50 protein-coding genes are annotated in these 51808 nt (G+C 72.6%); 31 read left to right on the plus strand and 19 right to left on the minus strand.

Going from position 1 to position 51808, the window contains the following annotated elements; all coding sequences use genetic code 11:
• Positions 1-143: 143 nt before the first annotated feature.
• A complete protein-coding gene (locus tag JT723_RS32130) occupies positions 144-980 on the minus strand; it encodes a hypothetical protein (protein WP_205048399.1) in 837 nt (278 codons plus the stop codon).
• Positions 977-1801, minus strand: coding sequence for a hypothetical protein (locus JT723_RS32135; protein WP_205048400.1), 825 nt, complete (start codon positions 1799-1801; stop codon positions 977-979). Before JT723_RS32135 ends, JT723_RS32130 begins: the two co-directional genes overlap by 4 nt.
• 105 nt (positions 1802-1906) lie before the next feature.
• Here JT723_RS32135 and JT723_RS32140 point away from each other — a divergent pair, with 105 nt between their 5' ends.
• The gene (locus JT723_RS32140) at positions 1907-2269 is read left to right on the plus strand and encodes a DsrE family protein (RefSeq protein WP_205048401.1); all 363 of its coding nucleotides are present in this window, start codon (positions 1907-1909) and stop codon (positions 2267-2269) included.
• A 22-nt stretch (positions 2270-2291) separates the two neighbouring features.
• On the opposite strand, the gene JT723_RS32145 is transcribed toward JT723_RS32140, so the two are convergent.
• From JT723_RS32145 to JT723_RS32175, 8 genes are all read right to left on the minus strand, one after another.
• Positions 2292-2591, minus strand: a complete 300-nt coding sequence (locus tag JT723_RS32145) for a DUF3099 domain-containing protein (RefSeq protein WP_205048402.1) — start codon at positions 2589-2591, stop codon at positions 2292-2294.
• Positions 2592-2705: 114 nt separating this feature from the next.
• A complete protein-coding gene (locus JT723_RS32150) occupies positions 2706-2996 on the minus strand; it encodes a DUF1416 domain-containing protein (protein ID WP_069466740.1) in 291 nt (96 codons plus the stop codon).
• Positions 2997-3022: 26 nt separating this feature from the next.
• A complete protein-coding gene (locus tag JT723_RS32155) occupies positions 3023-3859 on the minus strand; it encodes a sulfurtransferase (protein WP_205048403.1) in 837 nt (278 codons plus the stop codon).
• A 166-nt stretch (positions 3860-4025) separates the two neighbouring features.
• Positions 4026-4106, minus strand: a complete 81-nt coding sequence (locus JT723_RS36530; protein ID WP_355342331.1) for a putative leader peptide — start codon at positions 4104-4106, stop codon at positions 4026-4028.
• A gap of 106 nt (positions 4107-4212) precedes the next feature.
• Positions 4213-4914, minus strand: coding sequence for an LmeA family phospholipid-binding protein (locus tag JT723_RS32160; RefSeq protein WP_205048404.1), 702 nt, complete (start codon positions 4912-4914; stop codon positions 4213-4215).
• 148 nt (positions 4915-5062) lie between these two features.
• Positions 5063-6403 carry a hypothetical protein gene (locus JT723_RS32165; RefSeq protein ID WP_205048405.1) on the minus strand — a complete coding sequence of 447 codons (1341 nt, stop codon included), beginning with the start codon at positions 6401-6403 and terminating at the stop codon, positions 5063-5065.
• Positions 6400-6693, minus strand: a complete 294-nt coding sequence (locus tag JT723_RS32170) for a MoaD/ThiS family protein (RefSeq protein WP_205048406.1) — start codon at positions 6691-6693, stop codon at positions 6400-6402. The genes JT723_RS32165 and JT723_RS32170 overlap by 4 nt, the downstream gene beginning before the upstream one ends.
• Before the next feature lie 140 nt (positions 6694-6833).
• Complete coding sequence (locus JT723_RS32175) at positions 6834-7634, minus strand: alpha/beta hydrolase (protein ID WP_240166532.1); 801 nt, start codon at positions 7632-7634, stop codon at positions 6834-6836.
• A gap of 133 nt (positions 7635-7767) precedes the next feature.
• Here JT723_RS32175 and JT723_RS32180 point away from each other — a divergent pair, with 133 nt between their 5' ends.
• From JT723_RS32180 to pstB, 14 genes are all read left to right on the plus strand, one after another.
• On the plus strand, positions 7768-8538 hold the full coding sequence (locus tag JT723_RS32180; RefSeq protein WP_205048408.1) for a winged helix-turn-helix transcriptional regulator: 771 nt from the start codon (positions 7768-7770) through the stop codon (positions 8536-8538).
• A 43-nt stretch (positions 8539-8581) separates the two neighbouring features.
• A complete protein-coding gene (locus JT723_RS32185) occupies positions 8582-9607 on the plus strand; it encodes a LacI family DNA-binding transcriptional regulator (protein WP_205048409.1) in 1026 nt (341 codons plus the stop codon).
• A gap of 435 nt (positions 9608-10042) precedes the next feature.
• Complete coding sequence (locus JT723_RS32190) at positions 10043-11086, plus strand: S1C family serine protease (RefSeq protein WP_205048410.1); 1044 nt, start codon at positions 10043-10045, stop codon at positions 11084-11086.
• Positions 11087-11158: 72 nt separating this feature from the next.
• Positions 11159-11923, plus strand: coding sequence for a response regulator transcription factor (locus JT723_RS32195; protein WP_205048411.1), 765 nt, complete (start codon positions 11159-11161; stop codon positions 11921-11923).
• The gene (locus tag JT723_RS32200) at positions 11920-13317 is read left to right on the plus strand and encodes a sensor histidine kinase (RefSeq protein WP_205048412.1); all 1398 of its coding nucleotides are present in this window, start codon (positions 11920-11922) and stop codon (positions 13315-13317) included. Before JT723_RS32195 ends, JT723_RS32200 begins: the two co-directional genes overlap by 4 nt.
• 90 nt (positions 13318-13407) lie before the next feature.
• Positions 13408-14604 carry an MFS transporter gene (locus tag JT723_RS32205; RefSeq protein WP_251512610.1) on the plus strand — a complete coding sequence of 399 codons (1197 nt, stop codon included), beginning with the start codon at positions 13408-13410 and terminating at the stop codon, positions 14602-14604.
• Complete coding sequence (mshD, locus tag JT723_RS32210; protein ID WP_205048413.1) at positions 14601-15509, plus strand: mycothiol synthase; 909 nt, start codon at positions 14601-14603, stop codon at positions 15507-15509. Before JT723_RS32205 ends, mshD begins: the two co-directional genes overlap by 4 nt.
• Positions 15510-16153: 644 nt before the next feature.
• Positions 16154-18382: an RNA degradosome polyphosphate kinase gene (locus JT723_RS32215; RefSeq protein ID WP_205048414.1), complete on the plus strand. Its 2229-nt coding sequence runs from the start codon at positions 16154-16156 to the stop codon at positions 18380-18382.
• Positions 18383-18548: 166 nt separating this feature from the next.
• A complete protein-coding gene (locus JT723_RS32220; protein ID WP_205048415.1) occupies positions 18549-19574 on the plus strand; it encodes a CHAD domain-containing protein in 1026 nt (341 codons plus the stop codon).
• Positions 19571-19978, plus strand: coding sequence for an NUDIX hydrolase (locus tag JT723_RS32225; RefSeq protein ID WP_205048416.1), 408 nt, complete (start codon positions 19571-19573; stop codon positions 19976-19978). Before JT723_RS32220 ends, JT723_RS32225 begins: the two co-directional genes overlap by 4 nt.
• Before the next feature lie 599 nt (positions 19979-20577).
• On the plus strand, positions 20578-21738 hold the full coding sequence (gene pstS / locus JT723_RS32230) for a phosphate ABC transporter substrate-binding protein PstS (RefSeq protein ID WP_205048417.1): 1161 nt from the start codon (positions 20578-20580) through the stop codon (positions 21736-21738).
• Positions 21739-21844: 106 nt separating this feature from the next.
• Positions 21845-22831: a phosphate ABC transporter permease subunit PstC gene (gene pstC, locus JT723_RS32235; protein WP_205048418.1), complete on the plus strand. Its 987-nt coding sequence runs from the start codon at positions 21845-21847 to the stop codon at positions 22829-22831.
• On the plus strand, positions 22828-23907 hold the full coding sequence (gene pstA / locus JT723_RS32240; protein ID WP_205048419.1) for a phosphate ABC transporter permease PstA: 1080 nt from the start codon (positions 22828-22830) through the stop codon (positions 23905-23907). Before pstC ends, pstA begins: the two co-directional genes overlap by 4 nt.
• A 51-nt stretch (positions 23908-23958) precedes the next feature.
• Positions 23959-24735, plus strand: coding sequence for a phosphate ABC transporter ATP-binding protein PstB (gene pstB / locus JT723_RS32245; RefSeq protein ID WP_205048420.1), 777 nt, complete (start codon positions 23959-23961; stop codon positions 24733-24735).
• 121 nt (positions 24736-24856) lie between these two features.
• Here the strand turns inward: pstB and JT723_RS32250 are convergent, their stop codons facing one another.
• Positions 24857-25852 (minus strand): inorganic phosphate transporter, encoded by a 996-nt coding sequence (locus tag JT723_RS32250; protein ID WP_205048421.1) that lies wholly within the window; start codon positions 25850-25852, stop codon positions 24857-24859.
• Positions 25853-25857: 5 nt separating this feature from the next.
• Positions 25858-26478: a DUF47 domain-containing protein gene (locus tag JT723_RS32255; protein WP_205048422.1), complete on the minus strand. Its 621-nt coding sequence runs from the start codon at positions 26476-26478 to the stop codon at positions 25858-25860.
• Positions 26479-26668: 190 nt separating this feature from the next.
• Between JT723_RS32255 and JT723_RS32260 the strand changes: the two genes are divergently transcribed.
• A complete protein-coding gene (locus JT723_RS32260) occupies positions 26669-27055 on the plus strand; it encodes a metal-sensitive transcriptional regulator (protein WP_205048423.1) in 387 nt (128 codons plus the stop codon).
• Here JT723_RS32260 and JT723_RS32265 read toward each other — a convergent pair.
• Positions 27052-27267: a hypothetical protein gene (locus tag JT723_RS32265; RefSeq protein WP_205048424.1), complete on the minus strand. Its 216-nt coding sequence runs from the start codon at positions 27265-27267 to the stop codon at positions 27052-27054. The two genes, JT723_RS32260 and JT723_RS32265, sit on opposite strands and share 4 nt — an antisense overlap.
• 190 nt (positions 27268-27457) lie before the next feature.
• The gene (locus JT723_RS32270; RefSeq protein WP_372441400.1) at positions 27458-28372 is read right to left on the minus strand and encodes an SCO4651 family lipoprotein; all 915 of its coding nucleotides are present in this window, start codon (positions 28370-28372) and stop codon (positions 27458-27460) included.
• A 97-nt stretch (positions 28373-28469) separates the two neighbouring features.
• Between JT723_RS32270 and JT723_RS32275 the strand changes: the two genes are divergently transcribed.
• A complete protein-coding gene (locus JT723_RS32275; RefSeq protein ID WP_205048425.1) occupies positions 28470-28637 on the plus strand; it encodes a hypothetical protein in 168 nt (55 codons plus the stop codon).
• Between the two features lie 129 nt (positions 28638-28766).
• Positions 28767-30362 (plus strand): FAD-binding oxidoreductase, encoded by a 1596-nt coding sequence (locus tag JT723_RS32280; RefSeq protein ID WP_251512613.1) that lies wholly within the window; start codon positions 28767-28769, stop codon positions 30360-30362.
• 149 nt (positions 30363-30511) lie between these two features.
• On the opposite strand, the gene JT723_RS32285 is transcribed toward JT723_RS32280, so the two are convergent.
• Entirely contained in the window at positions 30512-31207 is a 696-nt protein-coding gene (locus JT723_RS32285) for an IPTL-CTERM sorting domain-containing protein (RefSeq protein WP_205048426.1), read from the minus strand.
• A 217-nt stretch (positions 31208-31424) separates the two neighbouring features.
• Positions 31425-32432, minus strand: a complete 1008-nt coding sequence (locus JT723_RS32290) for a C40 family peptidase (RefSeq protein ID WP_205048427.1) — start codon at positions 32430-32432, stop codon at positions 31425-31427.
• Positions 32433-32722: 290 nt separating this feature from the next.
• Here JT723_RS32290 and JT723_RS32295 point away from each other — a divergent pair, with 290 nt between their 5' ends.
• From JT723_RS32295 to JT723_RS32330, 8 genes are all read left to right on the plus strand, one after another.
• Complete coding sequence (locus JT723_RS32295) at positions 32723-33031, plus strand: DUF8827 family protein (protein WP_031524459.1); 309 nt, start codon at positions 32723-32725, stop codon at positions 33029-33031.
• Positions 33032-33209: 178 nt separating this feature from the next.
• A complete protein-coding gene (locus JT723_RS32300) occupies positions 33210-34067 on the plus strand; it encodes an amidohydrolase family protein (RefSeq protein ID WP_205048428.1) in 858 nt (285 codons plus the stop codon).
• Positions 34068-34140: 73 nt separating this feature from the next.
• Entirely contained in the window at positions 34141-35490 is a 1350-nt protein-coding gene (locus JT723_RS32305; RefSeq protein WP_372441401.1) for a hypothetical protein, read from the plus strand.
• Positions 35487-37031, plus strand: coding sequence for an SCO6880 family protein (locus JT723_RS32310; RefSeq protein WP_205048429.1), 1545 nt, complete (start codon positions 35487-35489; stop codon positions 37029-37031). Before JT723_RS32305 ends, JT723_RS32310 begins: the two co-directional genes overlap by 4 nt.
• 31 nt (positions 37032-37062) lie before the next feature.
• Positions 37063-38490: an ATP-binding protein gene (locus tag JT723_RS32315; protein WP_205048442.1), complete on the plus strand. Its 1428-nt coding sequence runs from the start codon at positions 37063-37065 to the stop codon at positions 38488-38490.
• The gene (locus JT723_RS32320) at positions 38435-40147 is read left to right on the plus strand and encodes a type VI secretion protein (RefSeq protein WP_372441399.1); all 1713 of its coding nucleotides are present in this window, start codon (positions 38435-38437) and stop codon (positions 40145-40147) included. The genes JT723_RS32315 and JT723_RS32320 overlap by 56 nt, the downstream gene beginning before the upstream one ends.
• Positions 40148-40326: 179 nt before the next feature.
• Entirely contained in the window at positions 40327-41757 is a 1431-nt protein-coding gene (locus JT723_RS32325) for a hypothetical protein (protein ID WP_205048431.1), read from the plus strand.
• Entirely contained in the window at positions 41754-42893 is a 1140-nt protein-coding gene (locus JT723_RS32330; RefSeq protein WP_205048432.1) for an ARPP-2 domain-containing protein, read from the plus strand. The genes JT723_RS32325 and JT723_RS32330 overlap by 4 nt, the downstream gene beginning before the upstream one ends.
• 57 nt (positions 42894-42950) lie before the next feature.
• Here JT723_RS32330 and JT723_RS32335 read toward each other — a convergent pair whose 3' ends face one another.
• Entirely contained in the window at positions 42951-43952 is a 1002-nt protein-coding gene (locus JT723_RS32335; protein WP_240166529.1) for a hydroxyacid dehydrogenase, read from the minus strand.
• 162 nt (positions 43953-44114) lie between these two features.
• Here JT723_RS32335 and JT723_RS32340 point away from each other — a divergent pair, with 162 nt between their 5' ends.
• From JT723_RS32340 to JT723_RS32355, 4 genes are all read left to right on the plus strand, one after another.
• Entirely contained in the window at positions 44115-45104 is a 990-nt protein-coding gene (locus tag JT723_RS32340; RefSeq protein WP_205048433.1) for an ABC transporter permease, read from the plus strand.
• The gene (locus tag JT723_RS32345) at positions 45101-46048 is read left to right on the plus strand and encodes a carbohydrate ABC transporter permease (protein WP_205048434.1); all 948 of its coding nucleotides are present in this window, start codon (positions 45101-45103) and stop codon (positions 46046-46048) included. The genes JT723_RS32340 and JT723_RS32345 overlap by 4 nt, the downstream gene beginning before the upstream one ends.
• Before the next feature lie 22 nt (positions 46049-46070).
• The gene (locus JT723_RS32350; protein ID WP_307794105.1) at positions 46071-47720 is read left to right on the plus strand and encodes an extracellular solute-binding protein; all 1650 of its coding nucleotides are present in this window, start codon (positions 46071-46073) and stop codon (positions 47718-47720) included.
• A gap of 139 nt (positions 47721-47859) precedes the next feature.
• Complete coding sequence (locus JT723_RS32355; RefSeq protein WP_205048435.1) at positions 47860-48951, plus strand: LacI family DNA-binding transcriptional regulator; 1092 nt, start codon at positions 47860-47862, stop codon at positions 48949-48951.
• A 12-nt stretch (positions 48952-48963) separates the two neighbouring features.
• Here the strand turns inward: JT723_RS32355 and JT723_RS32360 are convergent, their stop codons facing one another.
• Positions 48964-49914 (minus strand): quinone oxidoreductase family protein, encoded by a 951-nt coding sequence (locus JT723_RS32360; RefSeq protein ID WP_205048436.1) that lies wholly within the window; start codon positions 49912-49914, stop codon positions 48964-48966.
• Positions 49915-50023: 109 nt separating this feature from the next.
• Between JT723_RS32360 and JT723_RS32365 the strand changes: the two genes are divergently transcribed.
• Positions 50024-50536 carry a MarR family winged helix-turn-helix transcriptional regulator gene (locus tag JT723_RS32365; protein ID WP_205048437.1) on the plus strand — a complete coding sequence of 171 codons (513 nt, stop codon included), beginning with the start codon at positions 50024-50026 and terminating at the stop codon, positions 50534-50536.
• Between the two features lie 158 nt (positions 50537-50694).
• Here the strand turns inward: JT723_RS32365 and JT723_RS32370 are convergent, their stop codons facing one another.
• The gene (locus JT723_RS32370; RefSeq protein WP_240166530.1) at positions 50695-51723 is read right to left on the minus strand and encodes a sigma-70 family RNA polymerase sigma factor; all 1029 of its coding nucleotides are present in this window, start codon (positions 51721-51723) and stop codon (positions 50695-50697) included.
• Between the last annotated feature and the right edge of the window lie 85 nt (positions 51724-51808).

Here is a 51808-nt window from a genome sequence, read left to right on the forward strand (position 1 = left end):
GGGGGGGGGGGGGGGGGGGGGGGGGGGGGGGGGGGGGGGGGGGGGGGGGGGGGGGGGGGCGGGGGGGGGGGGGGGGGGGGCGGGCGGGGGGGGCGGAGCCGCGGGCACCGGCCCGGGCTCGTGTTCGGGCTCGTGTTCGGACATCAGACCCCCTCCCCCGGCGCCTGGACGCGGTCGAGCTGCTGGTCCACCAGGTCGACCGCCTCGCTCCTGGGCAGCGGGGCGGGGCCCGCGGCCTGGAACTGGATCATCAGGTCGCCCTCGGTGGCCTGGCAGTACATGCCGTCCAGCCAGTCGGACCCGTCGTCCTTGCGCGCGCTGTCCGACGGCAGCACGCACACCGCGTGCGGGTGGCCGGGCACCGCGGGCCCCTTGGCGAAGACGTCGGACTGGGAGCTGAGCTTGCGGAAGGTCTCGGGACCCTGGGCCGCGGCCGTCTTGTTGCCGACCTGCACGACGGTGACCACGTACTCCCAGCCGCCGCCCTTGCTGTGGTACGTCCGCAGGGCCGCGCCCTTGATGTGCATGGCGTCGAGCAGCGCGTCGGCCTGCTTGCGCTCCTTCGCGGTGAGGTGGGAGCTGCCGTCGCCGCCCTCCAGCATCGCCTTGGCCTGGGCGGCGCCGAGGACGGTGTCGTTGCCGTAGCTCTGGACGTCGGGGCCGGGCTCCATGGTGCGCGGCACGGGCAGCAGCAGCTCGCCGAGGTCGCCGTAGTGGCTGCCGCCGGCGGTCACGCCGTAGGCCCTGGTCGCGGCGGGGGTGGGCGCCGCGGTACGCGCCGCCTCGGCCGCGTGTCCTGAGCCGCCGCCGAGCAGCAGGTAACCGCCGCCGCCGAGCGCGGCGGCCAGCACCAGGGCGCCGGCGATCAGCAGGTCCCTGCGCTGCCGCGCCTTCTCGGCCGCCGCTTCCGGCGTCGGCACCGGCTCGGGAACCGGCACCGGCTCGGGCGCCGGGACCGCCTCGGGGGGTGTCTGGCTCACAGACGCTCCAGCTGCTTCGTGATCACGGACATGACCGCGTTCCGCGACACCGGGTGGAGCCCGCTCACGAAGACCTCCACGAAGATGTTGCCCATGCGGGCGAAGCCCTCGCCGACGTAGACCTTCAGGCCGCCCGCCTCGTCGTACGGCTCCGCGGAGGGCCGCACCTCGCCGTCCGTCGTGCCGGGGACGGGGGTGCCGTAGCTCTGGTGGGTGCCGTCGCTGTACTCGCTGCCGCTCAGCACCTCCGAGGTGTACGGGGTCGTGTCGTCGCGGTACTGCGTCAGGCTGACCTCGGTCTCGACGCGCGAGGTCTTGCCCACCGACCAGCGGGCGGTGACCGCCCGCTGGAAGCCGTGCTCGCCGAGGTCGGAGAAGGCGGAGGCGGGGTCGTAGAACTTGTCCGCGACCGCGGCCTGCGTCAGCCAGCCGCGCTCGCGCTGCTCGGCGCCCTTGGGCGTCGGGAGCAGCAGCTCGATCAGGTTGCCCGCGTAGACCGCGTTGCGGTCGTCGGCGGGCTTCGGCGCGGGCTGCGCGGGGGCCGCGCCGGTGGGCTGTACGGGGGCGGCCGCGCCCAGCGGCGGCAGCGGGGTCGGCTTGCGGTCGCGCTGCACCTGGTAGCCGGCGCCCGCCCCTGCCAGGACGCCGAGTACGGCCGCGGCGGCCACCAGCAGCGTCAGCCGGCCGCGGCGCATCGGGCGGTAGGGCTCGGGCGGCGGCGGCACCGAGGACGAGACGAGTTCGGGTTCGAGGAACAGGGCGGGAGTCTCCTCCCCGTCCTGACCTGCGTCACGGCGTGGTTCGCCGCCGTTTTCCTGCATGGAGCCCCCCCCCGGGCGACGACGTACACGCGTGCGATCGACGTCACGCGGACTCGTATTATGCACCGCCCGTCCGGTGCCCGCGCACCGCTTTAAGCTGGGCGGATGGCGAAGAAGCTCGTGATCAAGGTGACGGCGGGCGCGGACGCGCCCGAGCGGTGCTCGCAGGCGTTCACGGTGGCCGCGGTCGCGGTGGCCAGCGGGGTCGAGGTGTCGCTGTGGCTGACCGGTGAATCGGCGTGGTTCGCGCTGCCGGGGCGGGCCGCGGAGTTCGAACTGCCGCACGCGGCACCGCTGCAGGACCTGCTGGACGCGGTGCTGGCCGGCGGTGCGGTCACCCTGTGCACGCAGTGCGCCGCCCGGCGCGACATCACGGAGAAGGACGTCGTCGAGGGGGTGCGGATCGCGGGTGCGCAGCTCTTCGTCAGCGAGATCATGCCGGACGGCGTGCAGGCGCTCGTCTACTGACGGGCGGCCCCGGGCGGCACGCTCATCGGCGGTGGTCCTTGCGGTTGCGGCCCTCCAGCTCGTCCCACCACGCATCGGACTCCGGGTCCCCCGTGCCCGCGTCGGAGCCGGGCCCGTCGTCGCGCGGCTCGTCGAACCAGCGCTCGTTGGGTCCGCGCCGGTTGGCGACGATCGCCGCGACCGGGGGGATGACCATGGCCACCAGGCACATGCCGATGGCGGCGGGGACGGACCACAGGCGCACGAGTGACCACGCCGTGACGAACAGCACCACGCAGGTGCCCATCATGGCGAAATACCAGTGACGGCGTCGTACGTCCACATCTCAACGGTACGTCCGCCAGGCGGATACCGAAACAGGCCGGGACGGCGCGGAGGGCCGCACCCCCTTGCGCGGGGCGCGGCCCTCCGGGCGTACCGGGTGGCGCCGGGGACGTCAGACGGCGATGGCGACCTCGGCCGCCGCGCCCTGCTGGGCCACGACCGTGCGGTCCACCGTCGCGCCGGGGACCAGCGCGCGCAGCGTCCAGGTGCCGGGCGCCGCGAAGAAGCGGAACTGCCCGGTCGCCGAGGTGGGCACCTCGGCGGTGAACTCGCCGCCGCCGTCGAGCAGTCGGACGTAGCCGCTGACCGGCTCGCCGTCGCGGGTCACAGACCCCTGGATGATGGTCTCGTTCGCCACGTCAACTCCTGCCAGGTCGGGCCCGCCGGCCTTCGCTCCACACATATCGGTCTACCTCGCTTCTCGTGGTCTCAGTTGGCGCCGAGCTCGATCGGCACGCCGACGAGCGAGCCGTACTCGGTCCACGAGCCGTCGTAGTTCTTGACGTTGTCCTGGTCGAGCAGCTCGTGCAGCACGAACCAGGTGAGCGCGGAGCGCTCGCCGATACGGCAGTACGCGATGGTGTCCTTGGCCAGGTCGACGTTCTCGTCCTGGTAGAGCTGGACCAGCTCGGAGTCGGACTTGAAGGTGCCGTCGTCGTTGGCGTTCTTCGACCACGGGATGTTGCGGGCGGTCGGCACGTGGCCGGGGCGCTGCGACTGCTCCTGCGGGAGGTGGGCGGGCGCGAGCAGCTTGCCGGAGAACTCGTCGGGCGAGCGGACGTCGACCAGGTTCAGCGTGCCGATCGCGGCGACGACGTCGTCGCGGAAGGCGCGGATCGCGGTGTTCTGGGCCTTGGCCTTGTACTCGGTCGCGGCGCGCTCGGGCACCGCGGCGACCAGGTCGCGGGAGTCCAGCTCCCACTTCTTGCGGCCGCCGTCGAGCAGCTTGACCGCGTCGTGGCCGTACAGCTTGAAGTACCAGTACGCGTAGGAGGCGAACCAGTTGTTGTTGCCGCCGTAGAGGACGACGGTGTCGTCGTTGGCGATGCCCTTGGCGGACAGCAGCGCCTCGAAGCCGGCCTGGTCCACGAAGTCGCGGCGGACCGGGTCCTGGAGGTCCTTCTTCCAGTCGATGCGGACGGCGTTCTTGATGTGGTTCTTGTCGTACGCCGAGGTGTCCTCGTCCACCTCCACGATGACCACCTTGGGGTCGTCGATGTGGGCCTCGACCCAGTCGGCGTCGACCAGGACGTCACTGCGGCTCATGCTGTTCTCCTCCGGGGCAGTACGGATGGTGCGGTTGCGCGACGCGCAGGGGGCGGTGCGTGCGATGCGGTGCGGTGGCGCGGCTCACGTCGGCGCTCCACGGCACGGGGCAGGCAGACTGCGCCGGGGCCTTGCGGCCGGCTTCGGCGCGGGGGAGCTGCTGCCCCTAGGGCATGCGACAGAGCATGGCGGCGACGCGGCACAGGTCGACTGCCCGCCGCTTCGTGAGATCCGCCTGTCGCTTCATGAGTCCCGATCGTAGGGAAATGAACCCGTAGGTGTCACCGGCGTGTCATATGGCGAGACAAGATTGTCCGAATGGCGGACCAGGCTATGGGTGGCGGTGCCGGGGCTCAGCTCGCGAGGGTGACGTGCTTGCCGCCCGCCTCCACCGACAGGCCGTCCGGCGTGGTCGTCACCGAGGTCAGCGCGATCCCCGACGGCAGGTGCGTGAGCTGCCGCTCGAAGTCGATCTGCTGCCGGACGGTGTCCTCCAGGCCGAGCGCGGTCAGCTCCTTGGGCAGGCTCTGCGCGTGCAGCCCTATCGTGTCGGCGCCGCGTACCGTCACCTGGCTGAGCACACTGATCTTGGTGCCGATGCCGGGGATCGTCCCGGTCAGCTTCACCATCGCCTTGCCGTCCGCGCTGGTGCCCGCCGCCGACACGGTGACCCCGGGGGGCGCGGCCTTGGACAGGTCCGCGTAGGTGATGAAGGCGATCCCGTCGGCGCTGTCGGCTATCGCGGTGCGGTAGCCGTTGGAGAACTTCACGCCGTGCAGGTCGGCGTTGAAGGTCGCGATCCGCAGCGACTGCCCGTCGCCGTGCGCCGCGATGTCCTCCGCCTTGATCTTCACGTCGTCCAGCTTGCCGAAGGCGGCCTGGGTCAGGAACGGGAAGCCCTGGATCGACACCTTCGGCTTGTGGTCGAGCCCCTGGGTGGCCTGGGCGCGCTCGGCGGCCTTGTTCTGCGCGACCGAGACCGCGATCCGGTCGGCGGCGACGAACAGGCCGCCGAGGACCACCACCACGATCAGGACTATCCGCCACACTCGCATGCGCCCGTACTCCCCGGCTCGTTCCGCTCGTCCCGCCCTCGGCTTCCGCAACGCCTGACGGGCGGCAGGGGGTCCGCGGTTCCCCGCGGAACCGATCCGTTACCTGTGGATCTCCGCCTGTGGATGCCTGGGGATCTCCCCCGAAGCCTCAGGTCAGCGCCCGGCCGAGCGCGTAGACGACCGGGGCCGCGGCGGTCAGCGGCAGCGCCACACCCGCGGTGAAGTGGACGAAGCGGGACGGGAAGTCGTAACTGGCCACCCGCAGCCCGACCAGCGCGCACGCCCCGCAGCACACCGCCAGCAGGATCCCGTCACCGGAGGCCAGGTCGCCATGGGTGGCGGCCCCGGTGGCCGCGGCCGCCAGCAGCGCGGCCGCCAGCGACAGCGGTTCGCCGGGCAGCGGCAGGGCGCGCACCAGGGTCGCGGCGGCCACCGCGACGGCGCCGACCACCACCGCGTCCTTGCCCGCGTCCGAGACCGCGGCCGCCAGGTAACCGCAGGCCAGCACGGTGATCAGGGTGGACGCCGAGGTCGCGGTGAGCGAGGACAGCCGCTCGTCCGCGCTGCCGTGGTGGCGCAGCTGCAGCACCAGGACCAGCAGCAGCCACACCCCGAGGGTCCCGACCAGCACCTCGGGCGCGTGGTCGCCGTCGGCGGCCAGCATCGCGACGTCCGCGGTCACCCCGGCCAGGAAGGCCAGCACGATGCCCTGCCGGGCCGGCCACATGCCGTTGAGCCGGAACCAGCCGGCCGCGGTGACCGCCTGGAGCAGCACCAGGAAGACCGTCAGGCCGGGCTTGCCCAGTGCGGCGCCGCCCGCGAGCAGTAGGCCGAGCGCCGCGGTGAGCGCGGCGGGCTGGATGCCGGGCGCGATGATCGGCGAACCCGTACGCCCGTCGGGCCGCACGGGTGCGGTCCTGGCGCCGGCCCTGCGCGCCGCCCGGCCGCCCGGCTGCGCCGCGGGCTCGTCCCCGACGACCGGCAGGACCGCGGTGTGCTCCGCGGCCCGCTGCTCGGCCGGGTAGGCCTGCGGGTCGGCGTAGGTGTGCGGGTCGGCGTAGGCGTGCGCCTGCTGCTGCTGCTGCTGCTGCTGCCAGGGGGCGCCCTGCGCCTCGTACGCCGCCGCACCCGGCGGGTACGGGGGCTGCGGCGACGCGGGCTCCCAGCCGGCCTGCGGGTACTCCTGCGGCGCCGTCCACGGGTGCGCAGCCGGCGGGGTCGCCCCCCAGCCGTCACCCGCAGCCGGGGCGGGGGCGCCGTAGGCCTGGCCGTCCTGGGCCGGCGCGTGCCCCGACCAGTCGTCCCCGGCCGGCGGTGCGCCGTACCCGGTGTCCTGGCCCTGCTGGACGGGCGGGGCCGCGTGCAGCGGCTCGGGCACGTAGGTGCCGTCGGCGCCGTAGGGGGCGGCGGCGCCGCCGTAGCCCTGCTCGTCGTGGCCGCGGCCGGCGCCGTAGCCGTCGCCGTACTCGTACGCGCCGTGGTCGCTCATACCGAGCCCCCGGCGAAGGGCGGCAGCACCTCGACGGTGCCGCTCTCGGGCAGCGGGACCTCGGCGTGGTCGCGGGTGCCGACCGGGCTCCCGTCGACCAGGAAGGAGCAGCGCAGCAGCACGCGGGCGAAGTCGGGCTGCCCGGCGTGCCGCTGCCGGGCCGCGGCGAGCGCGTCGGCGAGCGTGGCGGCGCGGTAGGGCTCCTCCGCGGTGCCCGCGGCGGCCTTGGCTGCGGCCCAGTAGCGGATCGTGCCCGCCGCCGGGCGCGCGGCCGTCTCGGTTCCAGCCATCGCGGCTCCGTCCCCTCGTCCTTCGTGGTGCGTGTCGTGCATCTCTTGCCGGTGGTGCGTGCCGTGCGGGCGGCGGGCGCGGCGCGCGGGTGTGCCGCCCGTACGCCGCCGCCGGGCGCCTCCATCATGGACCGTCGGCGTCACCGCACTCCAACACGGGCGGTCAGCCAGTCGCCGATCCGGCCGAGCAGTTTCTCGTCCGCCGCGTTCTCCGCGTGCCCGAAACCCGGCTCGATCCACAGCTCGGCGCCGCCCTCGCCGGCCGCCTCGGCCAGCGAACGCGGGTGGTCCAGCGGGAAGTACGTGTCGCGGTCGCCGTGCACGATCAGCAGCGGGGTCGGCGCGATGTGCGGCACCGACTCGACCGGCGAGGCCGGCACCGGGTCCCACTCGGCGGAGTTGATGCGGGTGTGCAGGCCGAACCGGGACACCAGGCGCCCTGTGGGCCTGGTCACCACCCAGTGCAGCCGCCGCATCGGCGCCGTACCGCGGTAGTACCACCGGGCCGGCGAGCTGACCGAGACCACCGCGTCCACCGGCGCAAGGCCCGCGCCGGGGCCTGCGCCCGCGTGCCGCAGCACCACGGAGGCGCCCATCGAGAAGCCGACCGCCGCCACCCGTGCGTAACCCAGCCGGCGCGCCCAGCGGACCGCCGCGTCCAGGTCGAGGACCTCGCGGTCGCCGACCGTGGAGTGCCCGCCGGAGCGGCCGTGCCCGCGGAAGGAGAAGGTGAACACTCCCCCGCTGCGGTTGAGCACACCGGCCGCCCGGCGCACCGCGGGCCGCTCCAGCGCCCCGGAGAAACCGTGCGCGACGACGATGGCCAGATCCCGCCCCACCCCCCTGGCCGCCAGGTGTTCGGCTTCGATCCTCGTCCCGTCAGACGTCAACAGAACCGCGCTCTGACCACCCGAAGTGAGCGGTGAAACACGGAAACGCATGTCGTCGGTCTCGGCAGGACTGTCCATGTGGGCTATTGTTCCGTGCAAGAGGACCTGGGCAATGCCGCCCCCGGGTCCTTTCGTGCTTTTCGCACGGTGTCGTCCTCGCAGCTCCGAGGAAGGGTCGTAACAAATGAGCCAGCTGCTGCTGCTGACCAACGCACTCCAGCCGTCGACCGAAGTGCTGCCCGCGCTCGGGCTGCTGCTGCACAGCGTCCGCGTCGCGCCCGCCGAAGGTCCCGCCCTGGTGGACACCCCCGGCGCCGATGTCATCCTCATCGACGGCCGCCGCGACCTGCCGCAGGTGCGCAGCCTGTGCCAGCTGCTGCGCTCCACGGGACCCGGCTGTCCGCTGATGCTGGTCGTCACCGAGGGCGGCCTCGCCGCGGTGACCGCGGACTGGGGGATCGACGACGTGCTGCTCGACACCGCGGGGCCCGCCGAGGTCGAGGCGCGGCTGCGCCTCGCGACCGGCCGCCAGCAGATCACCGGCGACGACAGCCCGATGGAGATCCGCAACGGCGACCTGTCCGTGGACGAGGCCACCTACAGCGCCAAGCTCAAGGGCCGGGTGCTCGACCTCACCTTCAAGGAGTTCGAGCTGCTCAAGTACCTGGCGCAGCACCCGGGCCGGGTCTTCACCCGCGCCCAGCTGCTCCAGGAGGTCTGGGGCTACGACTACTTCGGCGGTACGCGGACGGTGGACGTGCACGTGCGGCGGCTGCGGGCCAAACTCGGCGTCGAGCACGAGTCGTTGATCGGCACCGTCCGCAACGTCGGCTACCGCTTCGTCACTCCGGAGAAGGTCGAGCGGGCCGCGGAGGAGGCCGCCCGCAGCGAGGCCGCGCAGGGCCGCGGATCCGGGCGGCAGGATGCCCGCTCCTCCGCTGAACAGACGGTATGACGAACCGCGTGACGACTTCGTAGACACGCGTAGACTTCCCGTCGTGCCCAAGGTGACGCGCGACGACGTGGCCAGGCTGGCGGGGACCTCCACCGCGGTCGTCAGCTACGTCATCAACAACGGACCCCGGCCGGTAGCCCCGGCCACCCGCGAGCGGGTGCTCGCGGCCATCAAGCAGCTCGGCTACCGCCCGGACCGTGTGGCCCAGGCGATGGCCAGCCGCAGAACCGACCTGATCGGCCTGATCGTCCCCGACGCGCGCCAGCCCTTCTTCGCGGAGATGGCGCACGCGGTCGAACAGGCCGCGTCCGAGCGCGGAAAAATGGTGCTGGTCGGCAACTCCGACTACCTCGACGAGCGCGAGGTCCACTACCTGCGGGCCTTCCTCGGCATGCGGGTCTCCGGGCTGATCCTCATCAGCCAGGGCCTCAGCGACAACGCCGCCACCGAGATCGACGCGTGGGACGCCCGGGTGGTGCTGCTGCACGAACGGCCCGAGGCCATCGACGACATCGCGGTGCGCACCGACGACATCGGCGGCGCGCAGCTCGCGGTGCGCCACCTGCTGGAGCACGGCCACGACTACGTGGCCTGCCTCGGCGGCACCGAGGTCACCCCGGTGATCGGCGACCCCGTCACCGACCACGTCGTCGGCTGGCGGCGGGCCATGGAGGAAGCCGGTCGGTCCACCGAGGGCCGCCTCTTCCAGGCCCCCTACAACCGCTACGACGCCTACGAGGTCGCGCTCGACCTGCTCGCCGGGCCCGACCGGCCCCCTGCCATCTTCTGCGCCACCGACGACCAGGCCATCGGCGTCCTGCGGGCCGCCCGCGAACTGCGCATCGACGTGCCCGAGCAGCTTGCCGTCGCCGGCTTCGACGACGTCAAGGAGGCGGCACTCGCCGACCCGCCGCTGACCACGGTCGCCTCCGACCGCCAGGGCATGGCCCGCGCGGCGGTCGACGCGGTCCTCGACGACTCCCTCCGCGTCCCGGGCGCCAAACGCGAACGCCTCCGCCAATTCCCTTCCCGCCTCGTGGTCCGCAACTCCTGCGGCTGCCACACCTGACGTCTGCGCCGGGGGGCGCCCTTCCGCGGGCCGCGGTGGCTTGTGCGGTGCCTATTCGGCGGGGCCGAGCCAATAGGGGCGCGGGGAACTGCGCGCCAAGCCCCCACCGGGGCGCGGGTCGTCACCGACCGAAAGGGGCTGTCCGGTCCTCCCCCAGAGCTCCGCCTGGGGGTGCCCCCATCTCGCTTCGCTCGGGACCACCGGCCGGTGGGGGGCTGAGCGCGCAGTTCCCCGCGCCCCCGAAAACGCTCACCCCCTGCGCAAGGGGTGCCGTACAGCCGTCGCGGCCAGCGGGAGGCACCGTCGGAAGCGGGGGGGGTGGCGGCCCGTCGCCACGTGACGGTGGGTGGAGGGCCGATCTTATATCGGTCATATTGGCCGGGTTCTCAGCGTGTGCTCAGGCGACTCTCATGTGCGGGACGCACAGTCGTTGACATGACCGAGAGCAGCCGCAACGGCGGCGAACCCCAGAACCCGCACGACCCGCAGCCTCCGCTCTACTTCGGCCCCCAGGGGCAGAGCCCGGTCCCGGCGACCCCGCCGCCGCCCCCGTACGAGCCGGGTACCCACCGGCGCCGGCCGCGCAGGCCGATCGCGCTGTTCGCCGCCGCCGCCGTCGCGGCCGGCGTGATCGGCGGCGGCGTCGGCGCCGTCATCGGCAACGCCACCGACCACTCGGGCGGCAGCAGCACCGCCACCGGCGGCGGCAGCGCCGTGGTCAACGCCGCCGCGCTCGACGGCACCGTCGCAGGCGTCGTGAAGGCCGTCGACCCCAGCGTCGTGGAGATCAACGCAACCTCCGGCCAGGGCAAGGCCACCGGCTCCGGCGTCATCATCACCGCCGACGGCCAGGTCGTCACCAACAACCACGTCGTCGCCGGCGCCAGCCAGATCAGCGTCACCTACGCCAACGGCAAGACCGCCACCGCCAGCGTCGTCGGCACCGACTCCGCCAAGGACCTGGCCCTGATCAAGATCCAGGGCGCGAGCGGCCTGCCCGCCGCCACCCTCGGCGACTCCTCCTCCGTGGCCATCGGCGACCAGGTCGTCGCCATCGGCTCCCCCGAGGGCCTGAGCAACACCGTGACCAGCGGCATCGTCTCCGCCCTCAACCGCGACGTGACCGTGCCGGTCGAGAACGGCGACAGCCAGGGCCAGGGCTTCGGCGGCAACGGCAGCGGGCGCGGCGACCAGTGGCCGTTCTCCTTCGGCGGCAACCAGTACAACGGCGACACCGGCAGCTCCACCACCACGTACAAGGCGATCCAGACCGACGCCTCCCTCAACCCCGGCAACTCCGGCGGCGCCCTGATCAACATGGCCGGGCAGATCGTCGGCATCAACTCCGCGATGTACTCCGACTCCTCCTCCGGCTCGTCCTCCTCCTCGTCCGGCAGCGTCGGCCTCGGCTTCGCCATCCCGGTCAACACCGTCAAGGCCGACCTCGCGAACCTGCGCGCCGGCGGCACGAACCAATGACCTGCGCCATGCGACGCTGAGAGGGTCACGCCACCACCCATGCCCATGCCGAGCAGCGAGGTACCCCCCACCATGAACCCAGGCACCGGCCCCGGACACAGCGCCGGCGAGTCCGGCGAGGCACCCGCCCGCATCCTGATCGTGGACGACGAGCCCGCCGTACGCGAGGCGCTGCGCCGGAGCCTGGCCTTCGAGGGCTACGACACCGAGCTGGCCCCCGACGGCATGGCCGCCCTGGAGACCGCCGACACGTACCGCCCCGACGCGATCGTGCTCGACGTCCTGATGCCGCGCATGGACGGGCTGACCACCGCCCGCCGGCTGCGCGCCACCGGCGTCACCACCCCCATCCTGATGCTCACCGCCCGCGACACCGTCGGCGACCGCGTCACCGGGCTCGACGCGGGCGCCGACGACTACCTGGTCAAGCCCTTCGAGCTGGACGAGCTGCTGGCCCGGCTGCGCGCCCTGCTGCGCCGCAGCTCCTACGCCGCTGCCGCCACCGCGGGCGACGCCGCCGACAACACGCTGGCCTTCGCCGACCTGCGGATGGACGTCACCACCCGCGAGGTCACCCGGGGCGGCCACCCGGTGGAGCTGACCCGCACCGAGTACACCCTGCTCGAACTCTTCCTCACCCACCCCCGCCAGGTCCTCACCCGCGAGCAGATCCTCAAGGCGGTGTGGGGCTTCGACTTCGAGCCGTCCTCCAACTCCCTCGACGTGTACGTGATGTACCTGCGGCGCAAGACGGAAGCGGGCGGCATGCCGCGCATCGTCCACACGGTGCGCGGCGTCGGCTACGTCCTGCGCGCCCCCGACGGCGGGCACGCGTGAACAAGCTCGCCCTGCGCTCGCGGTTGACGCTGCTGACCGCCGTGGCGGTGGCGGTCGCGGTGGCGGCCGTGTCCCTGGCGTCGTGGTTCATCACCCGGGACCAGCTGGTCACCCAGCTCGACTCCACGCTGCACAGCACCCACGTCGACAACCGCTACCTCACCCAGACGATCGCCACCTGTACGTCGTCGGTGCAGACGAACGGCAACGTCCCGCCGAGCCCGGTGGGCGTCCAGATCGTCAAGGCGGACGGGACCCGGTGCGTCGGTCTGGGCACGCTGCCGATCAAGGTGCAGGCCCGCGACATCGAGGTGGCCTCCGGCACGGCGGACGCCGTGACCCACAACGCCCGCACCGACAGCGGGCAGTCGGTCAGGGTCTACACCGAGCCGCTGAACGGGCCGAACGGCGAGTCCACCGGGCTCGCGGTGACGATCTCCCGGCCGCTCGCCGAGATCGACAAGACCCTCACCCACCTGGCCTGGGTACTGCTCGCCGTCGCCGGCTTCGGCGTGCTGGGCGCGACCAGCGCGGGTCTGTGGATCGCCCGCACGGGGTTGCGGCCGGTCGACCAGTTGACCGGGACGGTCGAGCACATCGCGCGCACCGAGGACCTGAACGTGCGTATCCCGGTCGAGGGCGAGGACGAGATCGCCAGACTCGGGAAGTCCTTCAACGCGATGACGTCCGCGCTGGCGTCGTCCAGGGACCGGCAGCAGCAGCTGATCGCCGACGCGGGGCACGAGCTGCGCACCCCGCTGACCTCGCTGCGGACCAACATCGAGCTGCTGGAGCGCAGCGAGGCGACCGGCCGGGCCATCCCGCCGGAGGACCGGCGGGCGCTGCTGGCCTCGGTGAAGGCGCAGATGACCGAGCTGGCCGCGCTGATCGGCGACCTGCAGGAGCTGTCCAGGCCGGACGCGGGGCCGACGCTGAAGGTCGTGCCGCTGCACGAGATCACCGGCACCGCCCTGCAGCGGGCCAGGCTGCGCGGCCCCGACCTGACGATCACCGCCGACGTGGCGCCGTGGTTCGTGCGCGGCGAGGCGGCGGCATTGGAGCGGGCGATCGTGAACCTGCTGGACAACGCGGTGAAGTTCAGCCCGCCCGGCGGGCGGATCGACGTGCGGCTGCAGGGCGGGCGGCTGAGCGTGCGCGACCACGGACCGGGCATCCCCGCCGAGGAGCTGCCGCATGTCTTCGAGCGCTTCTGGCGCTCGCCGTCCGCGCGGTCGCTGCCCGGCAGCGGGCTCGGGCTGTCGATCGTGGCCCGCACCGTCCAGCAGTCCGGCGGGACGATCGGGCTGACGCCCGCGCCGGGCGGCGGCACCGAGGCCGCGCTGTACCTGCCGGGTGCCCCGACGGCACCGCCGGACGCGCCGCCCGAGCCCTGACCGCGTCTCACCATGTGAAATCGCCGTCTCGGATGACGGTAGGCGGCGAATACTTGGCTGCACCATCCACTCGTCGGAGGTGCGTCGACCGTGCGTCGCTGGATCATGCTCGCCCTGGGGACCGCGGCACAGACCGCAGCCTGTGCGTTCGTCTACGGGATCCCGTATCTCGCCGACGAGCTGCGCACCCGGCAGGACCTCAGCCTGACCCAGGTCGGCCTGCTGGTGTCCTGCCCCACGGTCGGCCTGGTGCTCGCGCTGTACGGGTGGGGCGCCGCCGCCGACCGGTGGGGCGAGCGGGTGGTCATCGCCGTGGGACTCGGCGCCGCGGCAGGGGCGCTGGGCGGCGCCGCCTGGGGCGTGCACGGCATGGTGCCGCTCGGCACCCTGCTGGTGACGGCGGGCGCCGCGGGCGCTTCGGTCTACTCGGCGAGCGGGCGGCTGGTCATGGGCTGGTTCTCGGCGGGCGAGCGCGGCCTGGCCATGGGCATCCGGCAGACCTCCACCCCGCTGGGCATGGGCCTGGCCGCACTGGCCACGCCCCCGCTGGCCGGCTCCCACGGGCTGCGCGGCGCCATCGGCTTCCTCGCCGTGCTGTGCGGGGCCATCGCCGTACTGATCGCGCTCTTCGCCGCCGACCCGGCCAGGCCCGCCGCCAAGAACGCCGAGCCCGCACCCAACCCCTACCGCGGCTCGCGGCTGCTGTGGCGCATCCACGGCTCGGCCGCGCTGCTGGTCGTCCCGCAGTTCACCGCGGGCGCCTTCGCGCTGGTGCTGCTGGTCGACGTACGCGGCTGGTCCCCCGTACACGCAGGGCAGCTCATCGCCGCCGCCCAAGGCCTCGGCGCGCTGTCCCGCATCCTGGTCGGCCGCTGGTCGGACCGGGTCGGCGACCGGCTGCGGCCCATGCGGCAGCTTGCCGTGGTCACCGCCGCCGTGGTCGCGGGCGCCGCCCTGACCACCGCCTTCCCCTCGCCGCTGACCGCCGCCGCCCTGGTCGCGGCCATCGCCATCACCTCCAGCACCAACGGGCTGTCCTTCACCTCCACCGCGGAACACGCGGGACCCGCCTGGTCCGGCCGCGCCCTCGGCGTCCACAACACCGGGCAGAACCTCACCGCCGCGGTCGTACCGCCGCTGATGGCCGCGGTCATCTCCGCCACCGCCTACTGGCCCGGTTTCGCGCTGGCCGCCGCCACCGCGTGCGCCTCGGCTGCCATCGTCCCGGTGACGCGTGCGGCGCCCGCCCGCCCCGCGGCGGAAGGGACCCGTACGATTCCGGCATGACCGACCGGCGGATCGACACCCTCACCGACCTCCCCGGCGACACCGCGCAGGCGGTGCTCGACCTCATCGCCACCGCCGCCGCGGCGGACGGCCAACCCGCGGTCTCGGAACAGGGCCGGCTGCACGTGCGCACCGGGCGCCGGGAGGGCGTACGGCACCTGCTGCTGCGGTCCGGCGACGACCTCGCAGGCTACGGCCAGATCGAGGACACCGACCCCGTCGAGGCGCCCGCGGCGGAGTTCGTCGTGCACCCCGACCACCGGCTGCACGGGCACGGGCGGGCACTCGGCGAAGCGCTGCTCGCCGCCAGCGGGCACCGCATGCGGGCCTGGGCGCACGGCGGGCACCCCGCCGCGCGCCACCTGTCCGTACAGCTCGGGCTCAAGCTCTTCCGCGAGCTGCGGCAGCTGCGGATGCCGCTCGCGCCCGGGGGCGCCGGACTCCCCGAGCCCGTGCTGCCCCCCGGGGTCACCGTACGGACCTTCCGGCCCGGCCAGGACGACGCGGACTGGCTGGCCGTCAACGCGGCCGCCTTCGCCCACCACCCCGAGCAGGGCTCCCTCACGCAGCGTGACCTCGACGACCGCAAGGCCGAGCCGTGGTTCGACCCGGCCGGCTTCTTCCTGGCCTTCCGCGGGCCGCGGCTCGTCGGCTTCCACTGGACGAAGGTCCACGACGACCTCGGGCTCGGCGAGGTGTACGTCGTCGGGGTCGCCCCCGGGGAACAGGGCAGCGGCCTCGGCCGCGCACTCACCGCGATCGGGCTCCGCCACCTCGCCGCCGACCGCGCCCTCCCGGGCGCCCTCCTCTACGTCGACGCCGACAACGCCGCGGCGCTCGCCGTATACGAACGTCTCGGCTTCACGACCTACGAGCTCGACCTCATGTACAGGACGGAGTCCTGACCCGGGATACGCCCCCCGACCTGCCTCTTGCGGTGGCCCGCGCGCCTTCCCCGCCATCGTGGCTGGTCTCGCAGTTCCCCGAGCCCCCAGGTGATTGCCACTTGCTGTGGCGTTGCCTTCTTCCCGCCCATTCGGGCTGGGCGCGCAGTTCCCCGCGCCCCTGGTTGTTGCCCTCTGTGCGCAGAGCCGGCGCTTTCAGGCGGCGCCCTCTGCGCAGGAGGGTGAGCGTTTTTTCAGGGGCGCGGGGAACTGCGCGCCCCATCACGACGCACCGAAAGACGACCGCCCACCGCAGGTGGCAATCACCTTGGGGCGCGGCGCAGCCGCAGGTGGCGGGGGCGCGCCCGGAGGGCGGAACATGGGTGCGGGGGATCCCGCGGAAGAAGGACGGGGGCACCCGGGAGGGTCCGCGCAACCCCGCCGGAGGCGCTGCGCTTGCCTGACGGCAATACTCTCGTTACCAGCGGTTCAACCACCCTTGCGAGCATCGCGGGATGCAGCCCGCTGCCCCCCACCGCCCACCCCCGCCCGACCTGCCGAAACCCTCGTCCGCACGAGACAATGGAGCGACGGCTGCTGGCCGCCTGACGGGGGGTGTCGGCCGCGTGTACGACGTGCCGGAACCGGAGGAGGGCTCGCGCACCATGGCCCAGACGAATCACCCCAGCGTCCCGGCCCAGCCCCAGCAGGGGACGGGCGAGGGCACCACCGATGTGTTCGGCACTTTCCGGCCGCGGGTCGTTCCCGATCTGGAGCCGGAGCCGCCGGGTCTTGACGCGGCGAGCGAGGAGTTCGGCGAGGAGCTGCCGCAGGGCCGCTTCCTCGACCGGGAGCGCAGCTGGCTGGCCTTCAACGAGCGGGTCCTGGAACTGGCCGAGGACCCGGCGACCCCGCTACTCGAACGGGCTAACTTCCTGGCGATATTCGCCAGCAACCTGGACGAGTTCTTCATGGTCAGGGTCGCGGGCCTCAAGCGCCGCATGGCCACGGGCGTGGCGACCCGGTCCGCGTCGGGGCTGCAGCCCCGGGACGTACTGGACCTGATACTCACCCGGTCCAGGGAGCTGATGGCCAGGCATGCCGCCTGCTTCCAGAACGACGTCGCCCCGCAGCTGGCCGACGAGGGCATCCACGTCATCCGCTGGGGCGAGCTGACCGAGAAGGAGCAGGCGCGGCTGGCGACGCTCTTCCGGCAGCAGATCTTCCCGGTGCTGACCCCGCTGGCGGTGGACCCGGCGCACCCCTTCCCGTACATCTCCGGCCTGTCGCTGAACCTGGCGGTCGTGGTGCGCAACCCCGTCTCGGGGCACGAGCACTTCGCGCGGGTGAAGGTGCCGCCGATCCTGTCCCGCTTCCTTGAGGCGGGGCCGCAGCGCTACGTCCCGCTGGAGGACGTGATCGCCGCGCACCTCGAAGAGCTGTTCCCCGGCATGGACGTCCTGGACCACCACATGTTCCGGGTGACAAGGAACGAGGACCTGGAGGTCGAGGAGGACGACGCCGAGAACCTGCTCCAGGCCCTGGAGAAGGAGCTGATGCGGCGCCGCTTCGGGCCTCCGGTGCGCCTGGAGGTGGAGGAGTCGATCGCCCCCCGGGTGCTCGACCTGCTGGTCCACGAGCTGAAGATGAAGCACACCGAGGTCTACCCGCTGCCCGGGCCGCTCGACCTGACCGGGCTGTTCGCGATCGCGGGCCTGGACCGCCCCGAGCTGAAGTTCCAGCGCTTCATCGCCGGCACCCACCGCGACCTGGCCGAGGTGGAGTCCGCCTCGCCGCCGGACATCTTCGCGGCGATGCGGGAGCGGGACATCCTGCTGCACCACCCGTACGACTCGTTCTCGACGTCCGTGCAGGCCTTCCTGGACCAGGCGGCGGCCGACCCCGACGTGCTGGCCATCAAGCAGACCCTCTACCGCACCTCGGGCGACTCGCCGATCGTGGACGCGCTGATCGACGCGGCCGAAGCCGGCAAGCAGGTCCTGGTGCTGGTCGAGATCAAGGCGCGCTTCGACGAGCAGGCCAACATCAAGTGGGCCAGGAAGCTCGAAGAGGCCGGCTGCCACGTCGTCTACGGCCTGGTCGGCCTGAAAACGCACTGCAAGCTGTCGCTGGTGGTCCGGCAGGAGGGCGACACCCTGCGCCGCTACAGCCACGTCGGCACCGGCAACTACCACCCCAAGACGGCCAGGCTCTACGAGGACCTGGGCCTGCTGACCGCCGACCCGCACGTCGGGGCGGACCTGTCGCACCTGTTCAACCGGCTGTCCGGCTACTCACGGCGGGCCACGTACAACCGGCTGCTGGTGGCCCCGCGCAGCCTGCGCGACGGCCTGGTCTCCCGGATCATGGCGGAGATCGAGCACCACAAGGCCGGCAAGCCCGCCTTCGTCCGCATCAAGGTCAACTCGATCGTGGACGAGGCGCTGATCGACGCGCTCTACCGGGCCTCGCAGGCCGGCGTCCCCGTCGACATCTGGGTCCGCGGGATCTGCGCGGTCCGGCCGGGTGTGGCCGGGCTGTCGGAGAACATCAAGGTCCGCAGCGTCCTGGGGCGCTTCCTCGAACACTCCCGGGTGTTCGCGTTCGGCAACGGCGGCGAGCCGGAAGTGTGGTTCGGCAGCGCCGACATGATGCACCGCAACCTCGACCGCCGCATCGAGGCGCTGGTCAGGGTCGCCGACCCGGCCCACCGCGCCACCCTCAACCGCCTGCTGGAGACCGGGATGTCGGACAGCACGTCCTCCTGGCACCTGGCGGCTGACGGCGACTGGACCCGGCACAGCACCGACGCCGAGGGGCGTCCGCTGCGCAATGTCCAGGAGATGCTCATCGACGCCCGGAGGCGCCGGCGTGGCCCATCAGCAGCTACCTGACCGGCTGCCGTCGCAGCACAGCCAGACTCCGCCGGACGGGGGCGGCCCAGCAGCCCATCCGCCCCCGGCCGCCGCAGCGACCAGGACAAGGACCAGGCCGCCGCAGCCGCCCGCGCCCGGCGGCAGCCCACCGGCAGACAACGGGGACACGGGGACCAGCACCATCATGAACGCCGAACCGTACGACGCCACGCCGCCGGGCGGCGGCACCGCGGGCGAGGTGCTGACCCGCTACCTGCACGAGCGCGCCGCCGCCTTCCTGCGCGGGCTGAGCCTGCGCGGCGAGAACGAGGCCGACGCCGACGCCCTGCTGCGCGGCAGCGCCCGCAGGATCGGCGGGGTGCTGCACATCTACGGCCCGCTCACCGACCCCGGCTGGGCGGAACCGCTGCGGGCCGAGCTGGGCTGGCTGTCCACGACCCTGGGCCGCGAACCGCAGTACGCCGCCCGGCTGACCCGGCTGCTCGACGCGCTGCGCCGGCTGTCGATCACCGTGGACGACCAGGAGGCCGTCACCGTCGGCGGTGCGCCGCCGCCCGCACCCTCCGGCGGCCCGCTGGCGCTGGGCGCGGCCCGCGCGGGCGCGCTGCTCGAACGCCAGCTGACCCTGGCCAGGACCCGCGCCCACTCGGCGTCGCTGCAGGCCATGGGCTCCTCCCGCTTCCACGCGCTGGCCGACGCCATCGCCGTCCTGGTCTCCGAGGTGCCCCTCGCGCCGGCTGCCGCCGCCCCGGCGACCGCCGTCATGCCGCCGCTGGCCGGGCAGGCGTACAAGCGCCTCGCCGACGCCGCCGCCGCGCTCCCGCTGCACCGGGCGGCGCACCCGTACAACGCCGACGCCGTCCAGGCCTCGCTCGGCGCCGACCTCACCGCCGACCTGCAGGACGCGCCCTGGCACCAGGTCCGCATCCTGCTGCGGCTCAGCCGCTACGCCGCCGAGGTGACCCGGCCCGAGGGCGACACCGCCGACCGGCAGCGGCTCACCGACGCGGCAGCGCTGCTGGAGCGGCACCGGGAGGCCGCCGAGTCCGCCGCCGCGGTCGCCGCGGCGGCCCGCACCCCGCGCATAGCGCCGGCGACCGCCTACGCCCTGGGCGTCCTGCACGCCGACCAGCGGCACGAGGTCGAGGCGGCCCGCTTCGCCTTCTCCCGCCTGTGGCAGACCGCGGTCCCGGGGCCGCGCGGCCGGTGAACGCCGACAGCGCCGCCGTCAGGGCGGCCGGCGTGGTGCTGTGGCGCACCGCACCGGCGGGCGTCGAGATCGCCCTGATCCACCGGCCCCGCTACGACGACTGGAGCCTGCCCAAGGGCAAGCTCAAGCGCGGCGAGGACTTCTCCGCCGCCGCGGTGCGCGAGACCCGCGAGGAGACCGGCCTGGCCTGCGACCTCGGCCCCGCGCTGCCCGCCACGCACTACCTGGTCGACGGGCGCCCGAAGGAGGTCCGCTACTGGGCCGCCCGAGCCCACGCGGGCGACTTCGTCGCCAACACGGAGGTGGACGCGATGGTCTGGCTGCCTCCCGCCGCCGCCCGCCACCGCCTCACCCACGACCGCGACCGCCCCCTCGTCGACGCCCTCCTGCTGGCACTGGCCTAGGTTGCCTCTTCGGCTGGGCCGAACACTTAGGGGCGGGCGGGGTGCCTCTTCGGCTGGGCCGAGCCAATAGGGGCGCGGGGAACTGCGCGACCAGCCCCCACCGGCCGTCGTGCGGCGACGGACCGCCACCACCCCCAGGCGGCGCTGGGGGTACCCCCAGGCGAAGCTCTGGGGGCGGAACTGCGCGCCAAGCCCCCACCGGGGCGCGGGCCGTCACCGACCCAAAGGGGCTCTTCCGTCCGGAGACGGACCACCCGCCGGTGGTGGGCTGAGCGCGCAGTTCCCCGCGCCCCTGGGGTTGCCCCCTTACCGAAGGGGAGCCGCACAGCCCCCGCGGCCCGCGGAAGCGCACCCCCTGCGGAGGGGAGCCGCCCGAGCCACCGCGGCCGGCGGATGCGCACCCCCGGCACAGGGGGAACGCACGCCCCACGCGGGTGGGGGGCACACCGGGCTGACGGGTGAGGTTCACCCGGCGTTCACCCTCTCCCGTCGGTCGCTTCACCTGATCTGCCTAATTTCGGCCTTACCGGTGAGCACCAGCCGCCGGAGGACGAATGCTTCGCCGTCGACCGGCGGGCTCTCGGAAGGAACACACGAAGGTGAAGCTTCAGCGTAAGAGCGGGCTGCGGGCCCTGACCGTCGGCGCGGTCGCGATTACCGGTGCGCTCGTCCTGTCGGCCTGCGGTTCGGACGACAACAGCGACAGCAGCAGCACACCGAGCAACTCGGCCAGCGGTTCGAGCAGCGCGGCGAGCGGAACCAACGCGGGCGGCATCTCCTGCGCGACCGGCAAGCTCCTGTCCTCGGGTTCGACCGCGCAGCAGAACGCGATCGAGACCTGGGTCAAGGACTACCAGCAGGCGTGCAGCGGCGCGACGATCAACTACAAGCCGTCGTCCTCCGGTGAGGGCATCATCGACTTCAACAACGGCACGGACGCCTTCGCCGGCTCCGACTCGCCGCTGAAGCCCGAAGAGGTCGCCAAGTCCAAGAGCGTCTGCACCGGTGGCCAGGGCGTCAACATCCCGATGGTCGGCGGCCCGATCGCGGTCGGCTACAACCTGCCCGGCGTGAACAACCTGGTGCTGAACGCCTCGACGCTGGCCAAGATCTTCAACGGCAAGATCACCACCTGGAACGACAAGGCGATCACCGCCCTGAACCCGGGTGTCACCCTGCCGAGCACGAAGATCCAGTCGGTCCACCGCCAGGACGACTCGGGCACCACGGACAACCTGACCAAGTACTTCCACGGCGCCGCCCCGGCCGACTGGCCGTACGAGCACGCCAAGGCGTGGGCCGCCAAGGGCGGCCAGGCCGCTGCGAAGTCCTCCGGTGTCGCCGCGCTGGTGAAGCAGACCGAGGGCTCGATCGGCTACTTCGAGCTGTCCTACGCGACCGCCAGCAGCATCCCGACCGTCAAGATCAACACCGGTGCCGCCGCCCCGGTCGAGGCCACCACCGACAACGCCTCCTCGGGCATCGCCCAGGCGAAGGTCGTCGGCACCGGCTCCGACCTGGCCCTGGACCTGGGTGCCGCGTACACCACCAAGGCGGACAACGCCTACCCGATCGTCCTGGTGACGTACGAGATCGCCTGCGACAAGGGCAACAAGGCCGACACCCTCGCGCTGACCAAGTCCTTCCTGACCTACATCGCCAGCGACGCCGGCCAGGGCAAGCTCGCGGCCGCCGGCTACGCGCCGCTGCCGACCGAGATCGCCACGAAGGTCCGCTCCACCATCTCCGCCCTCTCCTGATCGAAGCGCGGCGGGTCCCGCGGCCGACGGCTGCGGGACCCGCCGCGTATCCGGTGCACCGCCGCCGGGGGAGCGCGCTCCCCCACCCAGACCGGAGAAAACACCTATGACAACCACTGCTCCACCCCCCACGAAGCCCGAGCCGCACCGGGCCGCCAAGACGGTGTCCCGCCCCGGCGACCGGATCTTCGCCGGGCTCGCCCGCGGATCCGGCATCCTGCTGCTCGTGGTGATGGCCGCCATCGCGCTGTTCCTCACGGTCCGCGCGGTCAGCGCGATCTCCAAGGACCACGGCAACTTCCTGACCACCTTCGAGTGGACGCCCAGCCTGAACCCGCCGGTCTTCGGCATCGCGGTCCTGGCGTACGGCACCGTGGTCAGCTCGATCATCGCGATGGCCATCGCCGTGCCGATCGCGATCGGCATCGCGCTGTTCATCACCCACTACGCACCGCGCCGCCTGGGCGGTCCGATCGCCTACGTGATCGACCTGCTCGCCGCGGTGCCCAGCATCGTCTACGGCCTGTGGGGCGCCCTCTTCCTGGTGCCGCACCTGCGGGGCGTCAACCTCTGGCTGAACGACTACTTCGGCTGGACATACATCTTCCACAAGGAAGACCCGAACTCGGCGGCCCGCTCGCTGTTCACCGTGGGCATCCTGCTGGCGATCATGATCCTGCCGATCATCACCAACGTCAGCCGCGAAGTGATCAACCAGGTGCCGAAGATGCACGAGGAGGCGGCGCTCGCGCTCGGCGCGACCCGCTGGGAGGTCATCCGCCTGTCGGTGCTGCCCTTCGCCCGCTCCGGCATCATCAGCGCCTCCATGCTGGGCCTGGGCCGCGCGCTCGGCGAGACCATGGCGGTCGCCACCGTGCTGTCCGCCTCGCCGCAGCTGTCCGGGCACATCCTGGACCCGCTGGGCGGCACCTTCTCGCAGAACATCGTCGCCAAGTTCGGTGAGGCCGACGAGTTCGGCCGGGACGCGCTGATCGCCTCCGGCCTGGTGCTCTTCCTCATCACCCTGCTGGTCAACGGCGCCGCACGGATCATCATCCAGCGCCGGAAGGAATACTCGGGGGCCAACGCATGAGCGACACCGTCATGGACGCCAGGCCGGCGTCCGGCACCCCCGCCTCGCCGCGGCTCGCCTCCCGCCACCTGCCGCGCTGGAGCCCGCTCGCGATCGCCGCGGGCGCCATAGCGGTCGCCGCGGGCATCGGCGCGGGCGCGGGCCTGAGCAGCCACATCCAGTGGGGCCTGATCGCCCTGGTGCTCTTCGTGGCCGGCTCCTACGCGATCACCGCCCGGGTCGAGGGCCGCAGGCAGGCCAAGGACCGGGTGGCCACCAGCCTGGTCTGGTCGAGCTTCGTCCTGGCCGTCATCCCGCTGTACTCCCTGGTCGAGACGACGATCAGCAAGGGCGCCGACGTCATCGACGGCACGTTCCTGACCCACTCGATGAACAACGTGCTGACCATCCAGCCCGGCGGCGGCGTCTACCACGCCATCATCGGCACCCTGGAGCAGGTCGGCATCGCCACCGTCATCGCCGCCCCGCTGGGCATGCTCACGGCGATCTACCTGGTCGAGTACGGCAAGGGCCGGCTCGCCAAGTGGGTGACCTTCTTCGTGGACGTCATGACCGGCATCCCGTCGATCGTGGCCGGTCTGTTCATCCTGTCGATCTGGTTCGTGGCCCTCGGCAAGGCCCCGGCGTCCGGCTTCGCCGGCTCGCTGGCGCTGGCCCTGCTGATGATGCCGGTCGTGGTGCGCTCCACCGAGGAGATGCTCAAGCTCGTCCCGAACGAACTGCGCGAGGCCTCGCTGGCACTGGGCGTCCCGAAGTGGCGCACCACCGTCAAGGTGGTCCTGCCGACCGCCGTCGGCGGCATCACCACCGGTGTGATGCTGGCGATCGCACGTATCGCGGGTGAGAGCGCCCCGATCGCCCTGCTGGTCTTCGGCAGCGCGGCGATCAACACCGACCCCTTCCACGACCCGCAGTCGTCCCTTCCGTACTACATCTACGAGCAGTACAACAACGGCAACCAGCCCAGCTACGACCGCGCATGGGGGGCCGCCCTGGTCCTCATCGCGTTCGTGATGGTCCTGAACCTCATCGCCAGGTTCATCGCCCGCTGGAAGGCGCCCAAGGCCGGTCGCTGACGCGGCCCACCCCCAAGTCAGCAGACCGCCCGCAGAAAAGAAGTGATCCCCATGGCAAAACGCATCGACATCAGCGGCCTGTCCGCGTATTACAGCGCCTTCAAGGCGATCGACGACATCTCGATGACCATCGAGCCCGGCTCCGTGACGGCCTTCATCGGCCCGTCCGGCTGCGGCAAGTCCACCTTCCTGCGCACCCTGAACCGGATGCACGAGGTCACCCCCGGCGGCCGCGTCGAGGGCAAGGTGATGCTCGACGACGAGAACCTGTACGGGTCGGGCGTCGACCCGGTGACCGTGCGCCGCACCGTCGGCATGGTCTTCCAGCGCCCCAACCCCTTCCCCACCATGTCGATCTACGACAACGTGGCGGCCGGCCTCAAGCTCAACGGCATCCGCAAGAAGAGCGAGCTGGACGGCATCGTCGAGCGCTCCCTGAAGGGCGCCAACCTCTGGAACGAGGTCAAGGACCGGCTGAACAAGCCCGGCTCCGGCCTGTCCGGCGGCCAGCAGCAGCGGCTGTGCATCGCCCGCGCCATCGCGGTCGAGCCGCAGGTGCTGCTGATGGACGAGCCGTGCTCGGCGCTCGACCCGATCTCGACCCTCGCCATCGAGGACCTGATCGGCGAGCTGAAGACCCGGTTCACCATCGTCATCGTGACCCACAACATGCAGCAGGCGGCCCGCGTCTCGGACCGTACCGCCTTCTTCAACCTGTCGGCCGTCGGCCAGCCCGGCAAGCTCATCGAGATCGACGACACCGAGCGGATCTTCTCCAACCCGTCCGTGCAGGCCACCGAGGACTACATCTCCGGCCGCTTCGGATAACCAGGACCGCCGTGCGGTGCTGCATGGCGGTGCCACCGCAAGGCGCAGGCCCCGCTCCCCTTTCCAGGGGGGCGGGGCCTGATCCGTTCCGGGGCCCGGCCCTCTGCGGGGCCGCGGCCTGTCAGCCGAAGATCAGCTTGACGATGTAGTAGCAGGCGGCGGCGACCAGGGCCGCGGCCGGCATGGTGATGAACCAGCCCGCGACGATGTTCTTGGCCACGCCCCAGCGGACCGCCTTGACCCTGCGGGTCGCGCCGACGCCCATGATCGAGGACGTGATGACGTGGGTGGTGGAGACCGGCGCCTGGAAGATGTACGAGGTCGCGTAGAGGATCGACGCGGACGTCGTCTCGGCCGCGAAGCCCTGCGGCGGGTCCAGGTCGATGATCCGCCGCCCCAGGGTGCGCATGATCCGCCAGCCGCCCGCGTACGTGCCCAGCGACATCATCGCCGCGCACACGAACTTGACCCAGATCGGGATGCCGTAGCCCTTGGACGGGTCGTTGATGACCAGTGCGAGGACGACGACGCCCATCGTCTTCTGCGCGTCCTGCAGGCCGTGGCCCAGCGCCATGCCGGCCGCCGAGACGGTCTGCGCGATACGGAAGCCGCGCTTGGCCTTGTGCGGGTTGGCCCGGCGGAAGAACCACAGGATGGCCAGCATCACCAGGTAGCCCAGCAGCAGGCCGACCGCGGGCGAGACGAACATCGGGATGATGACCTTGTCGACCACACCCGACCAGTGCACGGTGGTGCCGCCGGCCAGTGCAGCGCCCACCAGACCGCCGAACAGCGCGTGGCTGGAACTCGACGGCAGGCCGAAGTACCAGGTGACCAGGTTCCAGACGATCGCGCCGGCCAGCGCCGCGAAGAGGATGCCCATGCCCGAGCGGCCCTCGGGCGTCGCGATCAGGCCCTTGCTGACCGTCTTGGCCACCCCGCTGCCGAGGAAGGCGCCGGCCAGGTTCATCACCGCCGCCATCGCCAGCGCCGCCTTGGGGGTCAGCGCCCGGGTGGAGACGGAGGTGGCGATGGCGTTCGCGGAGTCGTGGAAACCGTTGGTATAGGTGAAGAAGAGCGCCACCGAGATGGTGACGATCAGCACAAAGGTGTCCACGTGGGTCAGGACTCCTTGACCGCGATGGTCTCCACCGTGTTCGCCACGTGCTCGAAAGCGTCCGCGGCCTCCTCCAGCACGTCCACGATCTGCTTGAGCTTGAGCACCTCGATGGCGTCGTACTTGCCGTTGAAGAGCTGGGCCAGCAGCTTGCGGTGGATCTGGTCGGCCTGGTTCTCCAGCCGGTTGACCTCGATCCAGTACTCGGTGAGGTTGGACATCGTCCGCAGGTTGGGCATCGCCTCGGCGGTCAGCTCGGCGGCCCGTGCCAGCACCTCGATCTGCTGCTCGACACCCTTGGGGAGCTCCTCGACGTTGTAGAGGACGACGAGGTCGACGGCCTCCTCCATGAAGTCCATGATGTCGTCCAGCGAACCGGCGAGGGAGTAGATGTCCTCGCGGTCGAAGGGCGTGATGAAGGAGGAGTTCAGCTGGTGGAAGATCGCGTGGGTCGCGTCGTCTCCCGCGTGCTCGGCCGCCCGCATCCTCTCGGCGATCTCGGTGCGGGTAGCCGAATCGGCTCCGAGCAGTTCCATGAGGAGCTTCGAACCGGTGACGATGTTGTCCGCGGACGCGGCGAACATGTCGTAGAAGCTCGTCTCCCTGGGGGTCAGACGAAAGCGCACGTGGGTTCCTCGGGATACATCGGAGTCGGTCTCGTTGATGCTAGGCGCAACATCCGGCCACAGCTAACCGGCGTCACCCAGTGTCGCCCATGGGACAGAGTCCCCCTCACGGGGGATGCGTCGCACACGATACCGATTCGGTAAGATATACCCACCAGGGGTATAAGGGACAGAGAGGGCGGACGGTGGGATGACGGACACGGCGGCGGCGGAGACGGCAGTGACAGAATCGGCGGCGGGTTCAGCGCCGGCATCGGCGGGTTCGGCAGCAGACGAGATTGTGTCGCCGCAGGGGCCGCATGGCTATAGCCACGACAAGGAGTCCCACCTCAAACGGCTGCGCAGGATCGAGGGCCAGATCCGCGGACTGCAGCGGATGGTCGAGCAGGACGTCTACTGCATCGACATCCTGACCCAGGTCTCGGCCAGCACGAAGGGCCTGCAGTCCTTCGCCCTGCAGCTGCTGGAGGAGCACCTGCGGCACTGCGTGGCCGCGGCGGCGGTCGGCGGCGGCCCCGAGATCGACGAGAAGGTCGCCGAAGCCACGGCGGCGATAGCGCGGCTGCTGCGCACCTAGGGAACGCGCGCGGTGCCGTGCGGAGAAGGGCGCTGGGGCAGGCGCCCGCAGGGGGCGGGGCCGCGGTCGACCTCCAGCACCTCGTCGATGCGGGCGAAGCTCAGCCGCTCCTCGTCGGCGGTGGACGCGGCGATGATCAGCTCCCCGCACAGCTCGATCTCGGCGAGGGCCACGGGATCGTCCTGGACTGTCGCCCCGGGCGACGGCACCATATCCGCACCACCTCCTCCGCCAAGCGTCCCGTCCAACGGCCGCCATCCAGCGTAGGGACCCCCTTGCCCCCGGCGCATGGCACGGAAGGACCATTTCCCGCACCCCCCGGGTGAGCACCGGCGCCGCTCCGCAGGCCCTGACCGCGCTCCTGCGCGCCCCGCCGCAGGCCGGCCGTGCCCAGGGCCTGCCCTAGGAAGCAGAAACGATCTTGCCGGTCCAGATGTCGTCGCCCTGCGGCATGACGAAGGACACATGGGCGCCGAAGCCGTCGAAGTCCGTGGTGGACACCACACCCACCCCGCCGCCCATCGCGGCCCCGCCGTCCTTGGCGCCGTAGGTGAAGTGCTCCGTGACCCGGCGCAGCCGGCCCTCGGCGTCGAGCCACGCGTCGAAGGGCACCCGGGTCACCGCGAAGCCCCTGGCCGCCGCCGCGAGCGCCCCCTGCGCGCCCGGCCCCGCGACGCGGGCCGCCCGCGCGATGTCCGCGACGCCGCGCAGGTGGCGTACCGCCGTGCCGTGCAGGGTCTCGGCGCCGACCAGCACCACCTGCCCGGCGGCGCGCAGCAGTTCGGCCGCGGCCAGCGGGTCGGTGGCGCCGCCCGTGACGAGGTTGCCGTCCGGCAGCGAGGCGATGTCGACCCGTACCCACTTGCCCGCCGGCACACCCGCCCCGCGGTCCTTCATGTACAGCGCGCCGGACGTCAGCAGCTCGGTGACCGGCTTGTGCTCCTCGGCCCCCGCCGCGTCCCTGGGCAGCACCAGGGTCAGTTCGCCCTGCCGCCTGGCGTAGTCGAAGCTGCCGCTGCCGGTGACGGTGACCCAGGTGCCGCCGCTGGCCATCCGCATCGAGGTCTCCACCAGCGAGCTGCCGGCCCGCACCAGCGCGTCGGCCGCGGCACGTACCGCCGCCGCGGGGTCGCCCGCGTCCTTCGCACCGCCCGGCCGGGCCTCCGCCGCCGCCGGCCCGCTGTCCGCCGCGGCGCCGTGCTCCACGCACCCCGCGACCAGCGCCACCGCGCAGCCCGCCGCTGCCGCCGCCGTCACCGTGCGCCGCAGCCGCCCCGCGGCCGCCGTCCGTACCCCCGTGCTCGCCCACAGGGACATCGCCGCCACCATCTTGCAATCCATCCCTGTCCGCGCCTGGGCCTCACCTCGGTAACGACGGTCGGAAGCGCCCCGTCACGCCCCTTACCGTGGAGAGGTGCCGAAGTTCTCCAGCCGTCAGGAGCCGGCGGCCGCCGTCCACCGCACTTCCGTCGTCGAACGCGGCTCCTTCGCCTCCGCCCGCTGCACCTGCGGCTGGAAGGGACCCGCCCGCAGAGCCCGTGACCGGGCACGACGCGACGCGCAGGAGCACACCGCGGGCTGACCGGGACCCGCACCCCGCCCGCCGCGGACCGCAACCGGCGCCCCCGCCGCCACGTCTTGGACTTGCAGAGCCCTCACATGCGGGTCCTCCCGCAGGTCCTCCCATGCAGTTCCTCACAGGAATGCGGCGGTGAAGCACGTGGACGAGTCGTCCGCCCCCGGTCCCCAGGCCGGCCCCCCGATACGCCGGCGCACCGCGCTCGCGGCAGGCGGCACCGCCCTGGCCGCGGCCTGGCTGACCGGCTGCGGCCCCTCGGGCGGCGACGCCGACGGCAAGGCGCCCCCGCCGCGTACGGCCACCGCCTCGCCCTCCAAGGGCACCCCGAGCCCCAGCTTCTCGCCCGTCGCACCGGACTGGTCCGCGCTCGGCTCCGCCCTGCACGGCCGGCTGGTCCGCCCGCAGGACGCCTCCTACGCCACCGACCGGCGGCTGTACAACACCCGCTTCGACCACCTGCGCCCGGCCGCCATCGCCCACGTCACCGGCGCCGAGGACATCCGCCGCTGCCTGGACTTCGCCCACCGCACCGCGACCACCCCGGTCGTGCGCAGCGGCGGCCACTCGTACGCGGGCTGGTCCAGCGGCGACGGCCGGCTCGTCGTCGACGTCGCCGGGCTCAACTCGATCCGGCTCGACGGCGCCACCGCCACCGTCGGCGCGGGTGCCAAACTCATCGACGTCTACTCGACCCTCGGCAGACTGGGCCGCACCATCCCGGCCGGCTCCTGCCCCTCTGTCGGCGTGTCCGGGCTCACCCTCGGCGGCGGACACGGCGTCATGAGCCGCTCCATGGGACTGACCTGCGACAACCTCATCGGCGCCACGCTGATCACCGCCGACGGCACCGTCCACGAGGTCTCCGCCGACCACGAACCCGACATCTTCTGGGCGCTGCGCGGCGCCGGCTGCGGCAACTTCGGCGTCGTCACCGAACTGCGCTTCCGCACCCACCCCGTTCCCGACGTCGTCACCGGCTACCTGACCTGGCCCTGGAGCCGGGCCGCCGACGTGATCACCGCCTGGCAGAGCTGGGGTCCCGACCAGCCCGACCACCTCTGGTCGGCGCTGGACACAGCCTGCTCCCCCGGCGGCTCGCCGACCGTCGCAGTTCCCATGCTGTCCACCGGTTCGCGCTCCGACCTGTCCGCCGCCGCCGACCGCCTCGCCGACGCCGTCGGCGCCCCCGCCTCCTCCGTCTCCCTGCACCCGCACACCTACCTGGAGGCGATGTTCTCCTACGCGGGCTGCTCGGGGCTGTCCGCCGCCCAGTGCCACCTGGCACCCGCGGGGCACCTGTCGCGCGACACGTACACCGCCCGCTCCGACTTCTACGACACCGACCTGCCGGCCGCCGGCGTCAGCGCCCTGCTCTCCCAGGTCGAGCGGCTGGCCGGCGCGTCCGGTGGCGGCGCGGGAAGCATCGCGCTGACCGCGCTCGGCGGGGCCGTCAACCGGGTCTCCCCCACGGCGACCGCCTTCAGCCACCGCGGCTCGCGCTTCCTTGCCCAATACCTGGCGTCCGACGGCCTGTCCACGACCGGCTGGCTGGACACCACGCACAGCGCGATGCGCCGCTACGCCTCGGGCGGCGCCTACCAGAACTACACCGACCCCACCCTCGCCGACTGGCGCACCGCCTACTACGGGCAGAACGCCGACAAGCTCGCCGACCTCAAGCACACCCTCGACCCGCAGCGGCTGTTCGACTTCCCGCAGGCCCTGTGAGCGCCCGCGCGCCGTCCGGTACGAGATCCCGCCGCGCCCGAACGGCCGGAACCCGCCTTGACGGGGCCGGTCCTGACGGCCGGTGACCCTGTGCCCAGAGTTTCCTGTGAGGTGCCGGACCGGACTCGCTGCGCTGTGCGCTGTACGCCTTACGCCGCCAGGTCCTTGTCGGCCGCGCTGTGCCAGCGGTGCGGCGAACCGGCACGCGGCGGCCGCCCGTAGGGCGCGGGGCGCGCCACGACCAGGAAGGACGCCCGGCCGCGGGCCAGCGACCTGGTCAGCATGGTGAGCAGGGCCAGCGCCAGCGGGGCGAGCAGCAGCGCGGTGGCGGCGCCGAGCGCGAACCCGCCGACGGCGTCCGTCGGGTAGTGGGCGCCGACGTAGACCTGCGCGAAGCCCTCGGCCAGGGCCAGGCCTATCGCGACGGCCCCCGCGGTGCGGCTGACCATGAAGAGCCCGACCGCGACCGCCGCGACGAGCGTGACGTGGTCGCTGACGAAGGACGCCGTGTGGTGCCCGCGCACCAGGACGTCGAGGCCGTCGTGGTCGACGTACGGCCGGGGCCGCTCGACCAGCGCGCGCACCGGGATGTTGAGCAGCAGGGCGACGCCCGCGGCGATGCAGGACCACAGCACGCCGGCGACCGCGGCGGGCGCGTCCGCCGACCGCCTGGCCACCCGCCACCAGCACCAGCCGGCCAGCAGTGCGGTCAGGACGATCAGTCCGTACTCGCCGACCAGCTCGACCGCCCGGTCGACGCCGCGGGGTGCCTGCTTGGCCAGATCGTTGATGGAGCGGAGCAGGGTGATGTCGGGGTTCGTGCTGTCACTGGCGACCTCTGCCATGGCGGTGGTGCCCCTTACCACTAGCAACTGACCGTGCCTCAGTGGCTCGGCACGTCTGCAACCCCCGTCGCTTGCGTACCAATCCATTGTCGCCCGTACAACGGCCGACACGGTACGTAGCGTTCCGGTCTTCGCCAGAAGATCACCATGCTGTTATCCAAGGGTGACCAGCGCCCCGTCCCGGACGCCGGGCGTGGGCCAGAAGGTGACGCCGCGTTCAGGCCGCGGCCACCGGAAGCGCCGCCGCGCCCGCCTGGGTGACCCGGGTCGCCCCGATGTAGTCCGGGGTGTCGATGCGGTCGAACCTGATCTCCGCGCCGGTGTGCGGGGCGTCGATCATGTAGCCGCCGCCGACGTAGATCCCCACGTGGTGGATCGAGCGGGGGTCGTTCAGGTTGTGCGCGAAGAAGACCAGGTCACCGGGCAGCAGCTCGTTCCTGCGCGGATGGGGGCCGGCGTTCCACTGGTCGTTCGCCACCCGCGGCAGGGTGATGCCGACCGACGCGTACGACGCCTGCGTCAGCCCCGAGCAGTCGAACCGCCCGCCCTGCGCCGCCGTCCCCTCGCCGCCCCACAGATAAGGGGTGCCGATCCGGGTCTGCGCGAAGTAGATCGCCCCCGCCGCCTGCTGCGAGGGCTGCACCGCGCCGACCGGCGCCGCGAAGCTCTTCTCCAGGGTGCGGATGGTCTTCACGTAGTTCTGCGTCTCCGCGTACGGCGGCACCCCGCCGTACTGGATGACCGCGTACGCGCCCGCGTTGTACGCCGCCAGCATGTTGTCGGTGTTGTCGCCCGGCACGTTCTTCACGTACGACGCCAGGTCGCAGTCGTACTGCGCCGCCGACGGTATGGCGTCCTCGGGGTCCCAGACGTCGGCCTTCCCGTCGCCGTTGCCGTCGATCCCGTGGGTGGCCCAGGTGCCGGGGATGAACTGGGCGATGCCCTGCGCCTGCGCGCCGCTCTGCGCCCGCGGGTCCCAGCCGCTCTCCTGGTAGAGCTGCGCGGCCAGCAGCGCCGGGTTCAGCGCCGGGCACAGATTGCCCCACTTCTGCACGATCGGCTGGTAGATGTCCGGCACCGCGCCCTTGGCCAGCCGCACCGCACCGCCCGACCCGCCGCCCGCCAGGCTCGCCGCCGCCGAATAGGTGCCGACGACCAGCAGCGCGAGGAAGGAGAAGAGCAGCCCACCGCCGAAGATGACGGCCAGCCAGACCTTACGCGCCATCAGTGCCGCCTCCCCTTCCGCGCCCTGTTCCGCCGCACCGCTCCCACCTTGCAGGAACGCACGTTCCTATCGTTGCCCAGCGGTTATGCTCGTGATACACAGAGTAGTCATCCATGTCCCATCGAACACCGGTCCGCGCACCAGTCTGACGGCTCGGCACCGGATCACACGGACGATCCGCCGAGAAAGTCGCTCAGCGGCGCGCAACAGCGGAAACGTCGGTCAAGATAGATGCTGGCCCCTTGCGCCCCGGCAGGGGAGCCAACTGACAGAGCGGGGTGGTGAGTTACATGTTCGTGGCAGCCCCCAAGGGCGATATCAACACCATCATCGGCGGCATCGCACCGGACTGGGGACCTTTCGGGTCCCTCGGCCAGGAAGCACGTGTGATGATCGAGGTGGTCATGGCGGTGGCGATCCTGCTGTGCCTGGCCATGGCGATCTGGGGTGCGGCGAAGCAGCGGATCGGCGCGACCGCGCTGCGCGACACGTTCAGCGCGGAACAGGGCAAGGGTCTGATCATCGCCGGGCTGACCGGCGTGTTCATCATCGGATCGCTCGGCACGCTGTTCACCATCGTCTACGGAATGGCCGTGTAGCCGGGCGCACCGCCGCCCGCCCTGCCCGGCCGCTCCCCCGCCAAGTCCCAGGAGCCCGTCCCAGGCTCCACCTTCCCACCCGAGGCTGCGTGCTGATGCCCACTCGACCAAGCAGCGGAGCCGTCCGCCCGACCCGGCCCGGCCGTACGTCCGCGGCGCCCGAAGGGGCGGCCGCGCGATGAGCCTCGGCCAGGACGGCCCCCCGACCAGGACCCGGATGCCCGAGGGCCACACCGCCCACGGCGGCGGCACCCGGCGCCCGCAGCCGCGGCGTGCCCTGGTCACCGTGGTCGGCATCGTCGTCCTGCTGATCGCCGCGCTGGCCTTCGCCAACCGCGGCGACCACCCGTCATCTGCGAACGGCAGCACGAGCGGCGGCGGCACCTCCGGCGGCTCGACCGGCACCCGGGGCAGCGGCGCCGCGCCCACCGCGCCGACCGGGCTCAAGCCCGTCGACGGCAAGAGCGGCGCGGGCATCCCGGCCGGCTTCGCGCACACCGAGCAGGGCGCCCAGTCCGCGGCGGCCAACTACGCGGTGGCGCTGGGCTCCGCCGACATGTTCGTCGCCGACCGCAGGCACCGCATCGTCGGCGCGATCTACGACACCTCCGTCGCCGCCGGGCTGCAGGCCGACCTGGACCGCGCGTACTCCGGCGCCGCCCTGAAGAACCTCGGACTCACCGCCGACGGGACCGCACCGGCCGGCTTCACCTTCGTCTCCCGCACCGTGCCGATCGGCACCAAGGTCACCTCCGGTGCCGGTTCCGGCTCGGGCTCCGGCTCGGCCGACGCCAAGACCGTCGAGGTGTGGTGCACCGACCTGGTCGGCCTGGCCGGCTCCGGCTCCACCAAGCCGGTCAGCACCGCCTGGTTCACCATCACCGAGCAGCTGGTCTGGTCGAACGGCGACTGGAAGATCCGCTCCTCCAGTCAGAAGGACGGCCCCGCCCCGGTCGCCGCCGACAACCAGGCCGCCTCCGCCGACGAAATCGCCGGCGCGGTCCGGGACTACGGAGGGTTCACGTATGCCAGGTAGCAGCCGCCCCCGACTCCGGACCCGCGCCCCACGAGGGGCCGAGGCCCCGCCCCGCCCCGGCCCCCGCGCCCCGCTGCGGGCCGCCCCCCGCCGCTGGCCGGTGCCGGCCGCGCTGACCGTGCTGACCGCCGCGGCGGTCGCGCTGCCCTCTCGCGCGGCCCTCGCGGCCACCGCGACGCCCTCCCCGCCGGGCACCGCCCCCTCGGTCGCACCGCCCGCCCGCAACGCCTGCGACGGCCTCATCGGCGCCGCCAAGGACTACTGCACCAAGGGCGACCCCGGCGCCCCGGCCAAGGGCACCAACCCCACCGACACGCTCGATCCGCTCACCTCGCTCGCCAAGGGCTGTGCCAATGCCGCGGCTTGGACGATCGACAAGCTGTCGGCCGCGGTGACGAAGACGACACAGGTGGACTTCACCAACACCGCGTTCCTGCGGCAGTACGCGGTGGTGTTCGCCGCGTCCACGATCCTGACGCTGATCCTGTGGCTGCTGGCGGTCGCCAAGCGGGCGGTGCGGGGGGCGCCGATGACCGAGGCGCTGACCGAGGCGGTCGGCTTCCTGTGGCTGACGGTGCTGGCGTCGGCCTTCACCCCGCTGATCCTCTACACCGTGGTGTCGGCCACCGACGCGGTCACCGACGTGGTGTCGTCGGGCACCAAGTCCGACACCGAGGTCTTCTTCGGGTCGTTCTCCGGCGCCCTGACCAAGGGCACCGACATCGGCGGCGGCCCGATCATGCTGATCGTGGTGTCGATGGTCTCGGTGCTCGCCGCCGGCGTGCTGTGGCTGGAGCTGGTGATCAGGGCCGCGCTGCTGTACGTGGGCGCGCTGCTGGGCACCGCGGTCTACGCCGGCCTGGTCGACAAGAACATGTGGCACCACGTCAGGCGCTGGGCCGGCATCATGATCGCGGTGATCCTGGTCAAACCGGTGATCGTGATCGTGCTGGGCCTGGCCGGCGCGCTGTCGTCCTCCGACGACGGCCCCGACGCCTTCTCCGCGGTCGTCTCGGGCCTGGCCATCATCCTGCTGGCCATCTTCGCGAGCTTCATGATCTACCGCTTCGTGCCGGGCTTCGGCGACGACGTGGTCAACCTGCGCAACAGCCGCAAGGCCAGCGGCCAGAGCCAGGCCGCCGCGGTCATCTCCTCGCCTGCCGCACTGGTCAAGCAGGGCATCAAGACGCACAGCGCCCGCGGCGGCCCCCAGGAGCAGGCCCAGGGCGGCGCCCCGCAGCCGTCGAACGCGGTGGCGGGCGGCATGGCCGCGCACAGCTCCCGCGGCGGCCAGAGCGGCGGCGGCGCGGCCGCACCGCCCCCGCGGCCCAGCGGGGGCGGCCAGGGCGGGGGCGGCTTCGGCTCGCCCTTCCGGGCGAACCAGGGTTCGAACAACGGCAATCAGGGAGGTGATCGCGGGTGACGACCCAGCCCTTCACCCAGCCGCGCCGCACCTATCTGATCGGCAAGGCGCGGCCCAACGCGATCGTGGGCAAGAACCGCGAGACCGGCGAGATCGTGCTGATCGTGCTCGGCGCGGGCCTCGGCATGCTCAACGGCCTGCTGGTGCCGGTGCTGCTGCTGCGCATCGTCGGCCTGGTCGGCTGGCCGGTGCTGGCGCTGGCGGCGGTGTTCCTGCCGTACCGGCGGCGTACGTTCTACCGCTGGTTCGAGATCAACCGCACCTACCGCCGTACGCTGCGGGTCTCGCCCACGTACCGCTCGGCGGTGCAGGAGGCGGGCACCGCGCTGGACGGGCGGGAGATCGAGGTGGGGCCGCCGCCGGGGATCGGGCGGATCAGCTGGCTCGCGGCGCCCTTCGGGCCGGACGAGATCGCGGTGCTGCTGCACGTGGACCGGCGTACGGTGACCGCGGCCATCGAGATCGAGGGCCCGGGTGTGGGCCTGCGGGACAGCGAGGACCAGGAAGCCCTGGTGGAACGCTTCGGCACGCTGCTCAAGCACGTGGCGAACGGCGACGGCTTCGTGACCCGGCTGCAGATGCTGGCCCGTACGCTGCCGGCCGACCCCGACGCGCACGCCAAGGACGTCGCCCAGCGCGGCGACCCGGACGCGGACCGGTGGCTCAAGGAGTCCTACGAGCAGCTGCAGTCGATGGTCTCGACGTCCTCGGAGCAGCACCGGGCGTATCTGGTGGCGTGCATGCACTTCACCCGCGAACTGGCCGCCGAGGGCAATGCGATGGCCCGGGCGACCGCGGTGCGCGGCAGCAAGGTCGACAAGGACGCGGGGCTGGCCGCGGTGATGGCCCGCGAGCTGAACGACATCTGCGCCCGGCTCGCCGAGGCCGACATCCGGGTCAGGCAGCCGCTGGGCCAGGCGCGGCTGGCGTCGCTGGTCCACTCGATGTACGACCCGGACCACCCGATCGACCACATCCAGGCGATGACCCGGCGCAATGCGTGGCCGGCCGAACTGGACGCGACGGAGCCGACGTTCCTGCAGGCCAAGACCCGCGAGTCCGCGACCCGGGCGCCCTGGCACCATTCGACGGCCTGGATCAAGGAGTGGCCGATGACTCCGGTCGGGGTGAACTTCCTGGCCCCGCTGCTGGTGCACACCCCGGACGTGATCCGTACCGTCGCGGTCACGATGGACCTGGAGCCGACGGACGTCGCGATCGAGCGAATGCTCACCGAGAAGACCAACGACGACGCCGAGGCCAGCCGCGCCGCGAAGATGAACCGGGTGGTGGACCCACGCGACATCGCCCACCACGGCCGGATCGACCAGCGCGGCGAGGACCTGGCCAGCGGTGCGGCGGGGGTGAACCTGGTGGGGTACATCACGGTGTCCTCGCGCTCCCCGGAAGCGCTGGCGCGCGACAAGCGCACCATCCGCGCTTCCGCCGGTAAGTCGTATTTGAAGCTTGAGTGGTGCGATCGTGAGCACCACCGGGCATTCGTCAATACGTTGCCGTTCGCGACCGGCATCCGCCGCTAGTCGTCGTCACGAGGAGGCCATCGCCATGCCCATGCTGGACCCTCTTGCGGCGCTCACGGACGCGTTCACCAGCTTCCTTTTCGGCCGGGTCGAGTCGACCCGGCTGCCGGTGCGGACCTCCACGGGGCAGGCGCAGGCGGTCTACCTGCCGACCGCCGCGCCCGGGCTCGGCGACTCCGGGGTGATCATCGGACGCGAGGTCTACTCGGGCAAGGGCTACATCTACGACCCCTTCCAGCTCTACGGCCAGCAACTGCCCGCCCCGCACTGGCTGGTGCTCGGCGAGTCCGGCAACGGCAAGTCGGCGCTGGAGAAGACCTACGTGCTGCGCCAGCTGCGCTTCCGCGACCGGCAGGTCGTGGTGCTCGACGCGCAGGGCGAGGACGGCGTCGGCGAGTGGAACCTGATCGCGCAGGCCATGGGCCTGACCCCGATCCGGCTGGACCCGATGGCGGCCCTGGACGGCGGCATCAAGCTCAACCCGCTGGACCCGGCGATCACCGTGACCGGCCAGCTGGCGCTGCTGCGCACCATCATCGAGGTGGCGATGGGCCGCGCGCTGGACGAGCGGTCGGGTTTCGCCCTGAAGGTCGCGCACGCCTACGTGGCCGAGACGGTGACGGACCGCCAGCCGATCCTGACCGACATCGTGGACCGGCTGCGGCACCCCATGCAGGAGTCCGCCGAGGCGATGAACGTCGACCTGGACGACGTACGGGCCTGGGGCCTCGACGTGGCCCTGGTGCTCGACCGGCTGGTCGACGGCGACCTGCGCGGCATGTTCGACGGGCCGACCAGCGCGGGCATCGACCTGGACTCGCCGCTGATCGTCTTCGACCTCTCCCACATCGACCGCAACTCCATCGCCATGCCCATCCTGATGGCGATCGTCGGGGTGTGGCTGGAGCACACCTGGATCCGCCCCGACCGCAAGAAGCGCATCTTCCTGGTCGAGGAGGCCTGGCACATCATCAACTCGCCCTTCGTGGCGCAGCTCTTCCAGCGGCTGCTGAAGTTCGGCCGCCGGCTCGGCCTGTCCTTCGTCGCGGTCGTCCACCACCTGTCCGACGTGGTCGACGGGGCGGCGGCCAAGGAGGCGGCGGCGATCCTCAAGATGGCCTCCACCCGCACCATCTACGCCCAGAAGGCCGACGAGGCCCGGGCGACCGGGCGGGTGCTGGGGCTGCCGCGCTGGGCGGTGGAGATCATCCCGACGCTGACCCCCGGTATCGCGGTGTGGGACGTCAACGGCAATGTGCAGGTGGTCAAGCACCTGATCACCGAGACCGAGCGCCCGCTGGTCTTCACCGACCGCGCGATGACCGAGACCTCGGTGCAGCACGCGGCCGACATGGCAGCGGAGGCCGAGGCGGAAGCCGAGGCCGAGGCGCGCGCCGAGGCCCATGCCGCGGCGCAGGTCGCGCTCGCCAAACAGTTGGCCGACGACGCGGTGGCGTGACGTGGCAGCGCAGAGACGGGAGCAGAGCGGTGGTCTGCCCGACGGGCTGATCGTCGGCGTCATCGCCTTCCTGCTGGGCGTCACCCTGCTGGTGTGGACGGCCACCGGCATCGCCGCGGTCCTCTCGCACGGCGCCTGGCCTTCCGACGTGCACTTCACCCGCACCCCGCGGGCCATGCGCGCGCTGATCGGGCAGCCGCACGACATCCCCGCCGCCTGGCCCGACGCGAAGCCCGGCGGGCTGCCGGGGGCGGGGCTGTTCTGGGGGATCTTCATCTCGCAGTTCATGGTGCTGTTCGCGGCCGGGGTGTGGGTGCTGAACGTGGTGGCGCGGCTGCGCGGCCGCCGCCCGCGCCGGGTGCGGCGCCCGCAGCCCGCCCCAGAACCGGCCGTGGCGCCGCCCGCACCGCCGGCCGCCGTGGTGCCCGCGCCCCGGCGCAGGGGCCGCGCCCCGGCGGTGCAGGGCCACGGCGACACGTCCCGCAGCGAGGGCCACGGCGACGGCGACGGGCTCGACGCGTGGTTCCGTACGGTGCCGCAGGCCGTGCCGCCGCGGCCCGCCGACCCGGTCACCGCGGAACTGCCGCCCGTCGGTGCGGCCGGCGAGCGCCCCGCGGCACCCGAGCCGCGGCCGGCCGTCCTGGACGGCGGCGAGGTCACCCGCACCTACGCGCTGTTCTCCGGGCCGCGCGGCGACCAGGCCAAGCGCATCGTGCAGCCCGCGGTGCTGGCCGCGGCAGGCCCGGTCCTGGTCACCACCGCCGACCCGGACACCTACCACCAGACGGTCGGCAACCGCAGCAAGCTCGGCCCCGTCCACGTCTACGACCCCGCCCATTTGCTCGATGTGCCGGGCCGCCTGCGGTGGGCGCCGCACGGCGGCTGCGAGGTGCCCGCCACCGCCGGGATACGGGCCGCGGCACTGCTGGCACCGCTGCGTACCGCACGGGCCGACGAGGCCATCGTGCACAGCACCGCGGTCACCTTGCTGCGCTGCTGGCTGCACGCCGCCGCCGTCGACGGGCGGCCCTTCCGCCAGGTGCACCGCTGGGCGGCGGGCGGGGCCGCGGCCGCCGACGCGGTCCGCATCCTGCGCACCGACACCGGTGCCGCCTCCGGCTGGAGCGGCGAGCTCGAATCGGTGCTGCACGCCCACCCCGACCGCCGTGACGCGGCGCAGGCGCTGATCCGGCAGACGCTGGCGCCGCTCAACTCGGTGCATATTCGCGACGCGTGCAATCCGGCGCGTACCGGGGGGCTCGACCTGGAGTCATGGGGCGCGGAAAGGGGAACGCTTTACGTGGTGGGCGAGCGGGTCGAGGACCCGCGGACCCATCTGGGTGCGATGCCGCTGCTCACCGCACTCGTCTCCAGCGTGGTCGAGCACGGCCGGCGCATGGCCGCAGGGTCATCCGCCGGCCGGCTCGACCCACCACTGACCTTCGTGCTGGACGACGTCGCCGCCCTCGCCCCGGCCCCCGACCTGCCGGCGCTGCTGGCCACCGGCACGGCCGCGGGCCTGCCCACCCTGGCCGTCCTGCGCTCCCCGGAACAGGCGCTGGCCCGCTGGCCCTCCCCGCTGTGGCCCGCCGCCGACCTGCGCGTCACCCTGACCGAGCCGACCCCCGACGTCCCGGACGCGATCCGCCTGCACTGAGCGCCGCGGGGGCCGGAAAATGCCGGGAGCCGGCCGGCGGCGGCCTGTTACCGTGCGGGAGCCGACCGCGGGACTTTGTCGCGACTTCCGGAACATGCCTCTGAAGCAAGGATTCGCAGCTCGCGCCCGCACTCCCCGGTCGGCATCCCGACCTGGCCGCGCGACAGGGGAGCCCGCCGATGCCCACCGAGGGCCTGATCGCCGCAGAGGACGTCCTGCTCTTCGCGAACGCCGCGATCACCGCCACCTCGCAGCGGGAGTTCCACTCCGACGCCGACGAGCAGCGCCTGTCGCTGGACTTCCTGCACGCGTACATGCTCGGCAACTACCGCGACCTGTACGCCGCCGTGCTCGCCCTCGACATCAACGACCACAATGCCGCGCTGATCATCCGCCACCTGCTGGCCACCAGCCGCGAGGCGACCGAGCAGCAGCGCCGTACCGAGGGCCTGCTGATCGCCAGCAGGTTCGCCCTGCTGCCCCCGCAGCGCGGCTACGCCCTCGTCGCCGAGCTGCGCAAGGCGAAGGTCAACAACCGCCGTACCCGGGCGATCGTCCGCGACTGGCTGGCCGCACGGCCCGACCTGGCCTTCGACGCGGTCAAGTACCGGACCGGGGTGAAGACCGCGATGCGCCACGCCCACCTCCCTGCACCCGACGCGGAATTGGGCGACTTCCTCTTCCGTCCGCGCGCCCGGGCGCGCTTCACGGCGCCGCTGCTGGAGACCTGGCGCCGGGCGCACTACGAGCAGGCGGCCGTCTTCGAGCTGCCGTTCACCGTCGCCGAGGGCTTCGCTGCCCGGCACGGCATCGCCCGCACCGCCTTCCTCGACCGGATCGCCCCCCGGATGACGCGGGGCGAGCGGCTGCGGCTCCAGGAGTCGGCCCGCGAGCGCGGCGCGACCGCCGTCCTGGCCGACCTGACCGGCATGCCGCTGACCCGGCTGGCCGGCTACGTCCTCGGGCTGCCGCCGGACACCCGGGTCGCGCGGCGGGCCGAACTGACCGGCGCGCTGCGTGCCGCGGCCCGCCGCGCCGCCGGCCCCGAGGCGGGCACGTGGGGCCGGGTCACGGCCGTCCTGGACGACAGCTTCTCGACCCACGCCTCCGCCCAGAAGCGCCGCCGCCCGCTCGCCGTGGCCCTTGCCACGCATTTCCTGCTGGACTCGCTCGCCGGCACATATACCGCGCTGTGGACGTCGGGCCGCCGCGACGCCCTGCTCGCCCAGCCGTACGGGGCCACGCCGCTGGGCGAGCGCCTGGTCGACGCGCTGGAGACCCGCCCCGACCGCCTGGTCGTGGTCTCCGACGGCTGGGACAACGCACCGCCCGGCATGGCCGCGGAGGTCCTGCGCGTATGGCGCGAACGGCTCGACCCCGACGGCCGGGTCGCCGTCGTGCACCTCAACCCGGTCTACGACGCCGACAGCTTCGACGTGCGCCGGCTGTCCCCCGCGGTGCCCACCGCGGGCATCCGCGACGCCGAGGACCTGCCCTCGCTGGTCGGCCTGGCCCGGTTCGCGACCGGCCGCAGCGGGCTGCCCGAGCTGCGCGCCCACCTCGACACCCGGATCGCCGCCTTCCTCGCCCCCGCGGGAGCCGCCCGATGAGCACCGCCAGCGCGCTGCGCCTGGACCTGGCGGGCCTGCGCACCCTGCCCGCGCAGGTGTGGGGCGGCGTGCGGCTGGTCCCGCTGGTCCGCGACGAACCGCTGCCCGGCCTGCGGCTGCACCAGGAGCTGTACGGGGACGGGGTCGGCGTCGTCCGCGTCGCGCCGCACACCGCGTACGTCTCGTACATCCCGCACGGTTTCGTCGCCGACTGGGGCGCCGGCCCCGCGGCCTCCTACGGCACCCTGCTGCACGGCGCCCACGGCACGCCTCCCCCGGTCGACGCGGTGCCGGTACGCTTCCACCGCCGCATGGTCCGCCGCACCGCCAAGCACCGGCTGCGCTTCCTGCCGCTGCACCTCGCCCTCGAGGGCTACCTGTCGCTGCACTTCGGCGGGCCGTCCATCGCCTGGGAGGAGTGGTCGCAGCAGGCGCTGCGGCGCGGGCTCTCGCCGCGCGTCGAGGAGGCGTACTGCGGCGCCGAGGTCCGCGGACTGGCCGACGCGCTGCGGGTGTTCGAGATCCACCCGGGCCAGTGCGGTGTGCTGCTGTACACCGCGGACGCCCTCGCCGCGGCCTTCGCCGTCCCGCACCCCGACGACTACCGCGCCCTGCACGCCACACTCGTCCAGGACCTCTACGGCGAACTCGTCCACCACTACGCGCTGCTCAGCGCCCCCGTCCAGGACTTCGCCCCGCACCTGGACGCCGAGCGCATCCACTCCACGGCCGACCTGCGCGAGGCGCTGGCCGAACAGCGCAGGCAGTGGGCGGACTTCCACACCGGCACCATGGCCGCGGGGCTGCTCGCCCCGCAGTACACCGCCCGCACCGCCTACCGCGCGGGCGACTTCACCCTGTCCCGTTTCCTGCCCGCCTTCGTGCCGCGCACCGAGGCCCACATCGGCGAGGCCATCACCGCGCCGGACGGGCGTATCGCGTACCTGAAGACCTTCCGCCTGTCCGAGTCCCAGATCCGCCGCGGCCACCTGCTCACCCACCTCGCAGCCAACGACTGGCACCTGGCCCGCACCGCTGCCGCCCTCTCCCTCACCCCCGCCGACCTCACCGCCCGCCTCTCCTCCGCCTCCCTCGCCCCCCTCCTCCGCCACCGCCCGCCCCAGAGGGCACGCTGAAGGGGCGCGGGGAACTGCGCGCGCAACCACCCACCGGCGGAAAGCCGACCGCGTGGCTCAGGCGATACGAGCCAGATCAGCCGCGCGGACGGCGCCCAACAGCGCCGAACCGCGTACGTACCGCTCGACCTCCGCGACGGCGTACGCCCCGAGCCGCTGGACCTCGGACCCCTGGCAGCCGGCGATGTGCGGGGTGAGCAGCACGTTGGGCAGCCGGTGGAGCACATGATCCACCGGCAGCGGCTCGGGATCGGTCACGTCGAGGTACGCGTCGAGCCGCCCTTCCGCGCAGGCCGGCGCCAGCGCCTCGGTGTCGATGAGGCGGCCCCTGGCGGTGTTGACGACGGCGGCGCCGTCCCGCATCAGCCCGATGCGCCGGGTGTCGAGCAGGTGCCGGGTCTCGGGCAGGTCGGGGGCGTGGACGGTGACGATGTCGGAGGCGGCGCACAGCTCGTCCAGGTCGACCAGCCGCACCCCGAGGGCGGCGGCGTCGGCGGCCGAGACGTACGGGTCGGCGAGCAGGACCCGGAAGTCGGAGTCGGCGGCGAGCAGCCGGGCGATGACGCCGCGTCCGATGCGTGAGGCGCCGATGACGCCGACGACGGCGCCGTCGGCGCCGCGCCGCTCGGGGTAGCCGGGCAGTCGGCCCCTGCGGTATTCGGCGGCGACGCCGAGGGTGCGGCGGGCGGCGAGGACGACGGTGGCCATGGTGAAGTCCACGACGGGTCCCGCGTTGGCGTCGGCGGCCGACGACACGGCGATGCCCCGCTCCCACACCACGGGGTGGACGTGGTGCTTGACGGTGCCGGCCGCGTGGATGACCGCGCCGAGCCGGGGTGCGCGGGCGAGCAGCCCGGCGTCGATCTCGGGCGCACCCCACCCGGTGAGCAGGATGTCCGCGCCGGCCAGTGCGTCGCGCGCCGCAGGCGTGTCCGCGTCGGTGACCAGCAGCGGGTGGACGTCGGCCGCGGTGGCCAGCCGGGCGCGCAGCGGTGCCGGGAGGACCAGGTCCAGGATGTCCTGCCGCATCGCCAGCACCAGCTTCGGCCGCTCCGCCATGTCTGCCCCTCGCGTGTCATCGACGTGTAATCGGTTACTTCCTGACCCCCTCAGATTATGCGTGCACCGCCCACGGGTCAACGTCATCTGTTGCGTGAGGGGTTGACCGTGTCGTAGTAACCGGTTTAGTTTCCCCCCACCTTAGGCGTCGAGGAGGACGCGATGGCGATTGCCGAACGGGACGCCACCGGCCGCACAGGGGCGGCGGGTGCGTCCGGTGCAGACGGACGGGCCGGGCGGAGGGGGCGGGGAAGCCGCCTCGCACGACTGCGCAGGGACTGGGTGCTGCTGGCGCTCATGGCACCCGGCGTGGCGTACTTCCTGGTCTTCCACTACGGGGCGCTGGCGGGCAACGTCATCGCGTTCAAGGACTACGTCCCCTTCGACGGCCTGTGGGCCAGCCAGTGGGTGGGCCTGGACAACTTCCGGGCGATGTTCGGCGACCCGGCCTTCTGGTCCGCGGTCCTGAACACCGTGTGGATCGCCCTGCTCCAGCTGGTGTTCTTCTTCCCCGTGCCGATCGGGCTGGCGATGCTGCTGCACAGCCTGACCCGGGACAGCGTCCGCAGGTTCGTGCAGTCGGTGGCGTACCTGCCGCACTTCCTGTCCTGGGTGATCGTCGTCGCGGTCTTCCAGCAGGTGCTGGGCGAGACCGGGCTGCTCAACAACGTGCTGGGCGACGCCCACCTGCACACCGTGGACATCATCGGCAATCCCACGGCGTTCAAGCCGCTGGTCATCGCCGAGGTGATCTGGAAGGACTGCGGCTGGGGCACGATCATCTTCCTGGCCGCGCTCACCCAGGTCGACGAGCAGCAGTACGAGGCCGCGGCCATCGACGGCGCGGGGCCGTGGCGGCGGTTCTGGCACATCACCCTGCCGTCCGTGCGGCCGATCATCGTGCTGCTGCTGATCATGCGGCTCGGCGACATCCTGTCGGTCGGCTTCGAGCAGATGCTGCTGCAGCGCGCCTCGGTCGGCCCGGACGCGGCCGAGGTCATCGACACCTTCGTCTACTACAAGGGCCTGGTCGGCGGCGACTACGGCTACGCCGCCGCGGCCGGCCTGTTCAAGGGCGTCGTGGGCGCCGTCCTCGTCTTCACCGCCAACAAGGTGGCACACCGCCTCGGCGAGCAGGGGGTCTACCGATGAGCAGCGTCCCGCAGAGCCTGCGCCGAACGCGCAGCGACCGGCCGCGGACCGCGCCACGCAGGCCCGTACGCCCCGCGTGGGTGGAGCAGCCGAGGCCCGCGACGCAGGCGGCGAAAGCGGTCGCCCTGGCGGCGGTCGTGCTGCTGGTCACCGTGCCGTTCCTGATCATCGTCTCGACCAGCTTCGCGTCCAACGCCGACGTCGTCGCGGGCGGCGGCTGGGTGCTGTGGCCGGAGCACCCCACCCTGCGCGCCTACCACGAGCTGTTCGACGGCGGCATCGTCACGCACGCCCTGTGGGTCAGCGCCGGCGTCACCGCCGTCGGCACCGCAGCGAGCCTGGCCTGCACGATCGGCCTGGCCTACGCCCTCAGCCGGCGCGACGTCTTCGCCGGCAAGCCGATCCTGCTGCTGATCCTGTTCACCTTCCTCTTCCCGCCCGGCATGATCCCCGGCTTCCTGCTGGTCAAGGGCCTGCACCTGCTTGACAGCTACGGCTCGCTCGTCGCCCCGGTCCTGGTCAACGTCTTCAACCTGGTGGTGCTGCGCGGCTTCTTCCAGTCGGTGCCGGAGGAGCTGTACGAGGCGGCCCGGCTGGACGGCGCGGGCGAGTGGCTGATCCTGCGCCGCATCGTGCTGCCGCTGTCCAAGGCCGCACTGGCCGTCGTCGGGCTCTTCTACGCCGTCTCGTACTGGAACGCCTGGTTCTACGCCTCGATCTACCTCGACTCCGACCACTGGCCGCTGCAGCAGGTGCTGCGCACGTACGTCGTCGGCGGCTCGCAGCTGGCCGACTCCTCCGTCGGCGACGCGAGCGCGGTGGCCGCACCGCAGACGATCCAGATGGCCGTGCTCGTCGTCGCCACCGTACCGATCCTGCTCGTCTACCCCTTCCTCCAGAAGTACTTCACCAAGGGCGTGCTCACCGGCGCCGTCAAGAGCTGACACCCCTCAGAAAGGACCCACCGTGAGTACCTCGTCGTTCTCGCGGCGTACGCTGCTGCGCTCGATCGCCGCAGGTGGCGCCGCCATGGCAGCACCGTCCGTACTCGCCGCCTGCTCCACCTCGCCGACCGCGCACGACGTGGGCAACGCCGGCAAGAAACTCGCCCCCTGGCCCGCCTACGTCCCCTTCGCCGGCCCCGCCCCCGACCTGCCGGGCACCGCGGACGGCATACAGCCGGGCTACCTGTCCTACCCCCAGAACCTGGTCAGCGCGGTCCACGACAAGCCGGGCAAGGGCGAGACGATCAAGGTCATGTCGATCACCTACGGCACCCCGCCCAAGCCGGCCGGGGAGAACAGGTTCTGGGCCGCGATCAACGAGGCGCTGGGCGTGAACATCGAGTTCACCGTCGTCCCCGACGCCGACTACATGACCAAGATGGCCACCATGATGGCCGGCAACGACCTGCCCGACCTGATCAACTTCGGCGGCGGCCACACCCTGCCCCGCGAGGCCGACTTCGTCGCCGCCAAATGCGCCGACCTGTCCGAGTACCTGTCGGGCGACGCGATCAAGGCGTACCCGAACCTGGCGAACCTGCCGACGTACGTCTGGCAGGACATGGGCCACATCGGCGGCCGCCTCTACGGCATCCCCGTGCAGCGCTCCGCACCCGGCAACTGCCTGTGGATCAACAACGACGTCTTCACCGCGGCCGGCATGAAGGACGGCTGGAGCGCCGACGACTTCATGGAGGTCGCCAAGAACGCCACCCACGGCAAGAAGTACGGGCTCGGCTCGTCGGCGCCGCTGCTGTTCGGCGAGACCATGCACACCATGGCCTTCGGCGCCCCGCAGGGCTGGAAGCTCGACGGCAGCGCCTTCGTCAGCGCGTACACCACCGACGAGTACCGGGCGGCCCTGGAGTTCATGTCCAGGCTGCGCCAGGCGGGCGTCTACAACCCCAACGTGCTCGGCACCTCCACCGTCGACACCAAGACGTACTTCTACAACGGCACCGTCGCCTCGATGGTCGACGGCTTCGGCGCGCTCAGCACGTCCGTCCCCAGCATCAAGGACGCCTTCGTCCTGGACGCGGCCGTCCCCTACACCCCGAGCAACGGGGCCAAGCCCGGCATGCAGCGCGCGAAGGGCGCCTGGGGCTACACGGTGCTGAAGAAGACCACCCCCGACCGCATCAAGCTGATCCTGCGGGTCCTGGACTACCTGGCGGCGCCCTTCGGCACCAAGGAGTACGAGCTGAACCACTTCGGCGTCGAGGGCACCCACTTCACCCGCGACCAGAACGGCTCGCCCATCCCCACCGACCTGGGCCTGGTCGAGAACCCGGTGCAGCTGCCGGTCAAGTACCTGTGCGACGCCCCGCAGGTCCTCTACCTGCCCGGCCGCCCCGACGTGGTCAAGCGCAACCACGCCTGGCAGCTCAAGGTCGCCCCGATGCTGGTGCGCAACCCCACCTGGGGCCTGCAGTCCGCGAACAACAGCAAGGTCGGCGCGGCCATCGACACCCTGCGCACCGACACGGTCGGCTCCATCATCGCCGGCCGCAAACCGCTCAGCGCCTGGGACGGCACCGTCAAGAAGATGAAGTCCATGGGCCTGGACCGCATCGCCGAGGACTATGCCAAGGACTACGCCTCCAACCACTGACATGTACCGACCCGCGCCGCCGCACCAGGGCCATTACGCTGGTCGGCGGCGCGCGGTCGTATCGGACACCGGCGCGCCGGGGACACGGATGGCGGGGATGGCGGAGACTTCACCAGGGCCCGGGACGGTCGGGCCTGACATGACCGTGCCGGATACGGCCGGGCAGGCGGCGGCCGGCGGCGGCGCGCGCCGCGTCACGATCCGCGACGTCGCCGACCGGGCGGGCGTCTCGGTCGCCACCGTCTCGCGGGTGCTGGCCGGCAACTACCCCACGTCCGCCGCGGCCCGCGCCAAGGTGCTGCGGGCCGTCAAGGACCTGGACTACGTCATCGACGGCCGCGCCAGGGCACTGGCCGGTACCGGCCCCAAGACCATCGCCGTCATCGTCTCCTCGGTGGACAGCGCCTTCTACGCCACCGTCGCCCAGGGCGTCGAGCAGGAGGCCGCCGCCCGCGGCCGGCTGTGCATGGTCTGCAGCCACGGCGGCGACGAGGCCCGCGAACTGGCCCTGGTCCAGATGATGCGCGAGCAGCGCTCGGAGTTCGTCGTCCTGGTCGGCGGCGCCGTCGAGGACGAGCGCTACCAGGCCCGGCTGGCCGAGTACGCCCACGGGCTCGCCGCCGCCGGCTCCCGGCTGGTCCTGTGCGGCCGTCCCGCACCAAGCGCCGACATGCCCGTCCTGGTCGTCGAGTACGACAACGAGGCCGGCGCCTACGCCGTCGTCAGCCACCTGCTGTCCGCGGGCCACCGCGACATCCTCTACCTCGGCACCATGCCCGGCCACACCACCGTGGAGCCGCGTATCGCCGGATACCGCCGGGCGCTCGCCGACCACGGCCTGCCGCCCGCCGCGGAACGCATCGCGGGCGTCGGCCTCGGCCGCTCCCACGGCTACGCCGCCATGCGCCAGATCCTCGCCGACTGCGACGGCCGCCCCGCCTTCACCGCGGTCTTCGCCGGCGACGACCAGGCCGCGGCCGGGGCGATGGCCGCGATGCGCGAGTACGGGCTGCGCACCCCCGACGACATCTCCGTCGTCGGCTACAACAACGACGGCCTCGCCCAGGACCTCAACCCGCCGCTGACCACGGTCAACATCCCTGCCTACGAACTCGGCCGGGAAGCCGTCCGGCTCGCCCTCACCGAGTCCTCCCCCCGCCCCACCACCCAGTCCCGCCACCTCCTGGGCACCCACACGGTCCTGCGGGACAGCGTGCGCCGCCTGTCCTGACCCGGGCGGGGCTCAGGACACGTGCAGCAGCGTCTTGCCGGGTGCCGCGGTGCCCGTCGCGAGCCCCGCGACCGCGGCGGCCACCGCGTCCAGCGGCAGTTCCGCCCCGAGCCCGACCCGCAGGGTGCGCGCGCCCAGCAGGCCGAGGACGTGCCGCACGCTCGCGGCAAGCCGGGCGGGATGGGTACGGGCCAGCAGCGCGCTGTTGTACGTCAGCACGGAGACGCCCCGCATGAGCAGCTCGTCGGCCGGGACCTGGACGGGCTCGGCCCCGCCGAGGCTGCCGTAGACGGCGAGCCGCCCGTGCGGCGCCAGCAGCGCGAGGTTCGCGGTCCTTGTCGCCCCGCCGACGGGGTCGAGGACGACGTCGAACCGGTCCTCGCCCAGGGCCTGCGGGAAGGCGTCCCGGGTGACGACCCGGTCGTGGCCGAACCCCTCCGCGTACGCGGCCCGCGCCCTGCTGCCGGCCACCCCCACCACGCTCGCGGCCCCCGCCGCCCTGGCCACCTGCGCGGCCAGCGACCCGACCCCGCCCGCCGCCGCGTGCACGAGCACCCGGTCCCCCTCCCGGACCCGCCCCACCTGCGCGACCAGGTCGTACGCGGTCGGCCCCGCCCAGCCCAGCGCGGCGGCGTCCCGCAGCGGCGCGTCCCCGACGCCGACGGCCAGCACGTCCGGCGCGACGACGACCTCCGCACAGGCTCCGCCCTCGACGAGTGCGACGACCTCCTCCCCGACCCGACCGGGCGCGACCCCCTCCCCGACTGCGACGATCCGCCCGGCGGCCTCGAACCCGGGCACGAAGGGCCGCGCGAGCGGGATGTGCCCGTCCCGCACCAGGACGTCCCCCCACTGCACACCGGCGTAGGCCACGCGTATCGCGACCTCGCCCGCCCCCGGCACCGGCTCCGGCAGGTCCGCGACGCCGTACTGCCCGACCCCGTCCATCACGACAGCCTTCATCCCACAGCTCCTTGTTCCGACTCAGTACACTGAGACTCCTCGGCTGCCGCCGATCCAAGCAGTATCAGATAGTTGAGTCAACTCAGTGAGATGTGAAAGGTGCTCCCGCATGGCCGACACCCCTGGCGAGACCCCCGCCGAACTGCCTGTCGAGCCGCCCGTCGAGGAGTACCTCTGCACCCGCATCCGCCGCGCGGAACAGGCCCTGATGGGCCACCACGAAGCCGTGCTGCGCCGCTACGGCCTGACGATGACGCAGTACACGGTGCTGCTCGCCCTCTCCCGCGAGGACGGCATGTCCGGCGCCCAGCTCGCCCGCGCCTGCGGGGTCACCCAGCAGAGCATGGCCACCGTCCTGACCACCCTCCAGGGCAAGGACCTCATCCGCCGCGCCCCCTCCCCGGTGCACGCCAAGGTCCAGATCGCCCGCCTCACCCCCGCGGGCACCGCCCTCCTCGACACCGCCTACCAGGAGGTCAACGTCCTGGAACGGCAGCTCTCCGACACCTTCAGCCCCGCCGAGCACGCGGCCCTGTGCGACCTGCTCGACCGCGCGACGGCGACCCTCGTGGAGCAGACCCGGCGGGGCCAGGCCGCACCGGTCCCCGCCCGCCCCCGCTAGGGCCTGTCGTTTGGATCTCCGTGGGGGAAGGAGCGGTGTTCGGTGCGTGCAGCTGCAAGGCGGAGGAGGGAGGCGACGCGGAGCGTCGTCGACCGACGACAACGCGGCAGATGTGCGTGCCGGGCGCGGCGACGCCGCGGAGATCCAAACGACAGGCCCTAGGCCTCCCGCAGGGACCGCGACAGGCCGAAGTCGCGCAGCAGGCCGTTGTCGATGAACCGGGTCACGGCGGAGATGCGGTCCCCCGACAGCGTCAGCACCATCAGCCCGTGCCCGTGCACGATCGCCGAGCCGCGGTCACGCCGGTAGAAGCCGAACGCCGGCTGCCCGTTCGCCCGCACGGGCAGCAGCACGAAACTGCGGCCACCGCTGAGCACGACGGTCCGCAGGAAGTTCCCGACCGCCTCGTGCCCCTGGTACTCCATCTCCAGCGGCGGCATCGTCAGCCACACGTCGTCGGTGAGCAGCGCCACGATCGCCTCGACGTCCCCCGCCTCGAAGGCCCGCGTGAAGGCCTCGACCACCCGCCGCTCCCGCGCCGACCCGGGCAGCGGCGCCTGCTCCCGGTCGGCCTCGGGCAGCTCAGCCGCCAGCCTGGCGCGCGCCCGCTGCAGCGCGTTGTTCACCGCGTTCTCCGTGGCGTCCAGCATCCCGGCGACCTCGGCGGCCCTGAACCCCAGCACGTCCCGCAGCACCAGGGCGGCCCGCTGCCGCGGCGGCAGCTGCTGCAACCCCGACAGGAAGGCCAGCGACACCGCCTCCCTGGTCTCGTACCGCGCCTCAGGCCCGGGCGCCCGGTCCGGCAGGTCGGCCAGCAGCGAGTCCGGATACGGCTCCAGCCACTCCGGCTCCGCGCGGCTGCGGGTCGGCTCAGGCAACGGCGCCGCATGCGTCACGGACTCCGACTCCCGCTGCCGGCGCCGCTCCCCGGCCCGCAGGGCGTTCAGGCAGCGGTTGGTGGCGATCCGGTAGAGCCAGGTCCGCATCGACGCCCGGCCCTCGAAGCCGTCGAGCCCGCGCCAGGCGGCGAGCAGCGTCTCCTGCAGCAGGTCCTCCGCATCCTGCAACGACCCGAGGATGCGGTAGCAGTGCACCTGCAGCTCCCGCCGGTACGGCTCGGTCAGCTCCCGGAACGCTTCCCCGTCCCCCGCCCGCGCCAACTCCAGCACCTCAGCCGTGTCAGCCATGTCGGCCCTCCTCAGACCCGCGCCACGTCCATCCTCACGTGTACGGACACCGCTCGCACGCGAAAGTAACCGCCCGGCGGTGGGC

The organism is Actinacidiphila bryophytorum (assembly GCF_016916835.1).
Classification (GTDB): domain Bacteria; phylum Actinomycetota; class Actinomycetes; order Streptomycetales; family Streptomycetaceae; genus Actinacidiphila; species Actinacidiphila bryophytorum.

What these genes read in the sequence shown, in the direction of transcription:
- JT723_RS32165 (WP_205048405.1), bottom strand. Translation starts at nt 6,403, where the DNA reads ATGAGCGACCACGGCGCGTACGAGTACGGCGACGGCTACGGCGCCGGC.
- JT723_RS32190 (WP_205048410.1), top strand. Translation starts at nt 10,043, where the DNA reads ATGACCGAGAGCAGCCGCAACGGCGGCGAACCCCAGAACCCGCACGAC.
- JT723_RS32295 (WP_031524459.1), top strand. Translation starts at nt 32,723, where the DNA reads ATGTTCGTGGCAGCCCCCAAGGGCGATATCAACACCATCATCGGCGGC.
- JT723_RS32220 (WP_205048415.1), top strand. Translation starts at nt 18,549, where the DNA reads ATGAACGCCGAACCGTACGACGCCACGCCGCCGGGCGGCGGCACCGCG.
- JT723_RS32365 (WP_205048437.1), top strand. Translation starts at nt 50,024, where the DNA reads ATGGCCGACACCCCTGGCGAGACCCCCGCCGAACTGCCTGTCGAGCCG.
- JT723_RS32175 (WP_240166532.1), bottom strand. Translation starts at nt 7,634, where the DNA reads ATGCGTTTCCGTGTTTCACCGCTCACTTCGGGTGGTCAGAGCGCGGTT.
- JT723_RS32290 (WP_205048427.1), bottom strand. Translation starts at nt 32,432, where the DNA reads ATGGCGCGTAAGGTCTGGCTGGCCGTCATCTTCGGCGGTGGGCTGCTC.
- JT723_RS32355 (WP_205048435.1), top strand. Translation starts at nt 47,860, where the DNA reads ATGACCGTGCCGGATACGGCCGGGCAGGCGGCGGCCGGCGGCGGCGCG.
- JT723_RS32315 (WP_205048442.1), top strand. Translation starts at nt 37,063, where the DNA reads ATGCTGGACCCTCTTGCGGCGCTCACGGACGCGTTCACCAGCTTCCTT.
- JT723_RS32160 (WP_205048404.1), bottom strand. Translation starts at nt 4,914, where the DNA reads ATGCGAGTGTGGCGGATAGTCCTGATCGTGGTGGTGGTCCTCGGCGGC.
- JT723_RS32180 (WP_205048408.1), top strand. Translation starts at nt 7,768, where the DNA reads ATGAGCCAGCTGCTGCTGCTGACCAACGCACTCCAGCCGTCGACCGAA.
- JT723_RS36530 (WP_355342331.1), bottom strand. Translation starts at nt 4,106, where the DNA reads ATGAAGCGACAGGCGGATCTCACGAAGCGGCGGGCAGTCGACCTGTGC.
- JT723_RS32155 (WP_205048403.1), bottom strand. Translation starts at nt 3,859, where the DNA reads ATGAGCCGCAGTGACGTCCTGGTCGACGCCGACTGGGTCGAGGCCCAC.
- JT723_RS32140 (WP_205048401.1), top strand. Translation starts at nt 1,907, where the DNA reads ATGGCGAAGAAGCTCGTGATCAAGGTGACGGCGGGCGCGGACGCGCCC.
- pstA (WP_205048419.1), top strand. Translation starts at nt 22,828, where the DNA reads ATGAGCGACACCGTCATGGACGCCAGGCCGGCGTCCGGCACCCCCGCC.
- JT723_RS32345 (WP_205048434.1), top strand. Translation starts at nt 45,101, where the DNA reads ATGAGCAGCGTCCCGCAGAGCCTGCGCCGAACGCGCAGCGACCGGCCG.
- JT723_RS32320 (WP_372441399.1), top strand. Translation starts at nt 38,435, where the DNA reads ATGCCGCGGCGCAGGTCGCGCTCGCCAAACAGTTGGCCGACGACGCGG.
- JT723_RS32150 (WP_069466740.1), bottom strand. Translation starts at nt 2,996, where the DNA reads ATGTGTGGAGCGAAGGCCGGCGGGCCCGACCTGGCAGGAGTTGACGTG.
- JT723_RS32270 (WP_372441400.1), bottom strand. Translation starts at nt 28,372, where the DNA reads ATGTCCCTGTGGGCGAGCACGGGGGTACGGACGGCGGCCGCGGGGCGG.
- JT723_RS32335 (WP_240166529.1), bottom strand. Translation starts at nt 43,952, where the DNA reads ATGGCGGAGCGGCCGAAGCTGGTGCTGGCGATGCGGCAGGACATCCTG.
- JT723_RS32195 (WP_205048411.1), top strand. Translation starts at nt 11,159, where the DNA reads ATGAACCCAGGCACCGGCCCCGGACACAGCGCCGGCGAGTCCGGCGAG.
- JT723_RS32260 (WP_205048423.1), top strand. Translation starts at nt 26,669, where the DNA reads ATGACGGACACGGCGGCGGCGGAGACGGCAGTGACAGAATCGGCGGCG.
- JT723_RS32265 (WP_205048424.1), bottom strand. Translation starts at nt 27,267, where the DNA reads ATGGTGCCGTCGCCCGGGGCGACAGTCCAGGACGATCCCGTGGCCCTC.
- JT723_RS32360 (WP_205048436.1), bottom strand. Translation starts at nt 49,914, where the DNA reads ATGAAGGCTGTCGTGATGGACGGGGTCGGGCAGTACGGCGTCGCGGAC.
- mshD (WP_205048413.1), top strand. Translation starts at nt 14,601, where the DNA reads ATGACCGACCGGCGGATCGACACCCTCACCGACCTCCCCGGCGACACC.
- JT723_RS32170 (WP_205048406.1), bottom strand. Translation starts at nt 6,693, where the DNA reads ATGGCTGGAACCGAGACGGCCGCGCGCCCGGCGGCGGGCACGATCCGC.
- JT723_RS32370 (WP_240166530.1), bottom strand. Translation starts at nt 51,723, where the DNA reads ATGGCTGACACGGCTGAGGTGCTGGAGTTGGCGCGGGCGGGGGACGGG.
- JT723_RS32330 (WP_205048432.1), top strand. Translation starts at nt 41,754, where the DNA reads ATGAGCACCGCCAGCGCGCTGCGCCTGGACCTGGCGGGCCTGCGCACC.
- JT723_RS32325 (WP_205048431.1), top strand. Translation starts at nt 40,327, where the DNA reads ATGCCCACCGAGGGCCTGATCGCCGCAGAGGACGTCCTGCTCTTCGCG.
- JT723_RS32300 (WP_205048428.1), top strand. Translation starts at nt 33,210, where the DNA reads ATGAGCCTCGGCCAGGACGGCCCCCCGACCAGGACCCGGATGCCCGAG.
- JT723_RS32215 (WP_205048414.1), top strand. Translation starts at nt 16,154, where the DNA reads ATGGCCCAGACGAATCACCCCAGCGTCCCGGCCCAGCCCCAGCAGGGG.
- JT723_RS32135 (WP_205048400.1), bottom strand. Translation starts at nt 1,801, where the DNA reads ATGCAGGAAAACGGCGGCGAACCACGCCGTGACGCAGGTCAGGACGGG.
- JT723_RS32285 (WP_205048426.1), bottom strand. Translation starts at nt 31,207, where the DNA reads ATGGCAGAGGTCGCCAGTGACAGCACGAACCCCGACATCACCCTGCTC.
- JT723_RS32340 (WP_205048433.1), top strand. Translation starts at nt 44,115, where the DNA reads ATGGCGATTGCCGAACGGGACGCCACCGGCCGCACAGGGGCGGCGGGT.
- pstC (WP_205048418.1), top strand. Translation starts at nt 21,845, where the DNA reads ATGACAACCACTGCTCCACCCCCCACGAAGCCCGAGCCGCACCGGGCC.
- pstB (WP_205048420.1), top strand. Translation starts at nt 23,959, where the DNA reads ATGGCAAAACGCATCGACATCAGCGGCCTGTCCGCGTATTACAGCGCC.